Below are 55642 nucleotides of genomic sequence, written 5' to 3'. Positions count from 1 at the left end.
GAAAGCGTTAGCGGCAGACCATGGCTTTGCATCAATTCTAAATAAAGATTTTGATCAAAATTCGGATAAGCAAGCCGATAAAATTGATTGATTTTTTTTAACGAGTAGGCAGCCAGAAAGTTTTCTTTTTCATCGATATAAAAAAGCTGTTCTTTTAATTCCGGGTGCTGATCCAGGCGTTGGTTATCGATCGAAATCTCGCCATCATCTAGTAAATAATGTCCAGCGACCGTCCGAAACAGCGTGGTTTTCCCAGAACCATTGCGGCCGATCAATCCTACGAGTTCTCCTTTTTCCAAAGAGAAGTTCACGTTTTCTAAGATAATTGTTTGTTCCATTTTCTTGGTCACATGTTCGATCTTCACTGTGGATCGCCTCCTAACTCTTGTTCAAAGCCATTCATCCAATCGCTCAGCTCGCGCATGCTGATCTGTAGATGGCGTGCTTCGATCACCAATTCTTTCAAACGTTCTTTCACTTGTAAGATCCGAATCTCATCGCGTGGCAGATCCTCAGTAACTTTCACAAAGGTGCCTTTTCCTTTGATGGTGACAAGCACTTGCTCATTTTCCAATACTTTGTAGGCTTTGCTGACGGTATTTGGATTCATCAACAGGTGCTTGGCCATTTCACGAACCGAAGGCACTTGGTCTCCAGCGGTTAGAACACCGTTCAGAATATCTTCTTTGATACTTAAAACCAATTGCTCATAGTAAGGTTTGCTGCTGGCTTTGTTAATGCGAACCACAAAATCAGCTCCTTTCATTTATGTGTACTAGTATACGTAGTACACTAGTGGAAGTAAAGTCTTTTATGATAAAATAAACAAAAAGGAGCTGATGAGGACAATGGAACGATGTGAGTGGGCCAACAGTACACCAGCGATGCAGGAGTATCATGATACAATCTGGGGGAAACCTGAGTATGAGGATCAGCAGTTGTTTCGAAAATTGGTGTTAGATATGAATCAAGCAGGGTTGAGCTGGCAAACGATTTTAAATAAAATGGCGAATTTTGATGTGGCATATGATCAGTTTGAAATCATCAAAGTAGCGAACTATACGGAAGAAAAAGTGGAAGAACTGATGATGAATCCAGGAATCATCCGCAATCGGCGAAAGATTGAAGCGGCGATCAGTAATGCCCAAGAAGTTTTAAAAATCCAGCAAGAATATGGTAGTTTCTCCGCATTCTTGTGGCGATATGTCGATCATCAGCCGATCATTAATGAATTTGAGCAGCAATCCGATGTACCGACCCATTCGGAAATCTCTGATCAGCTAGCGAAAGATTTGAAAAAGCGAGGGTTTAAATTTGTCGGAACGACCATTATTTACGCCTTTATGGAAGCTGTCGGCATGGTCAACGACCATTTAGTCACTTGTGTTTGTCGAACATCAGCAGCAAACAAAGAATAAAGGAGCGAGCATAATGGGAAAAGTGATATTCTATGGTGCGATCAGCCTCGATGGTTATTTAGCAGGTCTGAAGGATCAACTGGACTGGCTGTTTCAAACCGATACCGGTGTCGCCACGACTTATGAAGCATTTTTTGCAACCATCGATGCGACAGTGATGGGGAGAAAGACCTATCAAGAAGCAAAAAAACTTATGGATGGTGGACTGTTGTATCCCGAAACGACAAACTATGTTTTTTCCCGAACACAAAAAGAACCGTTGCCAGATGCAATGCTAGTGTCAACGGATCCAGTGGCATTTGTTTCAGCATTAAAACAAGAGGAAAACGTATGGGTAGTAGGGGGAGGTTCCTTACTAAAACCATTGCTGGAAGCTGATTTGATCGATGAATGGTTTATTCAAATCGCGCCGGTGTTTTTAGGAGAAGGCAAGCGACTGTTTGAACCGGGGGATTACTCGAGACGCTTGACGTTTGTTGAAACAAAACAGATGGGGGAACTGACAGAACTCCATTTTGTCCGAAAGTCTGTGTCAGGCAGCGAGTAAAAAGCGCAAACGATTATTCTTCACAGTAAAAAAGACCAAGAAATGAAGCGACCCCCAAAAGTTAGACCAAAAATCTAACTTTTGGGGGTCGTTATTTGTATGGCAAAATATCCTTTTGAATTAAAACTAAAAATCGTTAAAGAATATCTTAGTGGCGTGGGCGGATATCGGTATCTTGCCAACAAATACGGTATTTCAAGCAAGTCTCAAGTAAGTAATTGGGTGAATGCCTATCGTGAATACGGAGAGGAAGGTCTATTGAGAAAACATCAAAATCAGAAATATTCTGTTCAATTTAAGTTAAATGCGCTAGAGTTATATCAAACAAGTGAGATGTCCTACCGAGAAGTTGCTAGCACTTTAGAAATGAACAACCCTGCGCTTATTGCCAATTGGATGCGTAGTTTCAGAGAAGCAGGTATTGAGGGGCTCTCAAAAGAGAAAGGGCGACCACTTACTTTGACTAGAAAAAAAGAAAACAAAAAAGAAAATACAACAACTAAAGAACGCGATCGTATCAAGGCATTAGAAAAGCAAGTCCGATCCCTTCAAATTGAGAATGCCTTTTTAAAAGAGTTGAGGAAGCTGCGAAAACAGGAAGCCCAGCAAAGACGCAAGAATCAATCGCACGAATCATCGCCAGCCTCCGAGGATCATTCAAACTAGTTGAGCTTCTTGAAACATTGAAATTTCCTAAAGCAACCTATATGTATTGGCAGAAACGGTTTGACAGACCAAACCCAGACCAAGAAATTGAAGAAAAAATGCTTGAAATTCGCAAAGATCATAAAGATTATGGCTGTCTGCGACTAAAAAAAGAATTAGAGAATCAAGGGATTCATGTCAATAAAAAGAAGATTCAACGTCTGATAAAAAAACTAGGTATCGAAGTAAAGTCTTACACTCGAAAATCTCGACGGTACAATTCTTATCGTGGGAAGGTTGGCACTGTCGCCAAAAATCGTATTCATCGTCGGTTTTATACAAATATCTGTCACCAAAAAATTACAACTGATACCACAGAGTTTAAGTATTATGAAGTAGACACCACAGGTGTCGTTCGTCAGAAAAAGCTGTATTTAGATCCTTTCATGGATTTCTACAATAGTGAAATTCTATCTTATCGGATTTCTGAAAAACCAAACGCACTAGCCATAATGGAAGGATTAGAAGAAGCAATCCAGATGACAAATGATTGTCCATTTCGTAGAACCTTCCATTCAGATCAAGGATGGGCCTATCAAATGAATGCTTATAAGAATAAATTGAAGCAGCATAAAATCTTCCAGAGTATGTCTCGTAAAGGGAATTGTTTAGATAACTCACCTATGGAAAACTTCTTTGGTTTATTAAAGCAAGAGATTTTTCATGGAGAAGTCTATCGGAGTTTAGATGAATTGAAAACAAAAATTGACCAATATATCTATTATTACAACCATAAACGCATCAAAAAGAAATTAAATTGGCGAAGTCCGGTTCAGTTTCGAGAAGCTGTAAAAACAGCTGTCTAACAGTTAATTTTATCGTACAAAAAAGGAGTGGATTTCTCCACTCCATAAAAGTCTAACTTTTTGGGGTCACTACAAAACTCAGTGCCGAGTTTCTTGGTCTTTTTGTATGGAATCTTCATTAGTTGAATCGTTGAAAGAATTCAATATATTTTGCAAGGATCGTTTCGAAGAAGCTTACTGTATCTGGATTGATTTCATTGTTTTCATCGATCAAGTTTGTGATACCGCCAATGTAGGCTTCTGGTTGTTGCAGAGTAGGCATATCCAAAAAGACTAATGATTGACGCAAATGATGGTTCGCACCAAATCCAGCGATCGCTCCTGGAGAAACGCTGACGACTAAGGCTGGTTTGCCGCCCCAACTGCTCGCACCGTAAGGACGAGAACCAACATCTAAAGCATTTTTCAAGGCTGCAGGAACAGAGCGGTTGTATTCTGGTGTAAAGAAGAAGACACCATCAACGGCGCTTAATGCTTCACGAAATGCTGTCCATTCAGCAGGAACTTTTCCTTCAACTTCCAAATCTTCATTGTAAAAAGGCAAGTTGCCGATCTCGATGAAAGATGCTTCAAAACCTTCTGGTAATAGTGATGCGAATTTTTTCGCTACGAGTTTATTGTAAGAACCTTCCCGCAAGCTGCCGACGATAAAACCGATTTTTTTTGTCATGTAAAATTCCTCCTTGTTGTTTTCTACTCATTCAGCTTACCAAAAGTAAGTGAATGGTGCAAATAAAACGATTTGGCCTTAAAAAGGTTTCTCTAGTATTCATGATACGCGTCCAAATTCATTCTGGCAAAAGATAACCATGCTGAAAAAACAGGAAAGAAAAACTTTTTTCAGCTGTAAAGAAAAAACTCTTTACACCATCAGAAAAACCTGTTAAACTAGCTCTTGTGATTAAATCAATGGAGGTGTAAATAATGGCAGTAAAAATTCGTTTAAAACGCATGGGTTCTAAAAAGAAACCTTTTTACCGTATCGTCGTAGCAGATTCACGTTCTCCTCGTGACGGACGTTTCATCGAAACAGTTGGTACTTACAATCCTTTACTAGACCCAGCTGAAGTAACAATCAAAGAAGATCTAGTTCTTGATTGGTTATCTAAAGGTGCGCAACCTTCAGATACAGTTCGTAACATCCTTTCTAAAGAAGGCGTTATGAAAAAACACCACGAAGCAAAATTCACTAAGAAATAAGGTGACTTTGGATGAAAGATTTGCAAGAATTAGTCTTAACGATCGTTTCACCACTTGTTACCAAACCTGAGGATATCAAGCTTGAGCTGGTAGAGTCAGATGATTTCTTGGAATATAATCTTACTGTGGCACCAGAAGATATTGGTCGTATCATCGGTAAACAAGGTCGGGTTGCCAAAGCAATTCGAACGATCGTTTACAGTGTACGGACAAATGGACCGAAAAAAGTTCGTTTGAATATCATTGATGGTAAATAAGCAAGAGTGTAAAGCATTTCTCAAAGAGAAATGCTTTTTTTTGTAAAATTCATGCTTAAGATGGAGGACAAAAAAGGATGGTTTTGAGATAATCAAAAATGAGGAGGTGCTTGTATGTCTCAACTAATCGCATGGATCGTCGTTCTTTTGATTCTCGTCTTTATTTATAAAATCGGTTCTTTTCTTTGGCGAACGCTAGGGATCTTGCTACTACTTTTTTTGATTTGGGTCTATCGTGAGGAGATCATGACCCAATTGAACCAATGGACACAAAACTTTCGTTGGGGCGACCTATCGACGATCGCCAATCAAGTTTGGCAATGGATCAAGGACGGCTTCCAATCACTGCAAAATTGGGTCACTAATCTTTAAAAAATCGACAAAAAAATGACAGACAATCTGACTTGTTTGTCATTTTTTTTATTGAGGGGTATCCTTTGTATAAGGAGGGGAACATCATGAAAAAAGAACTAGGATTATTTGTTACACTGCTAACGATCGGAACCTTGGCTGGCTGTACTAATCAAAAAGACCAAGAAACCAGTCAAGCCAGTACAGCTGAAACAACAGCAACGACTATGGTGGAAAGTACCCAAACACAAAAAAGTAGTCAGTCAGAAAACAGTCAATCAACTGCATCGACTAGTCAGGCGGTTTCTGAGGATTCTTCAAATACGAGTAGCACCACAGACATCTATAGCCAAATACAAGCGGTATTCCCTGATCTTGTCTTGCCAAAGGACGTTCCGCTTGCTTCGGGTAAAGTGTTGAATGCGGCCACAGCTGGCAGTCAATCCGATGCCTCGATTCTTTATTATGGACTTGATCAGCAATTGTCTCTCAATGACAAGGCTTTGAACGAAGAAACACCGCTTGCTGCTTTTCAATCAAAAGAGTATCAATCAGCGGATGAAGCGGCTGCAGCGGTCAATGTAACAGCGGATGATGGCGGACAAGCCGTCGATCTCGGATATGGGGTTACTGGGCATATGCAAGGAGCTGCTGGCTCCAGTTATTTGAGTTGGCAAGAAGGAAATTGGTCATTGACTGTTCGAGCAGTCAACCAAGAGGAACAAGATCCTGTGCCGGTTGCCAAAGAAGTGGTAGCGTATCTAGAAGAAGCCATGCTTCCAGCACCTGAGGTCGGTCAAATCACTATCGATATGGGAAAAAATGACCATACAGCAACTACCGTGGTCTGGCAACAAGAAAAGATGCTTCGAACGGTGCAACATCAAGATGCACGTTCAGCATTGGAAATGGCCGTTTCAATGAATCAATAAGTTTCAGATTAGGACATTGCCCCTTTGATCAAGCGTCGAAGGGGTGTTTTTCGCGCGATGATTTTGAGGAAAACAGGGGGCGCTAGGAAACGGCTAGAATTCGCTACTTTGCTATGCTAAAATAGAACAGAAGTTAGAAGAAATGGGGAACGAACGTGACAGAATATTTAAACGTAGGGAAAATCGTCAATACACATGGGATCCGTGGAGAAGTACGAGTGATATCACAAACGGATTTTCCAGAAGAACGCTACCGTAAAGGGGCTGAATTGACACTTTTTCGTGAAAATAAAGAGCCATTACCATTGATTGTTTCAGGTCATCGCAAACATAAAAATTTTGATTTGTTAACGTTTGAGGGCTATCCTAACATCAACGACGTTGAACCGTTTCGTAACGGCATTTTAAAAGTTACCAAGGATGATTTGGTGGATCTAGCAGAAAATGAGTTTTACTACCATGAAATTATTGGTCTGGAAGTCGTCGAAGAAGATGGCACAGTCATTGGTAAAGTCAAAGAGATCCTTTCACCAGGAGCCAATGATGTTTGGGTGGTACAGCGAAAAGGGAAGAAGGATGCCTTGATTCCTTATATCGAATCTGTTGTTCATACCATCGATCTTGAAAATGGTCAGGTCATCGTTGAGATCCCAGAAGGGTTGTTAGACGATGAGAATTGATGTGTTGACACTATTTCCACGAATGTTTGAAGGCCCTCTTGGAGAATCGATCATCGGTAAAGCACGGGAAAAGGGATTGTTAGAAATCAATGTCTCTAATTTCCGTGATTATTCTGACAACAAACATCAAACAGTGGATGACTATCCTTATGGTGGCGGAGCAGGAATGTTATTAAAAGTCCAACCTGTCTATGACAATATCAAAGCGATCGAAGAAGCGACACCAGAAACGAAAAAGCGGGTGATCCTATTAGACCCAGCGGGAAAACCCTTTGATCAAAAGATGGCGGAAGAATTCTCTACCGAAGAGCACCTTGTTTTTATTTGCGGTCACTATGAAGGCTATGATGAACGAATCCGTTCATTGGTCACTGATGAAGTGTCACTGGGCGATTACGTCTTGACTGGCGGCGAATTGGGGGCAATGGTCATGATCGATGCGACGGTCAGGCTATTACCAGAAGTTTTGGGCAATCAAACCTCCGCACAAACTGATTCTCATTCCACTGGTTTATTAGAGCATCCGCAATATACACGCCCGGCAGAGTTCAAAGGCATGAAAGTGCCGGAAGTTTTGATGAATGGCAATCATAAATTGATCGAGCAGTGGCAATTAAAAGAATCCTTGCGCCGAACGTATCAGCGACGTCCAGATATGCTGGAAACTTATCCGCTGACCGCTGAAATGCAGAAGCTTTTAAAAGAAATTGAAGACGAATCGAAGACTGGCAAGTAAAATAGTGCCAGTTTTTTTGATATTCTGTGCCATGACAAGAAAATTCTCTTTACAGCCTATGGTCGACTGTGGTAAGATATTTCAGTGAGTGTAAACTCAACTATTACGATGTTCCGCTGGAGCTTTCATGCTTTAAGAATGTTTGGGAATAAGGAGAATGATAAACATGAATCCATTGATTCAAGAACTAACTCAAGAACAATTACGTACTGACATCCCAGCTTTCCGTCCTGGGGACACTGTTCGCGTTCACGCGAAAGTTGTCGAAGGAACTCGCGAACGTATCCAGTTATTTGAAGGTGTTGTCATCAAACGCCGCGGTGCTGGTATCAGCGAAACTTATACAGTTCGTAAAGTATCAAACGGTGTAGGTGTTGAACGTACCTTCCCATTGCACACACCACGTGTTGCACAAATCGAAGTTGTTCGTTACGGTAAAGTACGTCGTGCAAAATTGTACTACTTGCGTGCATTACACGGAAAAGCAGCTCGTATCAAAGAAATTCGTCGTTAATCATTTATTATCAGATGAAGCAAAAGCCCTTGATTTCAAGGGCTTTTTTCTTTTGTTTGGCGTTATGTTCTATCATTTTAAAGTTCTAGAATTGATTAATTGTGGAAAAAGGGGAGGCTGTTACAGTGTTTTCTTTCTTCATAGATAAAAAGACAAAGTACTGGTTATAGTACTTTGTCTATCGAGAGGCTGTCCATTGTTCGGACGAGCGTTTTTTAATTAGCTTTGTCTATTCATCCCTTGAAACAACAACCATAGATTTGATCGTTTTTCGTTCCTGCATATCGGCATAGGCTTGGTTGATATCATCTAAATCATAGGTTTGGGTGAAAACGCGGCCTGGATTGATAGTACCATCAAGCACCGCTTTTAACAGGGTTTCCTTATCATATGTTGTGACCGATGCAGATCCTCCCGCAATGGAAATGTTTTGAGCAAAAGTGGAACCGATTGGTCGATCGTCATAGTGAGGGACGCCGACATAACCTACACGACCACCATTATGCAATACACCAAGGGCTTGTGTAATGGCAGCTTCTGTACCAACACATTCAAGAGCAGCATCCGCGCCTCCGCCAAGGATCTCGCGTACCTTCGCGATTCCCTCTTCACCACGCTCAGCCACAACAGCTGTAGCACCTGATTGAAGAGCCATTTCTTGTCGATCTTTATGACGGCTCATTAAAATAATTTGGGAAGCCCCACGCATTTTTGCCGCGATGACAGCACATTGTCCTACGGCACCATCGCCAATCACGACGACTTTATCCCCTTTTTCTACATGTGCACAACGTGCCGCATGATATCCTGTGGGCATAACATCTGCCAAAGTTAAAAGAGACTTGATCATACCTTCCGTATAATCAGCTGGCTGACCTGGAACTTTTACAAGGGCCCAGTTGCCGTAATGGAAGTTGATATACTCAGATTGGAAACCGTTAGACCAATTCGTTGTACCTTGATGACGGTCGCATGTGCCATCAAAGCCGGCACGGCAAGCATCACATTCACCACAACCATGGGTGAAGGGGACGATGACAAAATCTCCAGGTTTCACAGTCGTAATGTCTGGACCGATTTCTTCAACGATGCCTAATGCCTCATGACCATCATTAACTGAATGAGGTTCTTTACTATCGCCATGGGCATACGACCAAAGATCAGAACCGCAAACACATGCTCGGACAACTTTAATAATAACATCATCGGCTGCTTGCAAAGTTGGCTTTTTTACTTCTTCCACTTTAACTAATCCTGCTTTTTCAAAAATTGCTGCTCTCATATAAATCCTTCTTTCTTAAGTTAGTATTGTTAGTATAAATGCTGAAGTTAACTTTAGGTCAAGAAAAAGACACATCAAGAAATGACGTTCTCTTAAAATTTATATCAACAAATTCGTTACATCCTGATTTATGGCAGAGGTTAAGAAAGAATTTCTTCTTTTTTGTCGTTACTTCAATTGAATCATCAGTGAAGCAGCATGGCTAACTCTAAAGGGCACTTGAACCATGAAATTTGAACAAAAAAAGGAGGACTCGAAAATGATAAACGATTTTCGAGTCCTTCTTTTTTCTTGAGAGGAGAACCTAGCTTTTTATAGCTCAGATTCTTAGGTGATTTATTAATTCTTTTTTGAAAATTTTTATGACTATAAAATCAATTATGGTCGATTCGGTCAATTCTACGGATGAAAAGAACGAATGACTGAATAAAGAAAGGATAGCAAATAGACAGGAAGAAAAAAGGAAAATGAGACGTCTATTATTATGTCATTTGATAATGGTGTTGACATATGACAAAATAGATGGCAAAATACAGATGTAATAGCAAATGACAAATACCGTGTCGTTTGACAAAAAGGAGGAAGAAGCAATGACGCTTTATACAAAGTTGTTACATCGTGAAAAAGAAGGAAACCCGATCAAGGTAGGTGTGATTGGGGCAGGACAAATGGGCTTTGGTATGATTTCACAAATTTCAACGATTCCAGGAATGATCGTCAGTGGGATAAGCGATATCAATTTAGAAGCTGCCGATCGTGCAGCTGCTGCTTACAATGCGACAGCCCATGAGAAAATCGACATTTTGATCAGCCAAGATTTTAAAGATATTATTCATTCCGATAAAGTAGAGATAATCGTTGACGCAACCGGTGTCCCAGAGGCAGGTGCACAAATTTCTCTTGAATCACTAATGGCGAAAAAGCATCTTGTACTTTTGAATGTTGAAATCGATATTACGATCGGACCGCTGATGAATAAGCTATATGGAGCAACCGACTTGATTTATACTGGATCAGATGGTGATGAGCCAGCGGCTACGATGCAGATGTATGAATTTGCTAAAAGTATGGGGATGGAAGTGTTAGTCGCTGGTAAAGGAAAAAATAATCAATTGATGGTCCATGCCAATCCAGATACGGCAGCTGCAAAAGCTAAAGCCCAAAAAATGAGCCCGAAAATTCTAGCGTCATTTCAAGATGGAACAAAGACGATGGGGGAAATGAACTTGCTCTCTAATGCAATGGGGTTTGTCCCTGATGTTGTTGGCATGCATGGCATCAGTGCTGATTTAGATGGTACGCTCGAACAACTGACGACCAAAGAAAACGGTGGGATATTAAATAAATTTGGTGTGGTGGAATATGTTGACGGAATTGCCCCGGGTATCTTTTGTATAGTGAAAGGGCAAAACGAAGGCGTTAGTCATGAATTAGATTACCTGATGAAAAAAGGCGAGCGTGATCATCATCTTCTCTATCGGCCGTTTCATCTATGCTCATTAGAAACACCAATTACGATTGCAAGAGCTGTACTAGAGCAAGATACAGCAATCGTACCTATGGGAGCACCTGTTTCAGAAACTGTTTGTGTGACGAAAAAAGCCATAAAAGCGGGTGAGCGAATCGATGGAATCGGCGGCTTTTGCGTAAGAGGTGTCCTTGAGACCCATGAAGACATGAAAAGAAATAGTCACATTCCGATTGGGTTGATTGCTGGCGCAGTTGCCAAGCGTCCGATCAAAGATGGCGCCTTTTTAACGGTGGATGATGTGGAATTAGATGAATCAACGACTGTATATAAATTACGCAAATTGCAAGACGAAACATTTGATTAAACAGTAGTTAGCTTCTCCTTTAGCCGCTGATCCAGATAAGGTAAGTAGGAATAAAATAACCGTTAGCTTGTATCAAACATAGGAATCAATTACACTAAAAAGATATCAATATCACATACTTACAAAAATCGTGGTAGTTAAAGGAGAGGTTATTTATGCAAGGAATTGTGGTGTTAGGAACACTTATCGTCGTTTTACAAGGAATATTTAGTTTGTTTCAAATTCGGTATTATCAGCGCTTTGTGAAACAAGTAGTCCAACGCTATAAAAATAAAAGTGGATATCAATTAAATACAGAAGTGGCCAAAAATTGGTATTCATCGGTGGTATTAGTCGTAGTAACAAATACACAGGGAAGGATCATTGAGGCGTATACGTATTCTGGCTTGACGATTTTTTCTCGTTTTACATCTTGTGAGGCATTAGTTGGTGAACAACCCTCTCAAGAGTTATTGAAGGAATGGCAAGCGAAAAAATCGTGTTTGCACCAAAAAGTGATTTTGTCCTTTTTAGACAAAAAAATGAAACCGATTACTTGATTTTAGGAGGAATGAATAATGAAATATATTGAATGGTTTGGTAAAAACTTTATTGGTTTGTTTGAAGCCGGTGGAGAACAATTTATGAGTTTTATGACTGGTATTATACCGCTATTGATCGTTTTACTAACATTTACCTATTCTTTGATCGCTATTATTGGAGAGAAGCGAGTCAATAAAGCAATTCGTGCCAGTGCGAAACATCTTGTATTAAGGTACACAGTCATGCCGATTTTATCGGTCCTTTTATTAACGAATCCAATGGCATATACGTTTGGAAAATTCGTTGAGGAAGAAGAAAAACCGGCATTTTATGATGCTGTAGTTTCATTTTTGCATCCTGTAACAGGGTTATTTCCTTATGCGAATGCCGGCGAACTTTTTGTATACTTGGGGATCGCTAACGGGGTCATGAAGGCAGGGTATGATCAAGGAAGTTTAGCCGTTCGTTATTTCTTATGTGGGATTGTCGTGGTTTTCGTTAGAGGTGTGATTACGGAGAAAATCACAAAATTTTTAATGAAGCGAGAATCTGCCACAAAAACTGAAACGATTTAAAGTGTGTTGAATCGAGTATATGGGAGGAAAAGCGATGTACAGAAAGATTTTTGTAAAAAAAGGCAGCAACGGCTGGGGAAAAGGCTTAGAAATTCAGCCTGAAGGGAAAAAAATCAAGATTATCTCTGTGACTGGAGGAGGAATTCATCCTGTTGCGAAAAAGATGGGCGAACTGAGTGGGGCTGAAGTCGTCGACGGTTTCTCAAATGCGATCCCAGAAGAAGAAATCATGGCAGCAGTCATCGATTGTGGTGGAACAGCACGTATCGGGGTTTATCCAATGAAGAAAATCCCAACAGTTGATGTTTTGCCATCTTCGCCTTCGGGCCCTTTAGCTAAGTTCATTACAGAAGATGTTTTCGTTTCTGGTGTCACGCCAGAGGATATCGAGTTATGTGAAAATAAAGGAGCAGTGCCTGTAGAAGGAAAGACGCTAGAGAAACAGGCGGATACTGAAACTGCAGATGCCCCAGAGTCATTTAAAGAAAAGTATGCCCAAGCAAAAGCACAGCACCAAGCACAAAATGCCAAAAAAGAGAGCATTCTCGTGAAGTTCTCTCGAGGGATAGGCAAAGTGATGGGCATTTTTTACCAAGCAGGACGCGATGCAGTTGATATGCTATTGAAAAACATTATTCCTTTCATGGCATTTATCAGCATGCTGATCGGATTTATCAATTATACAGGAGTAGGTGATCTCCTAGCACAAGCTTTAGCACCATTTTCTGATTCGATCATTGGTATGCTTTTGATTGCTTTTATTTGTAGTATGCCTTTTCTATCGCCCATTTTAGGACCTGGTGGTGTGATTGCGCAAGTCGTTGGTGTATTGATCGGAACACAAATTGGCTTAGGCACCATTCCAGTTGCTTATGCGTTACCGGCGCTTTTTGCTATCAATGCTCAGGCAGGTTGTGATTTCATTCCGGTTGGTCTATCCCTTGGCGAAGCAAAGCCTGAAACCGTACAAGTCGGAGTCCCAGCGATCTTGTATAGCCGGGTCATTACAGGTGTGCTTGCAGTATTGATTGCTTGGGTCTTTAGCATCGGGATGTACTAATGAGAAAAAAGCAGAGGAAATCATACTTTTCTAAATGAAAAAAATTTCTACTCATTTGCAACAGAAGCAAAACGTTTGTGGAAGAGCATTGCCTAGTTCTTCCAAGAGATCGTGGGAGAAAACAACATCCATCCGCAGACATCAGCCAACATATTTCTAGAAAATCGCGAATTGGCTGTGTCATTTGACAATAGGTATGGTATATTTTAATAAAAGGGTTTAGGGAGAGATGCGGGATGGATCGCACAGATGAAAAAGAGCTAGTTAAAATTGCATCGATGTACTATGAAGAAGGAAAAACCCAAGCGGAGATTGCGAAAATCATTGGTGTTTCTCGTTCTTTGGTTTCTAAAAATTTAATTGATGCGAAGGAAGCTGGCTTAGTAGAGATTTTTATTAATAGCAAAAGTGTTTATTCAGCAACACTAGAGCGAAAATTGGAACAAAAATACCAGTTGAAAAGTGCAGTTGTCGTGGATACGATGGATCTGGCAAATCATGAAGTGGACAAAATGGTCGGACGACAAGGTGCTTTGTATCTACAAAAGGTATCAAAAAAAGCTGCTAAAATCGGGATGTCTTGGGGGAAATCCCTCCGCAATTTAGTTGATAACTATCCTTTTGCCAATCAATCTGAGATTACCGTGTACCCCTTGATTGGTGGGATGGGGGATGATCATGTAGATATCCACTCCAACCAATTATCGTATGATCTGGCAAGAAAAATGCGAGGACGAGCGAAGTACTTGTATGCGCCAGCGTTAGTTTCAAACCCTCAAATTAAAAAGGACTTGACCGAAAACTCAACCATTCGTAGTGTCATAGCAGAAGCACGTGAAGTCGACATTGCTTTAGTCGGGGTAGCAAGTCCTTTCGAGGAAAGTACAATGGCAGAAATCGGTTATATTGACGATTCCGATATGAAAAGCCTTAAAGAAAAAGGAATCAAGGGAGACATAAATTCTCGATTTTTCGATGAAACAGGGAATGAAGTTGATTGTCAGTTGAATAAGAGTGTGATCGGTGTGAACTTAAAAGATATTAAAAAAATACCCACGGTCATCGGGATTGCTTATGGAACAAAAAAAGTTTTACCGATAAAAATTGCACTAGAGCATCAGCTGATCAATGTCCTTGTTACAACAGATGAAGTTGCAAATGAATTGTTGCATGAAGCGTAAGTGTAAGTTATTAGGGCTCACAAAGCGTTGCAACGATCAGAACCAATAAACAAAATAGAAGCAGGTAGTCTTTCAAGAGCACTGTTTCTTACAGTCCAATTGTAAGCGTTATTTATTTAATTGAAAAGAATTCTAGGAGGATGTTCGATGTACAAAACAACAGTCACAGAAATCGGAGAATTAGTGGAAGCATTTAAAGAAGAAAGTTTATTGATCCTTTTTGGACCAAAAGCAACACCAGAATTGAGAGCGATTTCGGTCATCCATACGCATGAGGATCCAACAGAAGATGTGATTCAAGTTGGTGGGAAATTTCGTATTGGAGAAAAAGAATATGAGATCCAAGAAGTTGGATCGGCAGCAAATGCGAATTTCACTGAATTGGGGCATATCTCCATCTATTTCCGTGAGGGAGAAAATGAAGTTCTTCCAGGAGCGATTATCGTCTCGCCAAATGAGTGGCCTGATTTACATGTTGGACAAGCAATCACTTTCTAAATATTGCTTCCTCGAGGATCGGAGATTTAGTTGGAATGAATCAGCCATAGCCACAATGACCTGTATTAGGAGTGATTGCTATCGATCTTAGTAAAGGTTTTTTCACAAAAATGATTTGAAAAGAATAAATCAGTCATTTATTCGCTAGAAGCCAATTGTTTCTCTTATTCAATCGACCAATGCTATAATGAGAACGGATTCAGCAGTGCAGCTTACCAAAGAAAGGAAGCAAGAAAATGGCGAACAAAATGGTGTTTATTAACTTGCCTGTCACTGATATCAAACGTGCAACATCCTTTTATGAAGCGCTGGGGTTTGTAAAAAATGAAGAGTTCTCAAACGAGACCAGCAGTGGAATGGTTTGGAGTGAATCGATTTGGTTAATGCTGTTAGAACATGCGTTTTACCAACAATTTCTAAATGGTAGAAGTATTGCAGATACAAAGAAGACGAGTGGCGCATTGATCGCGTTTAGTTTTGACACACCAGAAGAAGCAAAGAATTTTGCGAAAATTGCTGAAGAAAATGGTGGACAGTCGTTCCAAGTTGACATGGGGATTCCAGAGGACATAATGGTCGGCTATGAAATCGTTGATCCTGACGGCAATCAGATTGAGTCTGCTTGGATGAAGGGCTATTAGCAAAGTGCTCGTTTAAATAAAAAGGAAAAAATGGTTCAGTATGCAGTTCCCTCAAGAAGTTAGGCTTTTGTGCTAACTTTTTGAGGGCTGCTTTTTCTTGACGGGATCCTCGAGTTTTGTAAGATTGGTCAGTACCCTTTGTCTAAATCTGAAAAAAGAGGTATGATACAAGAAAAAGGAGTGGAGACGAAGTGAAATATTCAACGAAATACAGCGACGCCATTCACATCCTCGCTTACATCCACCTCTTTAAAGGAACTGATCTATCAAGTGATCGGATCGCCCAGAGTGTTGAAACGAATCCTGCTTATGTTCGCCGGATTATGAGTGATCTGCGTATTGCCGGATTGATCGAAAGCCAAAGAGGAAAACCAAACCCTAAACTAACGAAGGAACCAAATGAGATTTCTTTGTTGGACATCTATGCGAGTGTTGAAAAAGATCAGCATCTTTTACATGCGGACAAAAAGACCAATCCCAATTGCTTGATTGGGGGGAATATCCAAACGGTATTAGAGGAAACTTACGATGTGCTGCAAAAGAAAATTGAGCAGGAAATGAGCGCTATCTCGCTACAATCCATCATTGACGGCATTCAAGTAGAAGCCAATCATTAAAAGTGTCACATAAAAGGCTGTAAAAAAAGAACTTTCACCTGCTAGGCAAATTCTTGACAGGGAAGAAAGTTTCTTTTATACTCTAGTTGTAACTTAATTAGTAACAACTTATTTTGAAAAAAACAAAAGTAGGAAGGATGATCATTATGAAAATCGGTATTATTGGCGCAACAGGGAATGCAGGTTCAGCAATTTATCAAGAAGCAGTACAGAGAGGACACGAAGTGACTGCTATCGTGAGAAATGAAGCGAAGGCCAAAGAACAACTTGGTGAGACGGTCAAAACACTTACAAAGGATGCTTTTTCTCTCACAGAAGAAGAGCTCAGTGACTTTGATGTGCTTGTTGACGCGTTTGCGACAAGTCCTGACAAAGCTTACTTGCATGTGGATCTGGCAGCAAAATTAGTGCACCTGTTTCGAGAAAAAAACACTCGTTTGTTCTTCATCTTAGGAGCCGGCAGTTTATTCAATGAAGCGGGGGAACGTAATCTCTCTGAGTTGAAAAAAGCACCAGGAAGCGAAAGTTGGATTGCGATTCCAGAAAATCAGCTAGACGAATATCTCTTTTTAGAAACAGTCAAAAATGTCCCTTGGGTGGGGATTTCTCCTGGGAATGTCTTTCAAGAAGGACCAGCTAAACCAGCGATTTTAGGGAAAGATCACTTACTATTCAACGAACAAAAGGAATCGGTGACATCTAGCGGTACGTTAGCTAAGGCAATTATCGATGAGATCGAAACAGTACAACATGAAAACACTCGCTTTACTGTGATTGATGCCTAGTAAGTTTTCAAAGACGACTGAGAAGGAAATGCTATGAGTAGCGTTGACTATTGGTACGAGTGGATGGATAGGCTATTTTAGGCAACAGTTCTTTTTTCACATTATTGTTTCCCATACTCAGTAATTTAGACAAGACAAATCCTCTGTCTTTGCTTATAATCAAGGACAGAGGTGAGAAAATGAATAAAAAAATCGAAGCGTATGAATTGATGCTTCTGCAATTAAAAGGATTACTAGAAGCAGAGAGTAATTGGATCGCTAATCTAGCAAACTCTTCTGCTTTATTAAATGAAACATTGGAAGATACGGTGTTTGCCGGCTACTATTTGTTTGAAGAAGGCGAACTGATCTTAGGCCCGTTCCAAGGAAGAGTATCTTGCACCAGAATCACTATGGGCAAAGGGGTTTGTGGAGAGTCAGCGGCAAAACAAACGACATTGATCGTCCCGAATGTCAAAGAACATGAGAACTATATCTCTTGTGACTCGGCAGCTATGTCTGAAATCGTTGTTCCTATGATAGCTGATGATCAATTGATTGGTGTGTTGGATATCGATAGTGGCAAAACGAACAGCTATGATGAGATCGATCAGAAATATCTTGAAGAATTTGCGGCGATCCTAGTAGCGAGTCGTAAATAAATCGTCATTTCTTAATAATTAACAAAAAACAATATAACGTTTACAAAGCAAGTGTTCATTGAATAATGGGCACTTTTTTCATTTTTGTTTTAAATAGACATGCATATCGCTTTATTTTATTAGAATTAGATGATAAGATGATAATACAATTAGAGAAACGAGTAGTAAGGAGCGCATTATGGAAGCAGAAACAATTGTATTAGGTAAAGCATATGAATGTAAACCAGTTGGCTTAGAAAGCCGCGTTATCGGAGAAGTGGTCAGAAAAATGGAACGTTGTGCCGTTTTGCATGTGATCCGTTATGAAGAGACTGATCATGACGAGCTTGAAGAACGTTGTGGACGAGTTGTGGCAAAATACAACGAGATCTATCAACCAGCATTGGTTGAATGCTTTTCTAGCTAAGGGTTAATCCCAATCAAACGAAGCCATGCACGTAAACCAATTCCCTTAACAAAGGGGCTGTTTCTTGGAAGCAGCCTCTTTTTTTGATTCTTGGACACCGCTGCGTAGAAAAATACATGCTATAATGGGCGAGAAACTAGCAGAAAGCAGGGAGCAAAATGGAATTAGAAAAAACGGTCATTGATGACAAACAGATGCTTTTTGAATTGCCGAAGGAAGCAGGGCAACTGCAAATTGTTAAAGGAAAACTTATTGAAACAAAAGACAATACCGTCCTTTTAGCCATAAAAGAAGGCCAATTACTATCAGTAGCAGATGAGAAAACATTTGATGACAAGCAAGAATATGATCGCTTAATGATCCTTACACCACCTTGGGAGATCATGGCGCCATACTTAGCAGCCTATTATCAAGAGAAATATCAACTGTCCAATGCTTCCAACGCACCTATCGTGATTCCACAGGAACTGCAACAAGGGGTCGCTGTTTGTGCGGAACCATTTGATTGCTTGATCGATTTTCTGGGGTATGTATCCACCAGTAAAAAGGAAACGAAAGCGGTGAAAAAAGGGGGCAAGCCTCGTCATAAATGGTCAAAAGAATTACAAGATGAACCCTTTATGGTGGACTATCAAGGAAGTACAGCAACGGTTTATTGGCAGAAACGCAACGAGGTTCGAATTGAAAAAGGCGCTACCTTGCGTCAAGAGGTTCCTTTGAACAAAGACGGCTCGGTGGGCTTTTCAGCTCGATTAGCAGAAAAGATACGGCAAGAGAATCAATCAGCGATCAAAGAGGGACGAACGATTGCAGACGTCGTATTAAAAAGTGTCAATGAGGTCGGCATGTTTCTTTACTATGGGGGGACCAATGGCTGGCTTCAATTAAAAGATCAGCAAGGAAGAACCCTGAACGAGCGAACGGTGGAATAGAATAGAGAGATACTGAACAAGAAAGCGATCCACCAAAGCGAACGGAATCAGCTTTGGTGGATCGCTCGTATCGTTTAACTAGGAGTAGGCTCTTCATCGATCAAGACAAATTCTTGACCAGTTTTGGACAAAACAAGGCTCGGTTTTGCAGTTCCTTCCTTTTCAGCTCGATACGCATCTCGGTGCTTTTGCAGATGTTCGGGGCGTTTTAACCAAGCTTGAAATGCTTTTTTCTCAGTCCATTTTGACACCAGCTGGAAAACTAGGCGGTCTTTTGATTCTGAAAACCAAGCTTCAGCAGAGTGACAGCCAGCAAATGTTTTCATTGAGGCGGTATCTTTTTTCATTTTAGCTAGAAAGATGTCTTTGCCTTCTGGAATGACTTCAAATGCGACGGTACGGATATACATGAAATTCCTCCTTGCTGTGAGTGATTTCATTTAGTATAGCGCTAATTGAGAATCATTGTCAATTAGCGTAAGGGATTTGTACGTTTTTATCGATTTTCACTTTTTGATTAAATCTTTCAAAAGCCTTGAACAAATGAAAAAAGTACGTATAATTAATATACGTACTGAAGAGTCCGAAGAGTATTGGAGAAAATGGATACTTGGGGAAGTCTTTCTTTTCTCACGTGCAATACTCTTCGTTTGTTTAGTGTACCACTCCCATTTTAAAATAGATACGTTTTTTTTACTTTCTGAGGAGATTTCTTTTATTCCTTGAGTTGAAAGGCAAAAAAGTGGGAAGGTTCTGAGAAAGCGCTATGAAGACGAAATTTATGTCTTCTTTTTTTGTGTGAAAGGAAAGGAAAATTAAGAAAGTTTTTTTATCCATTTTACCTGCGAAATGATGTATAAGAAAGTAACAAAAGTTCTGATTACTAGAAGATCAGGACTTTTTTGTATGCTTTCTTGGCACGACTCCTTTCAACGATATTCAGCATAAAGTCGCTCTTTTCTACTTTTTACATTCAGAAGAGCGTTTCTGACACAATCATGTAACCTCTTACATTTTTTGGTCGTGTTAAATTGACAGGCTGCATAAACATGCGGTAAACTCGGTACAACAAACAGAATTTTTTGAATTATCTGAATGTTAGAAGGGGATGAGTAGAAATGGGGAAACGTAGCAAATATGCAGTATCGCTTGTGTTACTAGGCAGCTTATTTTTAGCAGCTTGTCAAAATGGCAATGAAGATAACGAGACGGATTCATCAGCCGCTTCTTCTGCAGAGCAAGTGATCAATGTGCAATTTTCGGCAGAGATGGGCAGTGCAGATATTTCTTTAGCAACCGACTCTTACAGCTTTATCACGTTAAACAACGCCTATGAAGGTCTTTATCGCTTAGATGAAAACAATGTTCCTGTGATCGCTGGTGCAAGCGAAGACGCTGAAGTTAGTGAAGATGGGCTTTCTTACACCATTTCACTGCGGGAAGAGGCAAAATGGTCCAATGGCGATCCAGTTACTGCAGCTGATTATGTTTTTAGCTGGCAGCGAACCGTTGATCCAGCCACTGCTTCCAATTATGCTTATATGCTGGCACCCGTTAAAAACGCTGCCGCTATTTCAGATGGTACGCTAGATAAAAGCGAGTTAGGGATCGAAGCAGTCAATGATCATCAATTAAAAATCACGTTAGAAAAACCGACGCCTTACTTTTTATCTTTACTGGCTTTTCCAACTTTCTTCCCACAAAACGAGCGTGTCGTGGAAGAGTTCGGTGACCAATATGCCTTAACCAGTGAAAACGCGGCGTACAATGGACCATTCCTATTGACCAATTATGCTGGACCAGGCACCGACATCCAATGGACATTGGCGAAAAATCCCGATTATTGGGATGCTGATTCGGTCAAACTTGAAACAATTAACTTTGATGTCGTGAAAGACTCATCGACCGCTTATAACTTGTACGAAAGCGGACAAGCCGATGACATTATTTTAAGCGGTGAATTGGCGATGCAGAATGTGAATCATCCTGATTACATTGTTCAGCCTAGTGCAACCACTCAGTATTTAGAAATGAATCAAGCACCAGAAGATTCGCCTTTTCGAAATGCAAATCTGCGCCAAGCCATTTCGTATAGTATGAATCGACAACAAATCGTTGACAATATTTTAGGCAACGGCTCCTTACCGGCGGTCGGTTTTGTTCCTTCTGACCTAGCGTTTAATCCAGAGACAAAGGCTGATTTTGTCGAGGATGCGGCAACCACGTTAGCCTTTGACGAAGAAAAAGCCCAAGAATATTGGGAAAAGGCAAAAGCTGAACTGGGTATCGATACATTGTCTTTTGAACTGTTGACATCAGATACCGATCAATCGAAAAAAATGGCAGAATACATTCAAGGTACCTTGCAGCAAACACTGGATGGGCTGACTGTCGAAGTCACAAACGTTCCATTTTCTGTGCGCTTGGATCGTTCAAATAGCGGCGATTTTGAGATGGTCATGAACAACTGGATCGGGGATTATGCAGATCCAATCAACTTTTTGGAATTGTTCAAAAAAGACAGTTCCTATAATCGTGGAAAATGGCTAAATGATGACTACAATCAATTGATCGAACAAGCCTCCAATGAAAATGCTAACGATCCAGAAGCCCGTTGGGAAAATATGGTAGCAGCAGAAAAAATCTTAACCGACGACTTAGGCGTTATTCCACTCTTCCAAAGTGCTGAAGCACATCTACGGTCGCCAAAAATCAAAGGCCTCATCGTTCATAGTGTTGGCGCGGCCTATGATTATAAAAATGTCTTTGTCGAAGAATAAGGAGAAAAAAGCTCCTTTTGTCTATTCATTGTCTGACTTCGCCAAAGAGGGCAGCAGACGAGAAAAACGTTACTAGAATGTTTAGCAACTTGATAACAAGGAATAAAGCAGTTCTTTTTCTAGCAGCGAACAATGACGTATTCATTTTAGCTAGATAAGAACTGCTTTTCTTTTTGGGAGGAACACCAATGAAAATCACAGCAGTTGAAACCAAACGAATTCCGATCCAGCTGAATGCACCCTTTAAAACGGCGCTCAGAGAAGTGCACGCCGTCGAAGTGATTCGAGTGCTGCTTTTTTTTGATAATGGGATCGTTGGCATCGGAGAAGCAGCACCTACCGAAGTGATCACCGGTGATACAAAAGAAAGTATTTTAAAAGATATCGAAACGGTCTTTGCCCCGTTCCTGTTAGGCAGAAAGGTAGATGCCCAATTGCTAGTAATGGATGAGCTTCATGCGTTGATCCAGCATCATACGAGCCCTAAAGCGGCGATTGATATCGCGTTGCATGATGCACTGGCAAAAGCGGCCAACTTGCCTCTTTACCGCTATTTAGGTGGTTCTGCCAATACATTGACAACCGACTATACGATCAGTGTTGGCTCACAGGAGCAGATGCTGCATGATGCCCAAGCGAAAGTCCAGGCGGGATTTCGCTCCTTGAAAATCAAACTAGGGGCAGGAACGATCGAAGAGGAAGTTGCGAAAATTCGCCGCATCAATGAACGCTTGGCAGGAAAGATTCCCTTTCGAATTGATGCAAATCAAGGCTGGACCAAAGAAGAAGCGGTGCAGATTTTAGACCAATGGCAAGACATTCCGATCGAGTTTGTTGAACAGCCAGTAAAAGCCCATGATTTTGCTGGACTCAGCTATGTGACTGCTCGTACGACGATTCCAATCATGGCCGATGAAAGTCTTTTTTCCTATGAGGATGCCAAGCGTTTGATTGCTGAAAACTGCTGCAATTATTTGAACATTAAATTGATGAAAAGCGGCGGGATCAAAGAGGGACAAAAAATTTATCACTTGGCAAAAGAGCATCAAATGCCAGTGATGGTCGGTTCGATGATTGAAGGGTATGGGGGAATGGCGGCAGCCGCCCATTTTGCCTTGGGGATGGCCGACGTCCAATTTTATGATCTGGACGTTCCTTTTATGTGGGAGACCCAAACGACTTCCCCTGAAATGCAAGGGATTCTTCAGCCTCCAGGAAGCTTGAGGGTCACCGAACGCATCGGTCTAGGAATCAACGAATAAATAGTTATGAGAGGAGCAAAGATGAAACAAATTGTTCAGGCTGGCTCTTCCTTCTTATGGAAGGAACCCAAAGAAAACAAAGTACTAGCAAAAATCAAAGCATTTCCTTTAGAAGCGCTGCACACTTTTTTGACTGATGAAGATACGATGCGGCTTTATCAGGAAAGCTTAGTGGACTCCGAAGTATTATATGGGACGATAGTAGAAGTCATCACCCAAACGGATGGTTGGTCCCATGTGATCGTCTTGGATCAAAAAAGCAATAAACACCCACTCGGGTATCCCGGTTATCTGCCGAACGAGGTATTGAAGCCATTGCCACCAGATTATGCACCAGCTAAAAGAAGGATTGGGGTGATTGCAAAAGAAGCCGTGCTTGTTTTTGACTCGACCACACGACTTGTTTCTTTTGGAACAGTTTTACCACTTGTTGGGGAAACCGCAGATTCCTATCAAGTGGCTACGCCTAATGGACCAGCAACGATCGCTAAAGCTTTTGCTCACGTCCTATCGGACACATGGGCAAAGCTCCCAGAAAAAATAATAGCCTTAGCAGAACAATTTATAAACCAGCCCTATGTCTGGGCAGGCATTAGCGGCAGTGGCTTTGATTGTTCTGGATTCATGTATTCGCTGCATCGACTTCATGGTATTTTAATCCCCCGAGATACGATCGAGCAAGCACAACAAGCAAACAACGTACCTTACGGTCAGGCACAACCAGGGGATCTGCTGCTGTTTGCTTATGAAGAAGGAAAAGGCGAAGTCCATCATGTCGGTCTATATTTGGGGGATGACGAAATGATTCATTCAAGAACACCTGGGTCACGGGTCATGAAAACCAAAATCACTGGCTCTAATTATGAACCAGAACTCGCAGTTGTGGCGCGTTATTGGCAAAACCAGCCGAATGCATCACAGGAATGCTCATGAACATTCTTTTCATGATCGTAAGGAAAGGGGCATTTGATGGGAAAAGATGACTTGCGTGTAGCAATTAAGCCTATTCTAGAAAACTATCAGACAACCTTGGAAATGGGTTTATGGATCGGTACGCCAACGGAATGTCTCATTGACTATCAGAGTCAAAAGTCGTTTTCGGCAGCGAGTATCAGTAAGCTTGTTTTGTATGCCTATTATCTTGAACAGATTATCGAAGAAAAAATCGATCCGCAACAGCTGATCGGTGTGAACGCCGTTGATCTGACAGAGGGTGCTGGGGTGATCCGTCTTTTTCCTCAGAAGAAAGGTTGGACCATCAGTGAGCTTCTCACGGCGATGATCGCCGTATCTGATAATACTGCGACCAATGTACTATTGGACTTAGTAGGGTTGCCCACGCTTCAGGCCTGGATTCAGGAGCCAGAGATTCAATTTGAACGGTATATGATGCGACCGATCAAAGACAAAGAGAACCGCTTGACCCCCTCGGCGGCTGCTAAACTACTACTAAGGTGTGTTAAACGAGAAGAAGCTGCACTAGGGTTTTCACCCTTAAATCAGCAGCAATTTCAAGAAGGATTAGCGGGAAATTTTGCGGAAACTGCGTATCCTGCTTGCCGCATTTTTAATAAGACAGGCCGTCTTGACCGCATCGAACACGATGTAGCGTATTTACAAGCCAATGAAACGACGATCATCATTGCGGCATTTTCCTATGATAAAACCGGTAGTGGTCAAGGGATCAGTTGGCTAAGAGAAATTGGTCAAACAGTCTATCAGCAATATTTTTAAGTAAAATGCGCTGCGTATCGCTCCTCACTTAGAGGCACTTGATCCGCAGCGTATTAATTATTTACAACAATAAAATCCCCCATATCATAGCGGTGCCGTGATTGGGAAAATTCAAAAGGCGTCCCATCGCCGAGGTAAACCGTTTGCTCAACTTCTAAAATGGGATCGGTGGCAGCACAAGCTAAGTATTGCTGGTCATAGGTGTCTGCACGATCCGCTTTGATACGACGGACAGATGTTCCAATCGAAGAGTGGAGTTGGTTCGTGATGTAGCTATAGACTGAAGAGGATAAGACTTCTTCGGTAATGCCAGGAATGACATGAAGCGGCATGATGGTATACTCTAAAACAACGGGTACATCGTCAAATAGACGCAGACGAACGATATCATAAATTTGCTGGTCACTGCGAATTTTTAGTTTTTCTTGTTCTTTCTCATCGGGAAAAAGAATGGCAAAAGAAATGATCTTGCTGGTGATTTTTCCTGTCTCTCCAAGGCGCTTCGTCAGCCCGCGATTGATCTTGGCGTTGTAATCGAAGGTTGAATAGGAATCACTGATAAACGTACCCGTGCCTTTTTTACCGTAAATAATGCCTTCCATTTGTAAAATATTCAATGCTTTTTGAATCGTCACGCGGCTCGTTTGATAATCCGCAGCCAGTTCGGATTGCTTCGGCAATTTTTTCTCTTCTTCGTAAAACCCGTGATTGATTTTGCTCCGTAAATCGGCAGCGATGTCATGGTAGTTCGCCATTTGCTTCACCTCAAAATAATAATAAGTGATAAAACGAAGTATGTAAACTTGGAGCTTTACATACCCTGTTTTGAAGGCTTTTCCTGCGTTTACATTCTTCAGGAAATGAATTACATTTGTAATGTAATCGTTTTCTAACAATTGAAGAATAGGGGTATAGGAGGGAGTTTTATGCAAGGATTTATGGATCGACTCGCTGACGTTTTAGGAAAGTTTGCCAATAGGATCAATAATTTACGCTACATCATGGTCATTAAAAATGCCTTTGCTGCTTTGATTCCAGTAATCATTACAGGGGCGTTTGGTACATTGTTTTCAGCAATGGTTTTTGATGCTGAAAATGGATTGGCACAAATCGAGGCACTGCGCTTTTTAGAAAGTTTAAAACCGATCTCATCTGCGGTCAGTTATGTGACGTTGAGTTTCTTAACGATCTATGCAGTGTTTCTGATTGGGATTGAGCTAGCAAAATTAAATAAGATTTCTGGGGTCTTTCCAGGAATCATCGCAGTGATGTCTTATCTTTCTGTTAATCCAATGATCTTTGAATTTTTGCACGAAGATGCGACGGTGGTTGCCGAAAACGTGCTGGCTAAGCAATATACTGACACGAAAGGCCTATTTTTAGGCATGTTCGTTGCGATCGTTTCCATCGAGCTTTATGCGTGGTTAGGAAGACAAAAACGGCTGCAGATCACGATGCCTGATAGTGTTCCTGGGAATGTTTCGGCAAGTTTTTCGGCATTGTTTCCAACGATTTTCACCGTGACCATCATCGCCACCGCTGGTTTTGCTATCAAAGCACTCACAGGGATGTATGCTTACGATATCATCTACAATGTCGTCCAACGACCACTGGAAGGGATCGTCCAAGGATTGCCAGGTATCTTGTTGTTGATGTTTATCGCACAAGTTTTTTGGGTCATCGGGATTCATGGGAACCAGATGGTCAAACCCATTCGCGAACCATTGTTGCTGGCAGCGATCGCTGTCAATACGGAAGCTTTTGAAGCTGGAAAAGAAGTACCCAATATTATTACGATGCCGTTTTGGGATATGTATATGAGTATGGGCGGCTCTGGGGTTACGATTGGGTTGCTGATTGCGATTTTGATCGTCGGCAAGCGGGAGGACATGCGCCAAATCACTAAATTGTCATTAGCACCTGGGATTTTCAATATCAATGAGCCAGTGATCTTCGGAATGCCAATTATGCTGAATCCCATTTTGGCGATTCCCTTTATCCTGACACCGTTAGTAACAGGAACGATTGGGTACGTGGCGACAAGTCTAGGCTTTGCCGCTAAAGCCGTGGTAATGGTCCCATGGCCGATGCCACCGATCGTCAATGCTTATCTAGCTACTGCTGGGGATATCGGGGCTGTGATCACGCAAGTTATCTGTATTGTCGTGGCAATTTTGATCTATCTACCTTTTGTTTTGGTAATGAATCGTACGACCAATGAAGTTGCATAAAGGAGTTTTAAAAAAATGGTAAAAATACCTGAAACATTTATTTTAGGGGCTGCTTCGTCTGCTTGGCAGACAGAAGGCTGGCAAGGAAAGAAAGAAGGGCAAGATTCGTATCTCGACCGCTGGTACAAAGAAGAACGCTTTGTCTGGCATAATGGCTACGGGCCGGCTGTTGCGACGAATTTTATGGAAAAGTTTTCAGAGGATGTTGAACTGATGCAGGAGGTTCATTTGACCCATTACCGAACATCGATCAACTGGGCGCGCTTCTTTACCGACCATGAACAGCTGATCGTTGATGAAGATTATGCTGCTCATATCGATCAGCTTATCGACCAATTGCTTGCTGCTGGGGTCGAACCGATGCTTTGTTTGGAACATTATGAACTGCCAGCTAGTTTGATGGATGCCTATGATGGCTGGAGCTCGCGGAAAGTGGTCGATCTATATACCCGTTATGCCGAAATCGCCTTCGAGCGTTACGGTGATCGAGTCAAACAGTGGTTTACCTTCAATGAGCCGATCGTTATTCAGACTCGTTGCTATCTCGATGCGATCCGCTGGCCCCATGAGCAAAACACAAAAAAATGGATGCTTTGGAACTATCACAAAGTATTGGCGTCCGCCCAAGCGGTGGCTGTCTATCATGAAAAGGGCTATGAGGGGCGCATCGGTTGTGTGCTAAATCCAGAAATGGTTTACGCACGCTCTTCCTCACCAGAGGATCAAAACGCGCAAAAAATGTACGATCTTTTTTTCAACCGAATCTTTTTTGATCCAATGGTTAAGGGGCATTATCCAGATGAACTTATCACGCTTTGCCAAACCTATGACATCTACTTTGATCCGACAGAAGAAGATTTGGAAACGATCCGCACCCATACGGTGGATTTCTTAGGTGTCAATCAGTACTACCCGAAACGCGTGCGGGCACCACGATATCAATGGCATTCGGATGCACCATTTCATCCAGAAATGTTTTATGAGACCTTTGATTTGCCAGGAAAACAAATGAATAACTCCCGTGGCTGGGAAATCTATCCGAAGGTCATGTACGATATGGCTAATTATCTTAAAGAAAATTATGGCAATATTCCATGGCTGATCACTGAAAATGGTATGGGGCGGGAAAATGAAGAACAGTATATGGATGCCACAGGTCAAGTCCAAGATGATTATCGGATTCAGTTTATTACCGAACATCTTTACTGGCTGCTAAAAGCCGTCGAGGAAGGCGCCAACTGCGAAGGCTATATGCTTTGGGCATTTACCGATTGTGTTTCACCTATGAATGCGTTCAAAAATCGCTATGGTCTCGTACGAATCGAGCTAAATGAAGAACGGACTCGGTCATTAAAAAAATCAGCCGCTTGGTATCGTTCCCTGATTGATGAACGGTGGCTTCCATTTGAAGAAAAACCATTGATTCTGTAATAAAAACCCACGTTGATTTCCTCATCCTAAAGGAAATCAGCGTGGGTTTTCAGTTAAAAGGGTTGTTTATGAGGAGCAAGTTTCTCCCAGTCAAAGGTGACGCCAATCCCTGGTTCTTCTGGGGCAATCGCACAGCCATCGGATGGATCGATCACTAACGGTCTCGTGGTGTATTGATCGATTGGGAAACTGTGCATTTCGAGATACCCAGCATTAGGCATCGCTGCTAGTAGACTAACGTGCAATTCTTGCATGCCATGGGTAGAAACAGATAAGTTACTTGTTTGTGTTAAGGCAGCAATTTTCAACCAGCCGGTGATCCCACCGCAATTGGAAGCGTCGGGTTGCGGAAAATCGACATTGCCATATTTGATCATATGAGCAAATTCGATAGGGGTGCGCAAGTTTTCTCCGCCTGCCACCGCAATTTGCCCTTCTTTAGCGATACGAGCGTAGCCTTCGTAATCTTCGGGGATCGTTGGTTCTTCAAGGAACAAAATGTCATAAGGCGCCATCAGTTTGGCGGCTTTGATCGCTTTTTCAACAGACCAGCTCATGTTGGCATCCACCATAAAGACAACATCGGGACCAATCAATTCTCTGACCGCTTTTATTCGAGCAATATCTTCGGCAAGTGTTTTTTGTCCCAATTTGATTTTGACCGCTTTTAATCCCATGTCTAAATATTTTTGATTATTGGCTAAGAGTTTTTCAAGAGGAAAGTTTAGATCAATCGCACCACCATAGCATTTTACTTTGTTGCTTGCGCCGCCTAAAAGTTTGTAGAGGGGTTCTTGTGCTTTTTTCGCACGTAAGTCCCACAAGGCGATATCACAAGCCGCAATGGCAAAACTTGCTAAACCGCCTCTGGCAACATAGTGGATTCCCCAGTTCATCTGATCCCACAAGGCTTCCACACATGCTGGATCTTTCCCTAAAAGGATCGCTTTTAGTTCTTTATCGATCAGTTTGGCGATCGATTCGCCACCGAAGCCACCAGTATACGTATAGCCGACCCCTTCACGTCCATCATCAGTAACGATCTTGACGATAGGCACTTCAAAGTGGGTGTGTAAGCCATGCTTCGCATCTTCCATGATTTCTGGAAGAGGTATCCGATAATACGCTGTTTGTACATCTGTAATTTTTGCCATTAAAAATCCTCCTCAAATTAATGTTCACGTGTGCATTTTAATGTTAACGTTTGCATAACCATGGTAGCATGGGAAGGCGAGATTGACAAGGCTGAATTTTATCAAATTCAAAACTTTAAAAGAAGGTGGATCACTAACGAAGGGATCGCATCTCTTCAACTGATGCTTCACGGAACCATTTAGAATATAAACAGATATAGGGAATATTAGCTAGAAATGAAGTGAAACCTCTATAAATTGTCACAAAATAGCATTTTGTTTATTTTTAAAGCATAGTTATTGAATAAAAATCATTTTTGTATTATGATTATCTTAACAACGAGCAATGAAGAGTACTGGGGCAAATGAAAGCTTGGGGAAGTCTTTTATTTGGGATACCTAGTACTCTTATCTTTGTTAAACGACAAGTGAAATACAAAAGAACGACTGAACTTCTTTGGTTCAGTCGTTCTTTTGTATTTCAAAAAGCGAGCGAGAGTAACTTGTCGTAAGGAAGAAAAAGTTTTTTCTCAATTGACAAAGGAATAATCATTGGCGGTTAAAACAGTACGAGCTTGTTCTACCTGATGCTCCTTGATTAAAATATAATCAGTATTGAAGGTAGAAACAGCAAAAATACTGATTGACTCCTCGGCTAGAAGGGAAGAGATTTTTGCAATAATGCCAATTAAGCTAAAATCCAGCACACCAATTATTTTCATCGCTTTCCATCCATCTTCTCTGTTTAGTGTTTCAGATGGAACGTTTGCCGTTGGTAACACCAAAGAAAGTTCTTCTGACGTATGGGCAAAAAATAGAGGAACGATCTTCAGTATCGAAGGATCAATACGCTCTACTTGGATGACAGAAAAAGAGGGTGCCAATAAGGTCAGTTTCATTTAATCACGTCCTTCGTTTGATGCAATCATCATATCAAAGGATAAGAAAGAAGGGAAGGCGATTATCATTTGATCACGTATGATTCTAAGCGTTGTGTCGTTTCTGTGAGACGTAACAGACGGGTAGATTCTATACAGAAGAAAATAAGCGGTTAAAAATGTTCCATTATTAGAATCAATAAGCAAAGTAAGCGATCATTTATCGCTTGATGTGAGCTCAAGCTATCGTTTTGCCATTAAACTTTTCTTCGAGTTTTTAAATCACCAATCTGGAGTTCCAGTTTTTCGAGGGAGCTACCAAAGTCTGTGAGAAAGACATGAAATAATAAGGAGCAGGCATGATAATCTCGGATGATTTTCTGCTTATTAGCTGGTCTTTTTTTGTCACTGAAAAATTTTTCTAATACACAGAGTGGTTCTTGCCAAGATTTTAATTGCTCCAAAGTATCTCCTAAACCATATATGTCCTGGTAGCTAATTTCTTTTACCGGCTGCTTATTACTTGTCTTAATGCCAATCTTTTCTATTTCTTTCAAAGTAACGCCTCCATTCTGTTTTTATTGGTGTTCTTATAGACACCACCTTAGGTTCTATTTTACTATATGATGTCCTTATGAACAACATCTGCTTGCAGAAAAAGGTGGCTAATACATGAACAGAAAAATAGAAATAGGCTTAAAAGAGCTTGTAAAAAGCCGAGGAATTTCTCTAAGAGAGTTAGCACGCTTATCTGATATTGAACCTTCGATTATTAATAAGCTGGCAAATGGCAAACGAGAAAAAGTTTACCTTCAACATATTGAAAGAATCGCTAATGCATTGGAAATTGACGATATTTCAGAAATTATCAGACTCACAAAAAAATAACTTTTGAAAAGTAGGACAAGACAAAAAGAGAACACTTAGAATAGCAACACTGTACAACGTGACTACTCTAAGGTTCTCTTTATTTTTATATTCTTTAGAGAGGGAAGAAGACGACTAAGAAGGATCGTTAACCATCAAGACCGCATCACCTCAAGCCCATCAATTTGGGGAAAAGCATCACCACAAGCAGTAAGTATATACAACCGATAAAGTTCTTTAATATGATAGTTAACGGGTATCAAATACTGGCATGAGTAAAGAACAGAAAGCAGTTGGACTAATCCCATTTTCCTTCTTTAGTTTGCACTCTAAGAAAGGAGCATACCATTTATTCTTTTTCAGCACCACAACTGTTACACTTGTATTCTTCGGGAGCATTCGTACTATTACAATAAAGGCATTTCCATTCTTGTTTTACAACCTCTTCTTTAGGTGTAAATTTATCCAATAAAGACATAGTCATCTTGCCGAATTTTTTACCGATCCCATTTTTCTTCGTTTCATCCAAAATAAGCTGATTGCTTCGATAATCAATGTGGGCATTTTTAAAAAGTAGAAATTCCCAATTCGAGTTATTCCCTTTTTTTATCATTTTTTCAACTAAATTTATCACTTCATGAAGGTCAAGACGAGTTATTTCAGAGATTTCCTCTAAGGAATAGATTTCTGAAGTAGTTATGATTGATTTTATTTGTGTCTCATATTTCTTAGCAGTAAAAATATTCAATATCTTTTTTCCTTTCCTATATAGATAAATTTTTGTTAAAAAGAGCTTAGATGTATTTGCTGAAGCTCAATTTGGATCAAACGAAGAGGATTCGTTGATATCAACTTGATACACTTATAAAGGTCCTTGGACTGCTTTTCTTTTGTAAGGATCTGTATGTTGTACAAAAGAGTGCTTGGAGTCCCTTTTATCTAAAAAACATAATAAAATGGGTTGGGTAGCTGGATTTATGCAGGATGGCTAACACGAAAGCTATAAAATGACAGTTTTAGGACGTATTAACATCGGAATGAGTTTAACATTCCGCTGAATTAATGTCAATATTCTTAAAAAAATAAGAGTGAAAACACTTGCATTGAATAATATATAAAGGTGTTAAGAGAGGAAACAAACATGGCATCCGATGAATGTCCTAGATAAGCCCATACGCTATCTAGACCTTTGTGGTAATTCCAATATCAGTAAACGAAGTAGAGAGTTTTCTGATTTATAAATGAAGATAGAAACTTTCTTAAGAGATATTCCATTACATAGATAGTTTAGGTAGCTGAAGTAATTTTTTTATGTCCAGTCTGATAGGAGATAGAACAATTATCTTTAAAATAAAGGGTAAGTGCCCTTTTATGTATCAATAAAAAAAGCCGGATAAACGTGTCTATACGTTCATCCGGCTTAACTCATTATGGAGATGGCGGGAGTCGAACCCGCGTCCAAACATATTGCTACCTAAAAATCTACGCTCATAGTCAACTCATTTGAAGGTTCGCTTTACAGCTTGCCGAGTGACAGGCAGTCTGTATCGCTAGTCTGATGCTCTCTTTTTTATCTTACAGACGGAAAGATAAAACGTATCCCACTTAGAATAGGACCCTTACTCGAGCACATGGGCGATGCCGAGAGGATCTACGCTAACTGTTTTTAGGCAGCTAAAGCGTAAGAGTTTTCGTTTTTAGCAGTTATATTTAACTGTAACGTTTTAACGTAGACGTAACCTACGAAGCGCAATTCAGGCTCAACTATGCCTGTCGAATCCGTAACATCCCCTTGATAAAAGGGGTATCGCTACCATTCATTAGTATACCATAGTTTTGCCTGTATGCAAAGAATCAGATTAAGTCAAAGTGTTTCAGGGCGTGCACGATACCTCCTTCGGTATTTTTCAGGGTCACGAAGTCTGCCAACTCTTTCAACTCTTGAATTCCATTTCCCATTGCGATTTTGTGGTCGCAGGCTTCTAAAAGAGCGAAATCGTTGCTGCCGTCACCAAAGCCGAAGGTAGGTACATCTTCTAGACCCAACAATTCTACCAAGGTTTTTACGCCCGTCCCTTTAGAGGTGCCAGATTTTACGACATCGATGGAAAAGGGGGTATTACGATAAAAAGTTAATTCTGGAAAACGCTCATGATAATAAGCATCGTTGCCGACACCTAAAACCAACAACATATTGGTCCGATCTGTTTCATAATGCAGAGGATCGATTTCTGGTAAAGGGCTGCGGACATAGTTGTACGCACCAATCATTTCCTCGGTATGTCCAGTCGCCCAATAGCCTTTCTCATTGTAATAGCACAGTTCATCGCCATTGTCTTTGACTGCTTGGAACATCCGTGCGCAAAGTTCAGGTTCAAGGGTATCGGAAAAAACTTCTTTGCCGTCAATACGGATAAAGGCGCCGTTCATGACGATGTTCGAGGTGATCCCAGCTGCTTCACGAATGGCGGTAACTTCAGGTTCGGTTCTTCCTGTTGCAATGATCGGCAGTACTTGGTTTTTTCGCAACATCGCCATCGCTTCAGCGATTTCGGATGTGATTTGCGAGTGTTCATCTAAAAGCGTACCGTCAAGATCAAAAAAAGTTAATGCTTTATAGGTCATGTATCTTACTCCTAAGGTTTATAGTCATAGTCCACTCACAATCTTATCAAAGATTGAAAAAAAGGCAAACCTTTATGAATAATCGGTGAAGTTGTTGGTAGAAGAAAGAAATTCGAGTATACTATAGGAAGAATGGAGTGAAACGATGATTTTTTTAGTAATTGGCATCATTTTTTTCTTGATTGGTCTCACTTTTTTTCTTTTTCCATCAAAAAAAATGAACCTTATTTATGGCTACCGTTCCTATTTAGCAAAACAAAATGAACGCAACTGGCGGCATGCTCAGAAACTATGCGCCCGTTATTTTCTGCTTTTTGGCGGAATCATGGCGGTCATTGGGTTTGTCTTGAAATGGCAAGAATGGACCAATTTTTTCCTAGTTGAAATGATCGCGATCCCTTGGTTCATCGTGCCGATCTTTGGCCTGATCGAAGAGAATCTGCAACGATTTGATAAAGAACATAGAGGTGAAGAAAATGAATATATTAATGATTGAAGACAACGAATCTGTTTCTGAAATGATGCAAATGTTTTTCTTGAATGAAGGATGGGAAGCGGCTTTTAAGTACGACGGCAAAGAAGGGCTGGAAGCCTTTGCTGCTGAACCAGACAAATGGGACATGATCACCCTTGACTTGAACCTTCCTTCCATGGATGGCATGATGGTGGCGCGCGAAATTCGCAAAATCTCCAGTACAGTACCTATTATTATGTTGACGGCCCGTGATTCAGAAAGCGATCAAGTCATCGGGTTGGAGATGGGGGCAGATGACTATGTGACGAAACCTTTTAGTCCACTGACCTTGATCGCGCGGATCAAAGCCTTACACCGCCGCAGTGAGTTGGTTGAAAAAACAACGCCTGAAGCTTCCGATGCAACTTTTGATGTTGTGACCGATCATTTCAAAATGAACACAAAAACACGGGAAGCCTATTTAAATGGCAAACCCATCGATGGGTTGACGCCGAAGGAATTTGATTTGCTTTATACGTTAGCGAAAAAACCGCGGCAAGTCTTTTCACGAGAGCAATTGTTAGAACTAGTTTGGGATTACCAATATTTTGGTGATGAACGGACGGTTGATGCGCACATCAAAAAACTAAGACAAAAAATAGAAAAAGTGGGACCTCAGATCATTCAAACCGTCTGGGGTGTGGGGTATAAATTTGACGATGCAGGTGCTGCTTAATGCGCTACTTGTATCAACAGCTGATTGCGTTTTTTGTCGTGATTTTCGTGATTTTGATGACGATTGGTATTGCGTTTACACAAATGACGCGCCAAACATTACAAGAACGAAATTATGAGCAGTTAATGGGGTATGCTTCGTCGGTCGCGACGATTTCGCAAATCAGCGATTCAGAATATTTGCAGCAAAATATGACGCGAGATGGCTATCTGCAATATTCTCTGCATTTGGCTGAAAATATTTTGAGCAACCAAGACATTTCTTTTGCTTTCTTTAAAAGCCCCGATGACATCATTTATCCATTAGATACGACTCGTGCGGTGGATTTTCCAATTTCTGAAAAAGACTGGCAATCCTTAGAAAACGGGGCGCGTCTGCAACTGACATCACCCACGAATCTATATGGGGAAAAAGAACTGACTTCCTATGTTTTGATTCCTTTTTCTGTCAACCGAACGGATTTTTACGGGGTGATGGTGGTTTCGCAATCGGCAAGCAGCATCTTGAATCTTGTCAGTGCTTTTAACCAAAACTTGTTTAAAGTATGTTTGATCTCGATCGTCGTTTCCTTATTGATCAGTTACCTATTTGCTACGTTCCAAGTAAGGCGGATCAATCGCATGAAACGAGCAACCAAGGAGATCACCAATGGCAATTTTGATATCTTCTTGCCAGTGCATAATCGGGATGAATTTGATGAGTTAGCCGAAGATTTTAATTTAATGACGAAATCCTTAAAAGAGTCGCAAGAGGAAATTGAACGACAAGAAGAACGTCGTCGACAATTTATGGCAGACGCTTCGCATGAGATGCGTACGCCTTTGACGACCATCAATGGCTTATTGGAAGGGTTAGAGTACAACGCGATTCCTGAAAATCAAAAGGACAATGCGATCCGTTTGATGAAAAATGAAACCAATCGCTTGATTCGATTAGTCAACGAAAACCTTGACTACGAAAAAATCCGAACCAATCAAATCTCGATGGTCATCAAAAAATTCGATGCAACGCAAACCATTAAAAATCTGCTGACGCAACTTGAGAGCAAGGCTGAAATCGCCAAAGATGTGTTGATTTTAGAAACAACAGAGCCAATTGACGTCTATGCCGACTACGATCGTTTCGTCCAAATCATGGTCAATATTTTACAAAATGCGATCCAGTTTACGGAAGATGGAGAAATTCGGGTTCGAATCGAAAAAGGCTACTTGGAAACGATCATCGAAATCAGTGATACGGGAATCGGCATGTCTGAAGAACAAGTCAAGAATATTTGGGATCGTTATTACAAAGTCGATCCTTCCCGTAAAAACCGTCAATTTGGTGAATCAGGTTTGGGCCTATCGATCGTTGAACAGCTCGTACGCCTGCACAAAGGAAAGATCAGTGTAGAAAGTGAACTTGGCAAAGGCACGACGTTTAAAATCTCTTTTCCTGATATCGACTTAAATGAAGAATAGCAATCGACCGGCAGCAATTCGCTTAGCCGGTCGATTTTTTTGCGGTTCAGTGGCAGCAGTCCAAACAAAAAGACCTGCTTTTGCAAGCAAGCCTTCTTGTTTGGGGGCTATGTAAACTATAGATAAGTAGTATAAGGGGTATGGGCAAAGCATTCGTCTTCATGAATCAAATAGATGGCAACAGCAAATTGTTCGGCGATTTCTTGACACAAGGGCAGCAGGGTTTGAACCTCTTTCGTTGTTAATGTGCTCAAGACATTTTCGATTAAAAGGGTTTCTCTTTCTGAAAGTAAAGCTAAGAGCAGTTGAATTTTGAGCTCCTCAAAGGGTGTTAACTCTGTTCGATCTTTTTTCAAAGCCGATAAGGGAAGCTGTACATAAGGCAGCACTTCCTCTAAATCGCCCCCTTTTTTATTTGCAAGAGATACATTGTCCATGACCGATAAAAAGGGGACGGAGGGCCACTGTGCGCGAATCAAGATTGCTTTTTTTTGTGAAAGCAGCAAGCTTAATTCAGATGTTTTTGTTTCATTGTCTTTCGCAACATAAAAGAAACCAATTGATTTCGTTAGCTGAGTTGGTTTTTCCATTGTTTTTTCCTCCAATACAGACTATGTCCGCTAGCAATCAGACCAGTAAAGCTGGTAACAGCAGCAAGCAATACGATAAGTGTGTGGCGCGTACTCTCAAATAAAATAGCCAGCCAAGTGGTGCTGTTCAAGTCAACATTTTGGACAAGAATTTGACTGTTTTGCGGGATCGTAATGGCGAATTCTTGACCAGGAAGACTTTGAACAGCCTCCCAAAAGTGATCCGAAGCACGCTCACGATCAAGAGCGATGATATGCCCGCTAAGCAATTCTCGCTGGAAATAAGGCTGGAAGAGCAGCAACAACACAAAGGCGATCACGGCAGCTGCTAAAAGCGGCAAGAGCATTTCAAGCAACTGCATCGCCACCCATTGTCTGGTGGTGGCACCGCTTGCTAACCAGGCAGTGTACTCTGAGCGTTTCGATAATTGGTAATAAACTTGAAAGCCGATAAAGACCAGTGTAAAGGCACTAAAAATCAAATAGAACAGTTGATGATAGATCGTCGTGACTGGTTGGATCTCTTCTGCTACTTTCGTTTGCAAATCTTCTGTTGTTAAGAGATCTCTGGTTTGAGCGATCACTTGATCCATTGAGTAGATCAAGGCGAAGGTCACGATCAAGCCAATCACGGCAAAGAAGGATACAAGCGTATAAAGCACCATGGCTTTTTTATGATAAAATATGCTGGCAATCGCAAAATGTATAGTTTTCATCTAGTTCACCTCATCCTATTTCATAGTATAAAAGGGGAGTTTGAATAAAGTATGAAGTTCTTGTAGTAAAATATCGAAGCTAAAAAAGCAATAGAAAAAATCGGGTTTTTACGAACAAAACAGCCGAAAAAAATCCAGCAAAGCATCCGCCTTGCTGGATCGATCTTGTAGTACTTATAGGTTATTCTCCGCTATCTTGTTCCGTCATCTGCTGGTATTCTTGGAAGGTTTTTGTTTGGTACAGATCGACGGTCGATTGATTACCGTTTTGAGAAAAGGCGCTGGTTGAATCACTGCCTAGATTCTTTTCGATATCCATCATTTGCTGAAGGGCGTCTTTGTAATTATAGGTCGAAGGATCGACTTCTTCTAAACCGCTCTTCGCATAGAAACGTAAGAGATCACCATTGTTGATCTGATCAGAAACCGACAGCTGTTTGTCAACTTTGGCTTTCCACTCATCGACTTTCGCTTGCAGTTCATCGGATGGATCGTTGATCGGCATGCCGGTACGATTGTCATACAATGTACTGCTATAGTAAGTGTAGTCTGGTGTCACAAAGTCGCCATCGCGGAAGGCAACCAGTTGTTCATTTTGATCAGAGAATAAATCTTGTCCCAATTGAATATAGTTCGATGTATCTACACCGAGTAAGTGCAAGAGGGTTGGCAACGCATCAACTTGGCCACCATACGTATGATTGATGCCGCCGTTTGATTGTCCTGGAATATGGATCATATAAGGGACACGTTGCAATGAAGCATTGTCAAAGTTTGTCCAAGTCGAACTTGTTTTTCCAAGCAATTCTGCTAAGTTGCGGTTCCGAGAATTGGAAATTCCGTAATGGTCACCATATAAAACGATGACTGAGTTTTCGTACAAGCCGCTTTCTTTCAAGTAATTAAAGAACTCTTCTACGGCTTTATCTAAATAATTCGCGGTTGCGAAATACCCATTGATCGTTTGATCAGAAGTATTCGCTAGTGGGAAGCCGCCTTCTTCATTGGTAAATTCAGAATATGGGTAGTGGTTAGAAACTGCAATGAATTTTGAATAGAACGGTTGTTGCAGACGTTCTAAGTATTGTACCGATTGTTCAAAGAACGGTTTGTCATGTAAACCGTATTGGAATGAATTTTCATCATTGACATCATAATACGATGCGTCGAAGAAATAATCATAGCCAAACCGTTTGTAGGTTTCATTTCGGTTCCAGAAGGTACCCGTATTTCCGTGGAAAACCGCACTGGTATAGCCTTGGGTTTGACCTAAAATATCTGGCGCTGCCTCAAAGGTATTTTTCCCACCCAGTTGAGTGAATAATGCCCCCTGATTCAATCCGAACAAGGAATTTTCGAATAACGTTTCCGCATCACTGGTCTTCCCAGCTTTTACTTGATGGAAGAAGTTATCGAAACTAAAGGTGCTATCGCTATGATACAAACTATTGATAAATGGCATAACTTCATGTTCAACACCATCTTCATCTTTTAATTTATAATCGATCAAGAATTGCTGAACACTTTCTAAATGAATATAAATGACGTTCTTGCCTTTTGCGATACCGAACAGATCATCATTCGGTTCAGCGTAATGTTCTCTGACATAGCTTTCTACTTCGTTCATGTCGTTGGGACTTGCTTCGGCACGTACTTGCGAAGCTTGATAGGTTTGCACGCCATCATAAACCGTAAAGGCGTTGATCCCAAGGTATTTCACTAAATAGTCACGAGAAAACGTTCGAGTAAGCAGTTCAGGACGATCCGCTTCTGCTAAGAAAAGATTGGCAGAAAAGACCATGACAGCTAAGGTTGAAATCGCAAAAGCCATCCGTGCCCGCACAGGACGAGTGTCCATTTTGATTTTTTTCATTGAAAAGGCTGCAATCAGCACGATAAAGTCAATGAAATACAACACATCGTAGGGACGGAACAAGCGAATTGCGCTTTCTCCTAGACCACTTGCTACTTTTCCTACACCGAGCATCGTGTTGATGGTGATAAAGTCAGTGAATTCTCGATAGTACGAAACATTAGAGAACAACAGCAGAGTCATCAAGAAATAGATCACAAGCATCGTGATATAAGCTGCTTTGGTTCTTCTTACGTACAATGCGATCGACAGCAACAACAAAGTCGTTGCGATCGGATTGATGAATAAGATGAAGTACTGAATGCTGCTTTCAATACCTAGGTGGAAGTCCACCATATAGGCAAAGATATTTTTTAGCCAAAATAATAGGGCTAATAGGAAAAAAAAGCCCATTCTTGTATTCACAAAGGTGGATACTTTATTTTTTTTCAAAGGAATCGTCCTCTCTTTTTCCAGTATAACCGGTAAATTACGATTTTACATCACAGTACATTTTACTAGGCTGTGAAAGACGTGTCAAATGAATTCCTTGTCATGACGCGGAATTAAGTATTTCTTTACTTTCAAGGATACAGACAATACAGTCGCTTTTTGCTATACTAAAAAGGAGAATGAATGGAGCAGATGAACATGAAAATAAAACTAACGAAGCAAGGATCAGCGAAGCTTCGCAAAAAGAATCCGTTGATCCAACGAGAAGATCTTCAACAAGCAATCGAGACGAAGGAGTGGGTCACCTTTATTGATCAGGCCAACCATTTCTTAGGTGTCGGCTATCTTGGGGAACAAAATAAAGGAATCGGATGGGTCGTATCCTTTGAAGAAACAGTGATCGACCAAGCATTCTTTGCGCAACGCTTTGCGAAAGCAAAAGGCAAACGCATTGCTTACTATCAAGATGACCTGACAGATGCCTTTCGTCTGTTTAATGGCGAGGGGGATCAATTGGGGGGGCTTACCGTAGATTTGTATGGCGAGTATGTCGTTTTTTCTTGGTACAATGCCACCCTTTATCAACATAAAAAAGCGATCGTGGCGGCTTTTCGTCAAATCTTTCCCGAGATCAAAGGGGCTTATGAAAAAATCCGCTTTACGTCTGAACTGCCTGAATCAGCATGGGTCTATGGAAAAACGGCACCTGAACCCTTGCTGGTGAAGGAAAATGGCGTCACGTATGCGACGTATTTGAACGAAGGATTAATGACGGGCATCTTTTTGGATCAAAAAGAAGTTCGTGGGCAACTTGTTGATGGCTTGGCAGCTGGCAAGTCGGTTTTAAATATGTTCAGTTATACGGGGGCGTTTTCTGTCGCTGCTGCTGTCGGTGGCGCTGCTCAAACAACGAGCGTCGATTTGGCAAAACGCAGTCTAGAAAAGACCCGCGAGCAATTTGCAGTCAACGGCATTGATCCAGATACCCAGCGTATCCATGTCATGGATGTTTTCAATTACTTCAATTATGCCAGCAAAAAAGACTTGCGCTTTGATGTGATCGTTTTAGATCCGCCGAGTTTTGCCCGCAACAAGAAAAAGGTCTTCTCGGTTGCGAAAAATTATGGCGACTTAGTCACTGATAGTTTGGCGATTTTAGCGCCTGATGGCTTGTTGATCGCCTCAACGAATGCAGCCAATCTTTCACCGAGGAAGTTTCAAGAAATGATCGAAGCATCCTTAGAGAAAGCACACGTTGCTTATGAATGTATTCAAAGTTATCGTCTACCAGCTGATTTTGCGGTAGATAAGCATTTTTCCGAAGGGAACTATCTGAAAGTATTCTTTTATCAAATGAAAAAGGAGTGAAGTAGATGAGCCGATCAAAACCAGTAACGTTAGACGGGAAATCACCGTTGATTTGTGTGCCATTGATTGGGAAAACCAATGAAGAGATCTTGAAACAAGCCATTGCTGCTGAGGAATCAGAGGCACAGATCGTCGAATGGCGTGTTGATCATTACAAACATGTCGAAGACCAGCAAGCGGTCTTAGATGCGTTATCACATATTCGCACGACATTAAAGCACAAAGAGCTGCTCTTCACTTTTCGAACCTTGGAAGAAGGGGGCGAGCGGGCGTTCACATTGACCCAGTACAAAGAATTGTGTTTAGCTGCTGCTGATTCAGGCTTGATCGATTGGATCGATGTCGAATTAGAGAAAGCTGAATTTTTAGGTCGAGCCTTTATTCAAGAAATCAAAAAGGCACAGGTAAAGCTGATATTGAGCAATCATGATTTTGAGAAAACGCCAGAAGATGCTGTGTTGATTTTAAAGATCGGCGTAATGAATCAATTTGGTGCCGATGTTGGCAAGTTAGCGATGATGCCCAAGCAAGTCCAAGATGTTTTGCGTTTGATGGGGATCATTACTAAAGCGCGTGGCTTCAACCAACTGCCGTTGGCGATCATGTCGATGGGGGAGCTGGGGAAAATCAGCCGGGTTAGTGGGGCATTGACTGGTTCGGTCTTTACTTTTGCTTCGTTGCAAGGTGCTTCAGCACCTGGACAAATACCGATCGAACGAATGACCAACTACTTACAAGAATTTTCACTCAATGAGTAAGACCAGCCAAGGCCTTCTCTTAAAAGAAACCAAAACAAAAGAGGGATAAAATGGCGAAGAAGAAACAAAAAACCAATGCGATCCGTCAAGTAGAACAACAGAAAATCGCTTATAACGAATACACCTATGAGTGGTCGGAAGACCATCTCGATGCGCAATCCGTCGCTGTGCAACTAGCACGCCCGCAAGCCATCTACAAAACGCTGGTGGCAGTGGGCAACAAAACAGGTCCGTTGGTGGCTGTGATTCCTGGAAACAGAGAAGTGGATCTGAAAAAGTTAGCAAAAGTCAGTGGAAACAAAAAAGTAGAGATGCTGCATCTGAGAGATTTAGAAGAAACGACTGGCTATATTCGCGGCGGCTGTTCGCCGATCGGGATGAAAAAGCTCTTTCCTACTTATATTGATCATAAGGCAGAGGCACTGGAAGAAATCGTGGTTTCTGCAGGAAAGCGCGGGTTGCAGATGGGGCTTGCCCCCCAAGCGTTGCAACAATTGACTAGGGCGGTCTTTGCCGATTTGTTGGCACCTGAACACGAATAAAAAATCCCCGTGAACCATCTTGAAATGCCGTTCACGGGGATTATTTTGTACTATTTTATTCCATTACTTCAATATCGAAAACCTCAATATTTTCTAAACCACCATAAAAGGCAAACCACGGAGTGGCATATTGTTTTAGAATGGCGTTTAATTCTTCAACATTTTCTTTCCCTTGGGTGTCCAGCCATTCCAGTAATGCTTTGGCGCCTTGCTTCCCATAGATTTCCACACTATCGCGCCAAGTTGCTCGCCCACCTAAGATTCCTGAGAATTTAGCACCATGTTGACCAGCAAAGGTCAATTCATCGCGAAAGACATTCGCTGGGACACCCGCACTCAAATAGATAAATGGTCGCGTCGCAGCGTCACTAGCTTCTTTGAAGTAATTGGCGGCTTCTTCTTGCGTATAGACGGCCTCTAAGCCTTCTTTTTGGAAACCTTCAACTAAGTCGAACTGAACCGGTACTTCGACTTTCAAAATATCGATATGGTAGTGATCTTTTGTCAATTCCTGAATGGTTCGGATGACCTTACTCGGTTTGATCTTGGCAAAAGCAGGTGATTTGTCATCTGTGATCTCATCGTCGTAAACGATTGGCTCTACAAATAACGGAATATCGGCCGCTTGTGCCTCCGTACCTAAACGTTCTAAAAATGCATGTTTGGTATCTAAAATCTCTTGCGGTTCATCTGGATTATAATAAACCAAGACTTTCGCAGCATCTGCCCCTTTTTTCACTAAGCGCTGCAGCGATTCATTGGGTAGAATTTCTGGCAAACGACCCGGCGTATTGACATCATACCCTGTTTTTTCATAGGAAAGGATCAAGCCAGCATTGGGATTCTTTGCTTCGATCCCTAAGAAGCCATATTCCTCATCTAACAAAATACTGCTGACATATTTGGTCAATTCTTGGGAAACCAACTGCTTGAATTCATAAATGTGTTCCATCGTAAAGTCATCCGGTCCAGTTGCCGCCTTCATCATTTTTTTCATGGAACCACGTTGGTCGATCGCTAGTGCGGCAATCACACCATCCTCATTTGAAAGTTTTTGCATTCGTTCAAATTTACCTCTTGAAATTCGTTTCATTAAAAAAACCTCCCTCGATCTTGCTATCTTTAGTCTACGCCTACTTTGAGAAAAACCCAACTAATAAGCAAAAAGAGAGGAGACCCAGGTGTTGGTAGCAACGGCAAGGATATTGCTGCCAACACCTGGGTCATCGATCAATAACTGAAATAACTAGCTGTTTCTGCTGCGTTTTTCCCTGAAACATGTCCAGTACAAAACGCTGCTGTAATGTTGAAACCACCTGTATACCCATTGATATCCAATAACTCACCAGCAAAATACAAGCCGTTGATTTTCTTGCTCTCCATGGTTTTTGGATTGATTTCTTTCAGATGGACCCCGCCACCAGTCACGAAAGACTTTTCTAACGGGAACGTGCGAACGATAGTGACTGAAAAGCCTTTGATCAAGGAAGCCAGCACAGCCAACTGTTCTGGTGAGGCTTTTTCAGCAACCAGCTCATGCAGGTCTAGCTGCTGCAAAAAGAAGGTCATCAAGCGCTCAGGCAAAAAGCCAGCTAAAGCATTCGGCAATTGTTTCTTCGAAGCCGCAGACTGAATCAATTCTTGGGTCAAGGCTTCATGGGATTTTGCCGGCAGACAATCCAGAACAACCGTCACGGGTTGTTGCTTTTTCAATTCTTGGTTCACAAAAGAGGAACAGCGTAAAGCAGCTGGACCAGATAACCCAAAGTGGGTAAACAAAAGATCCATCGTATGGGCGACGATGGGCTTTCCTTTTTGATCCAAGACACTCAACGTGATGTCTTGCAAGGAAATGCCTTGCAACGTCCGCTCTTGAATAAAGGAGTCTTCTGAAACAAGCGGCGATTCGGTTGGATAAAGTGGCGTAATGGTATGGCCGACTTTTTTTGCCATCTTATAGCCGTCCCCCGTTGCGCCCGTGGAAGGATAGGTGCGGCCACCTGTCGTCAAAATCACACTAGGGGCAGAGAACTCATCGGTTTCGGTTCGCACGCCGCGAATTTGACTGCCGTCATGGATCAGCTTTGTGACGACCGTGTTCGTCAATAGGGTGACGTGATGATCGTTGATTGCTTGAAGCAACGCTTCGACGATGGTTTTTGATTTGTTCGTCACAGGGAACATCCGTCCGTGGTCTTCTTCTTTTAAGACGACACCTAAGTCTGCGAAAAACGCCATTACATCATAATTATTGAATTGAGAAAACGTGCTATACAAAAACTTGCCGTTTCCTGGAATATGAGCAACTAAATCATCTACCGGCCGATTATTGGTTACATTGCAGCGTCCGCCGCCAGTCATCAATAATTTCTTGCCGATTTTTTTGTTTTTTTCGATTAATAACACCCGCGCACCTTGTTTGGCAGCAGTGATCGCAGCCATCATGCCGCTCGTACCTGCACCAACAACAATGACATCATAGGTTTTTTCCATTCTTTTCACCTCTTTGGGATTGTAACACATCGGCTATGAGTGCTGAAAGGATTGGTCGATTTTTTTCGAATAATAAAAAATTCTGACAATTCTAAAAAAAAGCGTGCAATTTCAGAAAATTTCTTTAAAATAGAAAATATCTTAAAGGAGGTAATGCACTATGACCAAAGCTTCAGCTTACGTGAAAGAAATTCAAGCGAAGATTCATGAGAAAGACCAACACCAACCGGAATTTCTTCAAGCAATTGATGAATTTTTGCCTACGATCGTTCCCTTTTTAGAGGAGCATCCAGAATATATTGAATCAAATATCCTTGCACTCTTAACTGAACCAGAACGTTTTATCCAATTCAGAGTCCCGTGGCAAGATGATCAAGGCAACTGGCAAGTAAACCGTGGCTATCGGATTCAATTCAACTCGGCAATGGGGCCTTACAAAGGCGGCTTGCGTTTTCACCCAAGTGTAAACTTGAGTATCTTGAAGTTTTTGGCGTTTGAGCAAATCTTCAAAAACAGCTTGACAGGTCTGCCGATCGGCGGCGGCAAAGGCGGAAGTGATTTTGATCCAAAAGGCAAATCAGATGCTGAAGTGATGCGTTTTTGCCAAAGCTTTATGACGGAGCTGTCAAAACATATCGGACCTGACTTAGATGTTCCAGCTGGCGACATTGGTGTCGGAGGCCGAGAAATCGGCTATTTGTTTGGTGCCTACAAACGATTGAAACAATACGATGCTGGTATTTTAACTGGTAAGCCATTAGACTTCTGGGGCAGTAAAAACCGCACAGAAGCAACGGGTTATGGCGCCGTTTATTTCGTTAAGCATTTATTGACAGACCTAGGTGAAACCTTTGCAGGCAAAAAAGCGATCGTTTCTGGAAGCGGCAATGTTGCGATCTATGCAATTGAGAAATTGCAAGAATTAGGTGCGATCCCTGTCACGTGTTCTGATTCCTCTGGTTTTATCTATGACAAAGACGGCATTGATCTGGCCTTGTTAAAAGAGATCAAAGAAGTGAAGCGTGAACGGTTGACGGCTTACGCCAAGGAACGTCCATCAGCCGAATATCATGAAGGGGCATCTGTCTGGGATTTTGATACACCAGCGGAATTAGCCTTTCCTTGCGCGACCCAAAACGAGATTGATCTCTCACAAGCCAAACGTGCAAAAGCCAATGGTGTCCGGGTCGTTTCTGAAGGCGCGAATATGCCTAGCTCATTAGAAGCAGCAGAATATTTTATTGAAGAAGGAATTTTCTACTGCCCAGGAAAAGCAGCCAATGCTGGCGGCGTAGCCGTTTCTGCGTTAGAAATGAGTCAAAACTCCCAACGACTGCAATGGGAAAAATCTGAAGTCGATGCCAAATTGGACGATATCATGAAGTCGATCTATGAAGCATGCCGTGATACTGCTGAAACCTTCGATCAAAAAAATAATTTTATGTTAGGTGCGAACGTCGCAGGCTTTGAAAAAGTTGCTAAAGCAATGTTTGCTCAAGGACTTGTCTAAAATCACCCAACAGGCTACCTATCAGGAATTACTTGAAAAAAGTTAAAAAAAAACGTAAAGTAGGTAGTGTATGAAAAACTATTTTTTCAAGGAGGACAAATCATGTCACACATCAAGTTTGACTATTCAAAAGTAGCACCATTCGTGAACGAATACGAATTGAGCTACATGCAAAGTCAAGTTACAGCAGCAGACAAACAATTACGCGAAGGAACAGGTGCTGGTAGCGACTTTTTAGGTTGGATCGACCTTCCTAAAAACTATGACAAAGATGAATTTGCGCGTATCAAAAAAGCGGCTGAAAAAATTCAATCTGATTCTGAAGTATTAGTCGTGATCGGGATCGGCGGATCTTATTTAGGAGCGAAAGCAGCGATTGATTTCTTAAATCACTCTTTCTTTAACTTGCTACCAAATGAAGAACGCAAAGCACCACAAATCTTTTTTGCAGGTAATTCGATTTCTTCAACATACTTAGCAGATTTGATCGAAATCATCGGTGACCGTGACTTCTCTGTGAATGTGATCTCAAAATCAGGAACAACTACTGAGCCAGCGATCGCTTTTCGTGTTTTCAAAGAACGTTTGATTGAAAAATACGGCAAAGAAGAAGCCAACAAACGGATCTACGCAACAACGGATAAAGCGAAAGGTGCAGTAAAAGTTGAAGCAGATGCTGAAAACTGGGAAACCTTTGTGATTCCAGATGACGTCGGCGGCCGTTTCTCTGTATTGACTGCTGTTGGTTTATTACCAATCGCTGCCAGCGGAGCGGATATCGATGCCTTGATGCAAGGGGCAGCAGATGCTAGCGATGCTTACGCAAGTGACGACCTTGAAAAAAATGAAGCGTATCAATATGCAGCAATGCGTAACATCCTTTATCGTAAAGGCAAAGTAACCGAATTGCTGATCAACTACGAACCAGGCATGCAATACTTCTCAGAATGGTGGAAACAATTATTCGGCGAGTCTGAAGGAAAAGACCAAAAAGGGATCTATCCTTCAAGTGCAAACTTCTCGACAGACTTGCATTCTCTTGGTCAATACATCCAAGAAGGCCGTCGCAATATCTTTGAAACAGTTGTTAAAGTTGAAAAACCACGCAAATCAATTGCGATCCCTACACAAGAAGCAGATCTTGATGGTCTTGGCTACTTAGAAGGAAAAGAAGTTGATTTTGTTAATACGAAAGCCTTTGAAGGAACATTACTTGCACATACAGATGGGGATGTACCAAATCTGTTAGTAAAAATCCCTACAATGGATGCATACACGTTAGGTTACACCATGTACTTCTTTGAGATCGCTGTGGGTATCTCTGGCTACTTAAATGGCGTGAACCCATTTGACCAACCAGGGGTTGAAGCGTACAAGAAAAACATGTTCGCCTTACTTGGCAAACCAGGTTTTGAAGATCTTGCAAAAGAATTGAACGAACGTCTATAATTCGATAAAGAAACGCCTTGAGCCAGTCTGATTGGCTCAAGGCGTTGTTTTATTTTCGTATTTGTTGTGTTACTAGATCGTCGGGCCAATAAATCAGCGGTCTTCTTTTAATCCCCAAAGCAACGCAGCAGACAATAGTCCAAAGATACAGGTTTGAATAATTGGCATTTGGCTCATCTCCTTTTGATTTCCTTTAGTATAAAATGCTTTTTAAGAAGTGGCACGAACAAACCAATGCGTTTCAACGAACGAAACTGTCATTTCTTGGTGACAAATGCGTGATGAATTGAAATAAAACGTTTTCAATTTGATGCTTTTTTGTTATTATATCTTTAAGAAAGAAAACGGTTGAGGTGAGGATATGGAGAATATTACGATTGGTGAAAAATATGTCTGCCAACCTGTCGGGGCGAGCAAGCCTGTGATTGGTGTGGTTGAAAAACTATACGTAAATACGGCGTTGATCGTCGTTTCAAGTTATGAAGAAGAAGATCAAGCACAAGTAGAAGCTTGTAATCGTCGGATGATCGTCAGTTTCAATAAAATTTGTACGCAAACGAACGTTGCCTGAAGAACTCGCAAGAAAAACGAGCTCTTTGGAAATAAGGTCTGATGTGTTAAGTAAAATCAGACATAATTCATTCGAACGATAAACTATAAATCCCTTTTTTAGGGGGAGTGTACTTGCTGATGGATCGTTGGTTAGACCATAAGCCAACAACCGAAGCAATTGATCTCTGGCACCAATATAACGCTGAGTCGCAACAGCACCAAGAAGCCCACTTACTCACAGTAGGAGGGCTCTTTGGTGTAACCATGATTTGTTTCTTGCTGTCGCTTCATAAAATTCTGTGACTTTAAGATACGCTTTCCTGATAGGAAAGTAACGGTGATGTAGTATTATACGCCAAATTCTTTTGCTTGCTAAAATTATTTGGTGCTATGGAACTTTCGTGACTTTAGGTCATATTTCCCGTATGCTCTTTCAAGAAAAATATCTTTTGGCTTCGCTTGAGGAATTTTTTTTAAAACATTGAGAGGGGAGAAGGCTCAATAAAGTGTCATGGAGGTACCGATTACTATAATCGCAAAGAAAGTAACCGGTGCAGCCAAAATCGTGAGATCAAACGATTAGCCTTTCAAGAGTGCGCCTTCGGTATTTTAAAGACACCTTAGCATAAAAAATCGTGAGGTAAGTAGGACCAGTCTTCCTTAAGTGTTAAATTACTTTTTATTCCTTTTTTTCTCGTTTCGTTTTAACTCTTTAAGTTTTTTTGAAATTTCCGCATTTGATTGAAATTGATTCAGTGGCGAACTAACTTCTTGTGGGTGTTTCTTTTTTTTTAAGATCTTAAGTAGTTTAGCAAGCATAAAAATAACAACCTTTCTTTATTTATATACTATTTATTTTAACTCAAAAATGATTTGAAATAAATACGTAAGCGCTTACTAAAAATGTTAAAGAGGGAACTATTCATGAAAAAGTTGTTTGCCAGTTTAGTATTTTGTTGTTTGATGCTTGTTATTTTCCCAACTGTTTCTAATGCAGATGAGGTTGTTAAGACAGTAAAGTTTGGAGAGGTTAGTGTTGAGGCAATTGTAGATAGTGATTTATCTATTGACTTTGATGTAGATATTACCGAAATACCAACAATAACTCCTAAAAATATCTTGAATCCAAGCGAAGAAACGAAAACATTTAAGGCTGATTTCTCTATCCCGTTGTCTGATGCTTCACGAGCGAGTAATAGCGGAAGCACTACACAACAAGGAATAACAGCATATCTTACTGTAACATATGATTTTAGATCATCGGATTCTGTTAAATTATCTAGGGTGAATGGTTCATGGTCAAGAAGTTCAACATTGTATGTGTTGAGTAATCGTCAAGTCGTTGCCCAAGTAGCATCGGTATTATCAGGTCCTAGCAAGACATGGTATCCAACTTCTAATACGTTTTCTTACGATACAGGATTTGGTTACTCTCAATACTACCCATCAGGGGTAGTGAGCTTTACAGGGGGAAGAAGTTTTGTCACCGTTTATATAAGTGGGATGGGTGGCTCTGCAACGGTTCAATTAAATGTTCAAATTTAGTTGAACTGGTCACGTGACATTTATTCTCCAACTCACCATAATCCGCATTTACACAAGGATCCCGTCATTCAAGCAAATGACGGGATCCTTGGATTTCTCAATTGTTCTAGCTGAAATGGCTCTTTAAGTCCTTATAGATCAAAAAGATCTTTTGACCGCAATTTTAGAAGGAGATCAGCCAACGCCGATCACAAAATTCAATAGTTTGTCTGAATAAGTCATATCTTCTTCCGTCACACTCAACTCTTCATTTAAGATCCCCATCTGGTCAGTAATGATCCCGTCCACCCCGTAAAAACGCATCCGACTGATAGTATCCGCATCATTGGGGGTCCAAACGAACACTTCCTTGCCATCGGTTCGGGCAGAAGCGATGAAGTTGCGGTTGATCGTACTGTATTCCATTGTCAGAAAATCAGCACTGGTCAGTGGTGGCCCCACGACATTGAAGGGCATGATGTATCCTGAAATCAATTGAGGCGCCTGAGCCTTTAACTCCTCAACAACTGTATAGGAGAGACTTTGCATAATATGACCATTTGCAAGGAGGTCCTCTTGATATCTTGCTAAAAAGGCATTTACAAGTTCCGCGGTATCTTTTCGCTGCGTTTTGATCTCCACCAGCAGTTTTTGGTCCAATTGGTTGGCAAGTGCCAAGTACTCATCAAAGGTTGGAATACGCGCTGTCTGGTTGTTTTCCGAAACTGTCAGTGATTCGGCGTAACTCAAAGGCAATTGCTCTGGTTTGCCCTGACCACCTGTCAATGGACGGTAAGAAAAATCATGATAGACAATAAAATGACCATCACTGGTTTGCTGGACGTCCATTTCAACATAATCTGGGTGGTACTTCTCGCTAGTAAAGCGTAGTGCTTCAAGAGAATTTTGGACCCCTTGTCCGTCGCTGACCCCTCGATGGGAGATCGTTACCGGATGGATCGAAGCAGCTGAAGTCAGATAGTTCATATTATATAGACTAACACCGACACCGAAAAGCACCGTTACCAAGGTAAACAACGAACTTTTTAGACCTAAGAAATGACGCTGGTTCAATGGCTCTTGGTGGAACCATGAAGGAATCTCTGGTAAAAAGCCTTCATCATCCATGAAATCAACGATGATGTAAAAAATGGCTACCGTCGATAAAATGACATTCAGTAACAAGATAAACTGCAAGAAAGTCATAATAAAAACAGCACTATACAACGCATAGTCCGGTGTAACAACTTCAATCACCGCCTGAATGGTAATCAGCAAAGTGAAGCCCAGTGTCGAAATCAACAAGATGCTGCCACCGATAAAGACAAATTGTCCAACGATGGCAAAAAAACGGCGTTTTGTTACTTGGAGGCTTTCTTTGATCGCTTTTCGAAAGGGCAGATCACGTAATATCATTTCTGGCAAGGCAAAGATCACGCGAATCCCCAAGTAAATCAACAAAACATAAACCAACAGCACTGCCCCGATGATCAAGACACGGTTGGCAAAAATGAAATCCATGATAAATGCGGGAATTTTGATTTTTGCGAGTAAATCAGAATTAAAACTCAACCCACCGATCGGTAAAATCAGTAAGAAGTAAAACAGGAAAAATAAAAAGGTCATCGGCCGTAATTTACGCAACTGCAAAACAGTCATCCGTAACAATTGCCGCAAGCTGATCGGCTGTTTCTTTTTAATAAAATAGACACTTAGCAGCAAAAAAGTAAACTCAAAAAAGACGGCTAATAAAATCAAAAGTAAAATCAGTGTTAATGAGAGCAGCACGACTGGGTGGTCGGTAAAGATACTGCCAATATTATCAAAAGAAAGGTAAGGCAAGCCCCCACGTTTTAAGACGAACTTGGTGGAAGCCGATAAGATTGGGATCACTAAGAACAACAAAGCACCGTGCATCAGTAACACATCACGGAAGTAGGCATTGCTGTCTTTCAAAAAATCCCAAGTGTTGACTAAGCTGTTTTTTAAATAATTCATGGTCGTCATCCTAACAAAAGTAAGTATTTTGGTTCCTATTTATTCTAAAAAGGCGGAAAAAAAGAGTCGAACAGTTTCAGAAGCACATTCGCCACAGGTATAGATCCCTGTATGAAAAGCAGCTCCTTCATGTTCGGCTCAATGAATTGATCGTTTTTCTTACCTATTTTTCTTATCCGCCTAACAAACCAGTTAAGAATGTTCCACCATAAATCAAAGCCATGCTGTACAAGAAAATTGAAGCAGGTTTTGCCAACAAAATAATCAACGTAAATTTCTTCACTGTCATGTTGGTCAAGCCAGCCATTAGACAAAGGGCATCATCTGGGGCGACTGGTAGAAAGATTGCAAGGGCGAAAAGTTTTTCAAATCGGCTTTGGTTATCTAACCAGCCAATATATTTATCGTAAGTTTTGTCACTGATCATACTTAAAATGAATGGTTTACCGTATCGTCGGCCTAGCAGGAAAATAATGACAGAACCAATACTGATTCCTACATAGTTATAAACGAATCCTAGATAAGGACCGAAAATCAAGACACCTGCAGCGCTGGAGACACCACCGGGAATGATCGGGATCACTACTTGCAAGATCTGCAAAAGGATAAAGACGATTGGTCCTAAGATAACGGAATTTCCAACTAGACCTCGCAGTGCATTAATGTCTTTGAAAACACCTAGATTGATAAAATAGATCGTTAATGCGATAGATAAACCTAAGCCAATAATAGAAATCGTATTAATGATACGACGAGAAGTTGCTATGCTCACAGGACTTCATCTCCTTTATGTTTCATAATCCCACTATACGGGGTGAGACCAGAAAAATCCAGTAAAACAAATGACAAACGTCAAACAGTTTTGTAAGGTATGCCTTTATTATAAAAGAAGTCCGAAAAGAAAACATTGTACTAAAGTCTGAAATAAGAAAAATTTATAGTTTCTGCGCACCAATAGTTTCAGGAGATTTTTTTATCTGAGGGATGTTTTTTCGTTCGCTTCATTTGCCAACGATTAACGATCTTTTCAACCACACTTGTCATCATGAAGCCTCCAGCGATCGCCCCAGCGGTGATGACAACGATCATCAGATTTTCAAAGCCGACAAAGTTGTCGCCCAAAGCGAATTCTCGAACGGCTTTGTAGGCAGGACCACCCGGTACGAGAGGAACGAGGCTAGGAATGTTAAAAATGATCATGGGCATTTTTTTTCTGCGGGAAAAAAAGATGCTGACGCAACCGACGGCAAATGCGGCTAAGAAGTTGGCGCTGCCTAGACCGTAGCCAATCGTTTTCAATGACCAATAGATCATCCAGCCAACCGTTCCAGCAATGCCTGTTGCAACTAAGGCTCTTTTAGGAATATTGGTCAAGATACCAAAGGTCACGGTGCTGAAAAAGCTAAAGGAAAGGTGAATAAAAATCGTCATGAGATCCCTCCAAATAAGGTGAAGACCGTGGCGATGCCAACACCGATCGCGGCAGCTGTGAAAATAGCTTCAGTTCCCCGAGCAGTCCCACTGATGAGATGGCCTGCCAAAATATCCCGAAAGGAATTGGTGATCGCTACACCAGGAACTAAGGGCATGACGGCACCGATAATCAAATTATCGACGTTTTGTGCGACATGAAGAGAGACCGCTAGAAGAGACAAAGTACCGATCAGTAAAGAGGCGCAAAACATATCCAAAAAGCGGATATCGATGACTTTTTTGACCCAATAGGCGCATAAAAATCCCAGACAGCCAATGACAAACGTTGCTAGAAAATCAAACCAAGCACCGCCGAAAATAATCATTAAAGTACTGCTGACCACGCCCGCACTAAACACCTGCAGCCAATAAGGAAAACTTGGTGTCGTTGGATTGACCTTTTTTAATGCCTCGTGCAGTTCCACTAACGAGATTTTTTTTTCAGCATAGGCACGAGACAATCCGTTGACGGCAACAATTTTTTCGAGATTGATGACTCGATCATGAACATTTTCTACTTGTGCATAGTGGCTACTGCGTAAGCCCATAAAAAGTCCAGTTGCTGTTACATAACTAATGCTGCCTTGCTCCCCGGCATTTGCTGCAATTCGATTCATTGTATCTTCCACTCGATAGACTTCCGAGCCGTTTTCCATCATGATTTTTCCTGCCAACAAACAGGTCTCCAATAATAGCTCTTTTGATTCAGCCATTTCCAAACTCCTTTTTCAATCGAATTTGCGCACTACATTCTTAGTGTACAATTTCAGCGAGTTTTCAACAAGGAAGAAAAGTAGATTTGAAAAATAACTAGCAGCCAATGCGTAGGATTTTTTGTGATAAATGAAAGGAGAAGCACTTCTTTTAATTAGTAAACATTCGTTTTTAATGAACAAAGTGAATAGAAATAAGATAACGGATGGAGTGTTTTATTTTAAAAAAATGAATATCTCGGTTACAATTAAATAAATATAAAAAGGGGGATTTATTGATGCGAAGGAAGGTCTATACAAGAGAACACATTTTGAAGGCCGCTTATGAACTGATCAATAGAGAAGGTTTTGGCAATTTTACGGCCCGGAATATCGCTAAGCACATGGGAATTTCTACTCAACCGATTTATCTTGAGTTCGAAAATATGCAGGACTTAAAAAATACCTTGGTGGAGGCTGTTTTCAAAGATTTATCGGAAAATGTTTTTCCAGTTGTTCGAACAGGAGACAAACTTGTTGATTTAGGCCTGAATTATATACGCTTCGCTCAAGAGCAGCACAATCTCTACATTGCCCTTTTTATCGACGACTATGGCGGTGGGAAATTGATGCATGATTTTTCATCGACCTATTTCAAATCCTTGATCAAATCAGAAGAAAAATATGCGGATCTTTCAGAAGATGCGGTAAATGCACTACATAATGGCGCATGGATCGTTGTGACTGGTTTGGCTTCCTTAATGTCGGCGGGTATCATCACACCCACCGATGACCAGATCATCAAAATCATCAACGAGACCATTGAAGGCGTAATCGAAAAGAAAGATAGCTATATCTTCGATTAAAGAACAAAAAATCTGCATCCCATTACTTATTGGGTGCAGATTTTTCTTGACATTTTTAATAAAACTAGCGAAAATAACTGTTATGGAGAGTTGG

The 55642-nt window shown here is 41.2% G+C and carries 62 protein-coding genes, 1 tRNA gene and 1 other RNA gene (2 of these 64 cut by a window edge); 43 read left to right on the top strand and 21 right to left on the bottom strand.

The window, feature by feature from the left end; translation table 11 throughout:
• A protein-coding gene (locus IGI77_RS13005; protein WP_015510136.1) for an ATP-binding cassette domain-containing protein crosses the window boundary here: on the bottom strand, positions 1-365 show its 5' end (the start). The gene continues 517 nt to the left of window position 1, outside the view; only the first 365 of its 882 coding nucleotides appear in the window; its start codon is at positions 363-365; its stop codon lies off the left edge, out of view.
• Positions 362-748 (bottom strand): GntR family transcriptional regulator, encoded by a 387-nt coding sequence (locus IGI77_RS13000; protein WP_005228910.1) that lies wholly within the window; start codon positions 746-748, stop codon positions 362-364. The genes IGI77_RS13005 and IGI77_RS13000 overlap by 4 nt, the downstream gene beginning before the upstream one ends.
• Positions 749-848: 100 nt before the next feature.
• Here IGI77_RS13000 and IGI77_RS12995 point away from each other — a divergent pair, with 100 nt between their 5' ends.
• The 4 genes from IGI77_RS12995 to IGI77_RS12980 all read left to right on the top strand — a co-directional run bounded on the left by IGI77_RS12995 (position 849) and on the right by IGI77_RS12980 (position 3476).
• Positions 849-1418 (top strand): DNA-3-methyladenine glycosylase I, encoded by a 570-nt coding sequence (locus IGI77_RS12995; protein ID WP_034858902.1) that lies wholly within the window; start codon positions 849-851, stop codon positions 1416-1418.
• Positions 1419-1431: 13 nt separating this feature from the next.
• On the top strand, positions 1432-1965 hold the full coding sequence (locus IGI77_RS12990; protein WP_275854125.1) for a dihydrofolate reductase family protein: 534 nt from the start codon (positions 1432-1434) through the stop codon (positions 1963-1965).
• 99 nt (positions 1966-2064) lie between these two features.
• Positions 2065-2631 carry a transposase gene (locus IGI77_RS12985; RefSeq protein ID WP_438770149.1) on the top strand — a complete coding sequence of 189 codons (567 nt, stop codon included), beginning with the start codon at positions 2065-2067 and terminating at the stop codon, positions 2629-2631.
• Positions 2589-3476 carry an IS3 family transposase gene (locus tag IGI77_RS12980; RefSeq protein ID WP_368408275.1) on the top strand — a complete coding sequence of 296 codons (888 nt, stop codon included), beginning with the start codon at positions 2589-2591 and terminating at the stop codon, positions 3474-3476. The genes IGI77_RS12985 and IGI77_RS12980 overlap by 43 nt, the downstream gene beginning before the upstream one ends.
• 118 nt (positions 3477-3594) lie before the next feature.
• On the opposite strand, the gene IGI77_RS12975 is transcribed toward IGI77_RS12980, so the two are convergent.
• Positions 3595-4146, bottom strand: a complete 552-nt coding sequence (locus tag IGI77_RS12975; protein WP_005228916.1) for an NADPH-dependent FMN reductase — start codon at positions 4144-4146, stop codon at positions 3595-3597.
• Between the two features lie 254 nt (positions 4147-4400).
• Between IGI77_RS12975 and rpsP the strand changes: the two genes are divergently transcribed.
• The 7 genes from rpsP (at position 4401) to rplS (ending at position 8146) form a co-directional block, all read left to right on the top strand.
• Positions 4401-4676, top strand: a complete 276-nt coding sequence (gene rpsP / locus IGI77_RS12970; RefSeq protein WP_005228917.1) for a 30S ribosomal protein S16 — start codon at positions 4401-4403, stop codon at positions 4674-4676.
• Positions 4677-4687: 11 nt separating this feature from the next.
• Positions 4688-4933, top strand: coding sequence for a KH domain-containing protein (locus IGI77_RS12965; protein ID WP_005228918.1), 246 nt, complete (start codon positions 4688-4690; stop codon positions 4931-4933).
• Between the two features lie 114 nt (positions 4934-5047).
• Positions 5048-5305 (top strand): hypothetical protein, encoded by a 258-nt coding sequence (locus IGI77_RS12960; RefSeq protein ID WP_005228919.1) that lies wholly within the window; start codon positions 5048-5050, stop codon positions 5303-5305.
• 86 nt (positions 5306-5391) lie between these two features.
• A complete protein-coding gene (locus IGI77_RS12955; RefSeq protein ID WP_438770194.1) occupies positions 5392-6216 on the top strand; it encodes a hypothetical protein in 825 nt (274 codons plus the stop codon).
• A 155-nt stretch (positions 6217-6371) separates the two neighbouring features.
• The gene (gene rimM, locus IGI77_RS12950) at positions 6372-6896 is read left to right on the top strand and encodes a ribosome maturation factor RimM (RefSeq protein ID WP_010749728.1); all 525 of its coding nucleotides are present in this window, start codon (positions 6372-6374) and stop codon (positions 6894-6896) included.
• Positions 6886-7632 (top strand): tRNA (guanosine(37)-N1)-methyltransferase TrmD, encoded by a 747-nt coding sequence (gene trmD / locus IGI77_RS12945; protein WP_275854129.1) that lies wholly within the window; start codon positions 6886-6888, stop codon positions 7630-7632. The genes rimM and trmD overlap by 11 nt, the downstream gene beginning before the upstream one ends.
• A 166-nt stretch (positions 7633-7798) precedes the next feature.
• Positions 7799-8146, top strand: coding sequence for a 50S ribosomal protein L19 (gene rplS / locus IGI77_RS12940; RefSeq protein WP_002357176.1), 348 nt, complete (start codon positions 7799-7801; stop codon positions 8144-8146).
• Positions 8147-8375: 229 nt separating this feature from the next.
• On the opposite strand, the gene IGI77_RS12935 is transcribed toward rplS, so the two are convergent.
• Positions 8376-9428 (bottom strand): zinc-binding dehydrogenase, encoded by a 1053-nt coding sequence (locus tag IGI77_RS12935; protein ID WP_438770193.1) that lies wholly within the window; start codon positions 9426-9428, stop codon positions 8376-8378.
• Between the two features lie 590 nt (positions 9429-10018).
• Here IGI77_RS12935 and IGI77_RS12930 point away from each other — a divergent pair.
• From IGI77_RS12930 to IGI77_RS12875, 12 genes are all read left to right on the top strand, one after another.
• Entirely contained in the window at positions 10019-11263 is a 1245-nt protein-coding gene (locus IGI77_RS12930; protein ID WP_438770192.1) for an NAD(P)H-dependent oxidoreductase, read from the top strand.
• A gap of 155 nt (positions 11264-11418) precedes the next feature.
• A complete protein-coding gene (locus IGI77_RS12925) occupies positions 11419-11802 on the top strand; it encodes a transcriptional regulator GutM (RefSeq protein WP_438770191.1) in 384 nt (127 codons plus the stop codon).
• A gap of 18 nt (positions 11803-11820) precedes the next feature.
• Positions 11821-12360 carry a PTS glucitol/sorbitol transporter subunit IIC gene (srlA, locus tag IGI77_RS12920; protein WP_005237225.1) on the top strand — a complete coding sequence of 180 codons (540 nt, stop codon included), beginning with the start codon at positions 11821-11823 and terminating at the stop codon, positions 12358-12360.
• Between the two features lie 34 nt (positions 12361-12394).
• A complete protein-coding gene (gene srlE / locus IGI77_RS12915; RefSeq protein ID WP_438770190.1) occupies positions 12395-13420 on the top strand; it encodes a PTS glucitol/sorbitol transporter subunit IIB in 1026 nt (341 codons plus the stop codon).
• A gap of 236 nt (positions 13421-13656) precedes the next feature.
• A complete protein-coding gene (locus tag IGI77_RS12910; RefSeq protein WP_151195471.1) occupies positions 13657-14601 on the top strand; it encodes a sugar-binding transcriptional regulator in 945 nt (314 codons plus the stop codon).
• A gap of 147 nt (positions 14602-14748) precedes the next feature.
• Positions 14749-15099 carry a PTS glucitol/sorbitol transporter subunit IIA gene (locus IGI77_RS12905; RefSeq protein WP_015510125.1) on the top strand — a complete coding sequence of 117 codons (351 nt, stop codon included), beginning with the start codon at positions 14749-14751 and terminating at the stop codon, positions 15097-15099.
• Positions 15100-15335: 236 nt separating this feature from the next.
• Complete coding sequence (locus IGI77_RS12900) at positions 15336-15740, top strand: VOC family protein (RefSeq protein WP_375817924.1); 405 nt, start codon at positions 15336-15338, stop codon at positions 15738-15740.
• Between the two features lie 191 nt (positions 15741-15931).
• A complete protein-coding gene (locus IGI77_RS12895; RefSeq protein WP_010749722.1) occupies positions 15932-16357 on the top strand; it encodes an Rrf2 family transcriptional regulator in 426 nt (141 codons plus the stop codon).
• Between the two features lie 137 nt (positions 16358-16494).
• Positions 16495-17142, top strand: coding sequence for an NAD(P)H-binding protein (locus tag IGI77_RS12890; protein WP_016608699.1), 648 nt, complete (start codon positions 16495-16497; stop codon positions 17140-17142).
• Positions 17143-17321: 179 nt separating this feature from the next.
• On the top strand, positions 17322-17783 hold the full coding sequence (locus tag IGI77_RS12885) for a GAF domain-containing protein (RefSeq protein ID WP_015510123.1): 462 nt from the start codon (positions 17322-17324) through the stop codon (positions 17781-17783).
• 178 nt (positions 17784-17961) lie between these two features.
• On the top strand, positions 17962-18189 hold the full coding sequence (locus IGI77_RS12880) for a hypothetical protein (protein WP_005229082.1): 228 nt from the start codon (positions 17962-17964) through the stop codon (positions 18187-18189).
• Between the two features lie 158 nt (positions 18190-18347).
• Positions 18348-19121: a hypothetical protein gene (locus IGI77_RS12875; RefSeq protein ID WP_060792529.1), complete on the top strand. Its 774-nt coding sequence runs from the start codon at positions 18348-18350 to the stop codon at positions 19119-19121.
• Positions 19122-19195: 74 nt separating this feature from the next.
• Here IGI77_RS12875 and IGI77_RS12870 read toward each other — a convergent pair whose 3' ends face one another.
• On the bottom strand, positions 19196-19531 hold the full coding sequence (locus IGI77_RS12870) for an antibiotic biosynthesis monooxygenase family protein (RefSeq protein ID WP_438770189.1): 336 nt from the start codon (positions 19529-19531) through the stop codon (positions 19196-19198).
• Positions 19532-20239: 708 nt separating this feature from the next.
• Between IGI77_RS12870 and IGI77_RS12865 the strand changes: the two genes are divergently transcribed.
• The 4 genes from IGI77_RS12865 (at position 20240) to IGI77_RS12850 (ending at position 24897) form a co-directional block, all read left to right on the top strand.
• Complete coding sequence (locus IGI77_RS12865) at positions 20240-21901, top strand: peptide ABC transporter substrate-binding protein (protein WP_438770188.1); 1662 nt, start codon at positions 20240-20242, stop codon at positions 21899-21901.
• 188 nt (positions 21902-22089) lie between these two features.
• The gene (locus tag IGI77_RS12860) at positions 22090-23163 is read left to right on the top strand and encodes a dipeptide epimerase (RefSeq protein ID WP_438770187.1); all 1074 of its coding nucleotides are present in this window, start codon (positions 22090-22092) and stop codon (positions 23161-23163) included.
• A gap of 21 nt (positions 23164-23184) precedes the next feature.
• Positions 23185-24096, top strand: a complete 912-nt coding sequence (locus tag IGI77_RS12855; protein ID WP_438770186.1) for a C40 family peptidase — start codon at positions 23185-23187, stop codon at positions 24094-24096.
• Between the two features lie 36 nt (positions 24097-24132).
• On the top strand, positions 24133-24897 hold the full coding sequence (locus IGI77_RS12850; protein ID WP_438770185.1) for a serine hydrolase: 765 nt from the start codon (positions 24133-24135) through the stop codon (positions 24895-24897).
• 53 nt (positions 24898-24950) lie between these two features.
• Here IGI77_RS12850 and IGI77_RS12845 read toward each other — a convergent pair whose 3' ends face one another.
• A complete protein-coding gene (locus IGI77_RS12845) occupies positions 24951-25652 on the bottom strand; it encodes a GntR family transcriptional regulator (protein WP_010749712.1) in 702 nt (233 codons plus the stop codon).
• Positions 25653-25823: 171 nt separating this feature from the next.
• Here IGI77_RS12845 and IGI77_RS12840 point away from each other — a divergent pair, with 171 nt between their 5' ends.
• Positions 25824-27128: a PTS sugar transporter subunit IIC gene (locus IGI77_RS12840; RefSeq protein WP_015510115.1), complete on the top strand. Its 1305-nt coding sequence runs from the start codon at positions 25824-25826 to the stop codon at positions 27126-27128.
• Positions 27129-27143: 15 nt separating this feature from the next.
• On the top strand, positions 27144-28559 hold the full coding sequence (locus IGI77_RS12835; RefSeq protein WP_438770184.1) for a glycoside hydrolase family 1 protein: 1416 nt from the start codon (positions 27144-27146) through the stop codon (positions 28557-28559).
• A gap of 53 nt (positions 28560-28612) precedes the next feature.
• Here IGI77_RS12835 and IGI77_RS12830 read toward each other — a convergent pair whose 3' ends face one another.
• From IGI77_RS12830 to IGI77_RS12820, 3 genes are all read right to left on the bottom strand, one after another.
• Positions 28613-29713: a mandelate racemase/muconate lactonizing enzyme family protein gene (locus tag IGI77_RS12830; RefSeq protein ID WP_081116486.1), complete on the bottom strand. Its 1101-nt coding sequence runs from the start codon at positions 29711-29713 to the stop codon at positions 28613-28615.
• A 509-nt stretch (positions 29714-30222) separates the two neighbouring features.
• Complete coding sequence (locus tag IGI77_RS12825) at positions 30223-30591, bottom strand: ACT domain-containing protein (protein ID WP_005229110.1); 369 nt, start codon at positions 30589-30591, stop codon at positions 30223-30225.
• Positions 30592-30827: 236 nt separating this feature from the next.
• Positions 30828-31127: a hypothetical protein gene (locus IGI77_RS12820; protein ID WP_086338012.1), complete on the bottom strand. Its 300-nt coding sequence runs from the start codon at positions 31125-31127 to the stop codon at positions 30828-30830.
• A 115-nt stretch (positions 31128-31242) separates the two neighbouring features.
• Between IGI77_RS12820 and IGI77_RS12815 the strand changes: the two genes are divergently transcribed.
• The gene (locus IGI77_RS12815) at positions 31243-31458 is read left to right on the top strand and encodes a helix-turn-helix domain-containing protein (protein WP_074933564.1); all 216 of its coding nucleotides are present in this window, start codon (positions 31243-31245) and stop codon (positions 31456-31458) included.
• A 328-nt stretch (positions 31459-31786) separates the two neighbouring features.
• On the opposite strand, the gene IGI77_RS12810 is transcribed toward IGI77_RS12815, so the two are convergent.
• From IGI77_RS12810 to IGI77_RS12800, 3 genes are all read right to left on the bottom strand, one after another.
• Positions 31787-32185 carry a hypothetical protein gene (locus IGI77_RS12810; RefSeq protein ID WP_151195456.1) on the bottom strand — a complete coding sequence of 133 codons (399 nt, stop codon included), beginning with the start codon at positions 32183-32185 and terminating at the stop codon, positions 31787-31789.
• Between the two features lie 680 nt (positions 32186-32865).
• Positions 32866-33229, bottom strand: a transfer-messenger RNA (tmRNA) gene (ssrA, locus tag IGI77_RS12805).
• Between the two features lie 62 nt (positions 33230-33291).
• Positions 33292-34062: a Cof-type HAD-IIB family hydrolase gene (locus IGI77_RS12800; protein WP_005231883.1), complete on the bottom strand. Its 771-nt coding sequence runs from the start codon at positions 34060-34062 to the stop codon at positions 33292-33294.
• Between the two features lie 145 nt (positions 34063-34207).
• Between IGI77_RS12800 and IGI77_RS12795 the strand changes: the two genes are divergently transcribed.
• The 3 genes from IGI77_RS12795 to IGI77_RS12785 are packed head-to-tail and all read left to right on the top strand — an operon-like array spanning position 34208 to position 36712.
• Positions 34208-34558, top strand: coding sequence for an SdpI family protein (locus IGI77_RS12795; protein WP_015510109.1), 351 nt, complete (start codon positions 34208-34210; stop codon positions 34556-34558).
• Positions 34539-35252 carry a response regulator transcription factor gene (locus IGI77_RS12790; protein ID WP_010749704.1) on the top strand — a complete coding sequence of 238 codons (714 nt, stop codon included), beginning with the start codon at positions 34539-34541 and terminating at the stop codon, positions 35250-35252. The genes IGI77_RS12795 and IGI77_RS12790 overlap by 20 nt, the downstream gene beginning before the upstream one ends.
• A complete protein-coding gene (locus tag IGI77_RS12785) occupies positions 35252-36712 on the top strand; it encodes a sensor histidine kinase (RefSeq protein ID WP_005229120.1) in 1461 nt (486 codons plus the stop codon). The genes IGI77_RS12790 and IGI77_RS12785 overlap by 1 nt, the downstream gene beginning before the upstream one ends.
• A 116-nt stretch (positions 36713-36828) precedes the next feature.
• On the opposite strand, the gene IGI77_RS12780 is transcribed toward IGI77_RS12785, so the two are convergent.
• The 3 genes from IGI77_RS12780 to IGI77_RS12770 form a co-directional block, all read right to left on the bottom strand.
• Positions 36829-37302: a hypothetical protein gene (locus tag IGI77_RS12780; RefSeq protein ID WP_074536007.1), complete on the bottom strand. Its 474-nt coding sequence runs from the start codon at positions 37300-37302 to the stop codon at positions 36829-36831.
• Positions 37281-38018, bottom strand: coding sequence for a hypothetical protein (locus IGI77_RS12775; RefSeq protein WP_005229124.1), 738 nt, complete (start codon positions 38016-38018; stop codon positions 37281-37283). Before IGI77_RS12775 ends, IGI77_RS12780 begins: the two co-directional genes overlap by 22 nt.
• A gap of 181 nt (positions 38019-38199) precedes the next feature.
• On the bottom strand, positions 38200-40284 hold the full coding sequence (locus IGI77_RS12770) for an LTA synthase family protein (RefSeq protein WP_074933621.1): 2085 nt from the start codon (positions 40282-40284) through the stop codon (positions 38200-38202).
• A 237-nt stretch (positions 40285-40521) separates the two neighbouring features.
• Here IGI77_RS12770 and IGI77_RS12765 point away from each other — a divergent pair, with 237 nt between their 5' ends.
• From IGI77_RS12765 to ybaK, 3 genes are read left to right on the top strand one after another with little or no spacing between them, the layout of a single operon-like run.
• On the top strand, positions 40522-41691 hold the full coding sequence (locus IGI77_RS12765) for a class I SAM-dependent rRNA methyltransferase (protein ID WP_306793005.1): 1170 nt from the start codon (positions 40522-40524) through the stop codon (positions 41689-41691).
• A gap of 5 nt (positions 41692-41696) precedes the next feature.
• Positions 41697-42449, top strand: coding sequence for a type I 3-dehydroquinate dehydratase (gene aroD, locus IGI77_RS12760; protein WP_438770183.1), 753 nt, complete (start codon positions 41697-41699; stop codon positions 42447-42449).
• Positions 42450-42499: 50 nt separating this feature from the next.
• On the top strand, positions 42500-42991 hold the full coding sequence (gene ybaK / locus IGI77_RS12755; RefSeq protein ID WP_438770182.1) for a Cys-tRNA(Pro) deacylase: 492 nt from the start codon (positions 42500-42502) through the stop codon (positions 42989-42991).
• Positions 42992-43046: 55 nt separating this feature from the next.
• Here ybaK and IGI77_RS12750 read toward each other — a convergent pair whose 3' ends face one another.
• Both IGI77_RS12750 and IGI77_RS12745 read right to left on the bottom strand, forming a co-directional pair.
• Positions 43047-44084: a tagatose 1,6-diphosphate aldolase gene (locus tag IGI77_RS12750; RefSeq protein WP_438770181.1), complete on the bottom strand. Its 1038-nt coding sequence runs from the start codon at positions 44082-44084 to the stop codon at positions 43047-43049.
• A 137-nt stretch (positions 44085-44221) separates the two neighbouring features.
• On the bottom strand, positions 44222-45484 hold the full coding sequence (locus IGI77_RS12745) for an NAD(P)/FAD-dependent oxidoreductase (RefSeq protein ID WP_086338016.1): 1263 nt from the start codon (positions 45482-45484) through the stop codon (positions 44222-44224).
• A 160-nt stretch (positions 45485-45644) separates the two neighbouring features.
• On the opposite strand from IGI77_RS12745, the gene gdhA reads away from it, so the two are divergent.
• The 5 genes from gdhA to IGI77_RS12720 all read left to right on the top strand — a co-directional run bounded on the left by gdhA (position 45645) and on the right by IGI77_RS12720 (position 50540).
• Positions 45645-46994, top strand: coding sequence for an NADP-specific glutamate dehydrogenase (gene gdhA / locus IGI77_RS12740; RefSeq protein WP_438770180.1), 1350 nt, complete (start codon positions 45645-45647; stop codon positions 46992-46994).
• Between the two features lie 102 nt (positions 46995-47096).
• Positions 47097-48443, top strand: coding sequence for a glucose-6-phosphate isomerase (locus tag IGI77_RS12735; protein WP_005229134.1), 1347 nt, complete (start codon positions 47097-47099; stop codon positions 48441-48443).
• 361 nt (positions 48444-48804) lie between these two features.
• Positions 48805-49014 (top strand): hypothetical protein, encoded by a 210-nt coding sequence (locus IGI77_RS12730; protein ID WP_005229136.1) that lies wholly within the window; start codon positions 48805-48807, stop codon positions 49012-49014.
• A 119-nt stretch (positions 49015-49133) separates the two neighbouring features.
• Positions 49134-49298, top strand: a complete 165-nt coding sequence (locus tag IGI77_RS12725; RefSeq protein WP_438770179.1) for a hypothetical protein — start codon at positions 49134-49136, stop codon at positions 49296-49298.
• 621 nt (positions 49299-49919) lie between these two features.
• Positions 49920-50540, top strand: coding sequence for a hypothetical protein (locus IGI77_RS12720; RefSeq protein WP_128489339.1), 621 nt, complete (start codon positions 49920-49922; stop codon positions 50538-50540).
• A 174-nt stretch (positions 50541-50714) separates the two neighbouring features.
• Here IGI77_RS12720 and IGI77_RS12715 read toward each other — a convergent pair whose 3' ends face one another.
• The 4 genes from IGI77_RS12715 to IGI77_RS12700 form a co-directional block, all read right to left on the bottom strand.
• Positions 50715-52517, bottom strand: a complete 1803-nt coding sequence (locus IGI77_RS12715; protein ID WP_015510101.1) for a glycerophosphoryl diester phosphodiesterase membrane domain-containing protein — start codon at positions 52515-52517, stop codon at positions 50715-50717.
• 172 nt (positions 52518-52689) lie between these two features.
• The gene (locus tag IGI77_RS12710) at positions 52690-53289 is read right to left on the bottom strand and encodes a TVP38/TMEM64 family protein (RefSeq protein ID WP_005229140.1); all 600 of its coding nucleotides are present in this window, start codon (positions 53287-53289) and stop codon (positions 52690-52692) included.
• A 188-nt stretch (positions 53290-53477) separates the two neighbouring features.
• Entirely contained in the window at positions 53478-53948 is a 471-nt protein-coding gene (locus IGI77_RS12705) for a threonine/serine exporter family protein (protein WP_128489335.1), read from the bottom strand.
• Complete coding sequence (locus IGI77_RS12700; protein ID WP_010749694.1) at positions 53945-54703, bottom strand: threonine/serine exporter family protein; 759 nt, start codon at positions 54701-54703, stop codon at positions 53945-53947. The genes IGI77_RS12705 and IGI77_RS12700 overlap by 4 nt, the downstream gene beginning before the upstream one ends.
• Positions 54704-54981: 278 nt before the next feature.
• Between IGI77_RS12700 and IGI77_RS12695 the strand changes: the two genes are divergently transcribed.
• Both IGI77_RS12695 and IGI77_RS12690 read left to right on the top strand, forming a co-directional pair.
• Positions 54982-55548 (top strand): TetR/AcrR family transcriptional regulator, encoded by a 567-nt coding sequence (locus IGI77_RS12695; protein ID WP_010749693.1) that lies wholly within the window; start codon positions 54982-54984, stop codon positions 55546-55548.
• Between the two features lie 84 nt (positions 55549-55632).
• Positions 55633-55642 (top strand) — tRNA-Ser (locus IGI77_RS12690); it runs 78 nt beyond the window's last position.

This window comes from Enterococcus sp. DIV0213h (genome assembly GCF_051711285.1).
Classification (GTDB): domain Bacteria; phylum Bacillota; class Bacilli; order Lactobacillales; family Enterococcaceae; genus Enterococcus_D; species Enterococcus_D casseliflavus.
This window is presented reverse-complemented; position numbering and strand designations above follow the sequence as displayed.

Excerpts from the sequence above, each read along its gene's own strand:
- rpsP (WP_005228917.1), top strand. The coding sequence starts at position 4,401 with ATGGCAGTAAAAATTCGTTTAAAACGCATGGGTTCTAAAAAGAAACCT.
- IGI77_RS12860 (WP_438770187.1), top strand. The coding sequence starts at position 22,090 with ATGAAAATCACAGCAGTTGAAACCAAACGAATTCCGATCCAGCTGAAT.
- IGI77_RS12870 (WP_438770189.1), bottom strand. The coding sequence starts at position 19,531 with ATGTATATCCGTACCGTCGCATTTGAAGTCATTCCAGAAGGCAAAGAC.
- IGI77_RS12890 (WP_016608699.1), top strand. The coding sequence starts at position 16,495 with ATGATCATTATGAAAATCGGTATTATTGGCGCAACAGGGAATGCAGGT.
- IGI77_RS12765 (WP_306793005.1), top strand. The coding sequence starts at position 40,522 with ATGAAAATAAAACTAACGAAGCAAGGATCAGCGAAGCTTCGCAAAAAG.
- IGI77_RS12785 (WP_005229120.1), top strand. The coding sequence starts at position 35,252 with ATGCGCTACTTGTATCAACAGCTGATTGCGTTTTTTGTCGTGATTTTC.
- IGI77_RS12925 (WP_438770191.1), top strand. The coding sequence starts at position 11,419 with ATGCAAGGAATTGTGGTGTTAGGAACACTTATCGTCGTTTTACAAGGA.
- IGI77_RS12960 (WP_005228919.1), top strand. The coding sequence starts at position 5,048 with ATGTCTCAACTAATCGCATGGATCGTCGTTCTTTTGATTCTCGTCTTT.
- IGI77_RS12855 (WP_438770186.1), top strand. The coding sequence starts at position 23,185 with ATGAAACAAATTGTTCAGGCTGGCTCTTCCTTCTTATGGAAGGAACCC.
- ybaK (WP_438770182.1), top strand. The coding sequence starts at position 42,500 with ATGGCGAAGAAGAAACAAAAAACCAATGCGATCCGTCAAGTAGAACAA.
- IGI77_RS12695 (WP_010749693.1), top strand. The coding sequence starts at position 54,982 with ATGCGAAGGAAGGTCTATACAAGAGAACACATTTTGAAGGCCGCTTAT.
- IGI77_RS12840 (WP_015510115.1), top strand. The coding sequence starts at position 25,824 with ATGCAAGGATTTATGGATCGACTCGCTGACGTTTTAGGAAAGTTTGCC.
- IGI77_RS12770 (WP_074933621.1), bottom strand. The coding sequence starts at position 40,284 with ATGGGCTTTTTTTTCCTATTAGCCCTATTATTTTGGCTAAAAAATATC.
- IGI77_RS12725 (WP_438770179.1), top strand. The coding sequence starts at position 49,134 with ATGGATCGTTGGTTAGACCATAAGCCAACAACCGAAGCAATTGATCTC.
- rplS (WP_002357176.1), top strand. The coding sequence starts at position 7,799 with ATGAATCCATTGATTCAAGAACTAACTCAAGAACAATTACGTACTGAC.
- trmD (WP_275854129.1), top strand. The coding sequence starts at position 6,886 with ATGAGAATTGATGTGTTGACACTATTTCCACGAATGTTTGAAGGCCCT.
- IGI77_RS12700 (WP_010749694.1), bottom strand. The coding sequence starts at position 54,703 with ATGGCTGAATCAAAAGAGCTATTATTGGAGACCTGTTTGTTGGCAGGA.
- IGI77_RS12875 (WP_060792529.1), top strand. The coding sequence starts at position 18,348 with ATGGAATTAGAAAAAACGGTCATTGATGACAAACAGATGCTTTTTGAA.
- IGI77_RS12750 (WP_438770181.1), bottom strand. The coding sequence starts at position 44,084 with ATGAAACGAATTTCAAGAGGTAAATTTGAACGAATGCAAAAACTTTCA.
- gdhA (WP_438770180.1), top strand. The coding sequence starts at position 45,645 with ATGACCAAAGCTTCAGCTTACGTGAAAGAAATTCAAGCGAAGATTCAT.
- IGI77_RS12885 (WP_015510123.1), top strand. The coding sequence starts at position 17,322 with ATGAATAAAAAAATCGAAGCGTATGAATTGATGCTTCTGCAATTAAAA.
- IGI77_RS12715 (WP_015510101.1), bottom strand. The coding sequence starts at position 52,517 with ATGAATTATTTAAAAAACAGCTTAGTCAACACTTGGGATTTTTTGAAA.
- IGI77_RS12985 (WP_438770149.1), top strand. The coding sequence starts at position 2,065 with ATGGCAAAATATCCTTTTGAATTAAAACTAAAAATCGTTAAAGAATAT.
- IGI77_RS12995 (WP_034858902.1), top strand. The coding sequence starts at position 849 with ATGGAACGATGTGAGTGGGCCAACAGTACACCAGCGATGCAGGAGTAT.
- IGI77_RS12910 (WP_151195471.1), top strand. The coding sequence starts at position 13,657 with ATGGATCGCACAGATGAAAAAGAGCTAGTTAAAATTGCATCGATGTAC.
- IGI77_RS12965 (WP_005228918.1), top strand. The coding sequence starts at position 4,688 with ATGAAAGATTTGCAAGAATTAGTCTTAACGATCGTTTCACCACTTGTT.
- IGI77_RS12955 (WP_438770194.1), top strand. The coding sequence starts at position 5,392 with ATGAAAAAAGAACTAGGATTATTTGTTACACTGCTAACGATCGGAACC.
- IGI77_RS12975 (WP_005228916.1), bottom strand. The coding sequence starts at position 4,146 with ATGACAAAAAAAATCGGTTTTATCGTCGGCAGCTTGCGGGAAGGTTCT.
- IGI77_RS12830 (WP_081116486.1), bottom strand. The coding sequence starts at position 29,713 with ATGGCAAAAATTACAGATGTACAAACAGCGTATTATCGGATACCTCTT.
- IGI77_RS12865 (WP_438770188.1), top strand. The coding sequence starts at position 20,240 with ATGGGGAAACGTAGCAAATATGCAGTATCGCTTGTGTTACTAGGCAGC.
- IGI77_RS12800 (WP_005231883.1), bottom strand. The coding sequence starts at position 34,062 with ATGACCTATAAAGCATTAACTTTTTTTGATCTTGACGGTACGCTTTTA.
- IGI77_RS12790 (WP_010749704.1), top strand. The coding sequence starts at position 34,539 with ATGAATATATTAATGATTGAAGACAACGAATCTGTTTCTGAAATGATG.
- IGI77_RS12880 (WP_005229082.1), top strand. The coding sequence starts at position 17,962 with ATGGAAGCAGAAACAATTGTATTAGGTAAAGCATATGAATGTAAACCA.
- IGI77_RS12850 (WP_438770185.1), top strand. The coding sequence starts at position 24,133 with ATGGGAAAAGATGACTTGCGTGTAGCAATTAAGCCTATTCTAGAAAAC.
- IGI77_RS12930 (WP_438770192.1), top strand. The coding sequence starts at position 10,019 with ATGACGCTTTATACAAAGTTGTTACATCGTGAAAAAGAAGGAAACCCG.
- srlA (WP_005237225.1), top strand. The coding sequence starts at position 11,821 with ATGAAATATATTGAATGGTTTGGTAAAAACTTTATTGGTTTGTTTGAA.
- IGI77_RS12815 (WP_074933564.1), top strand. The coding sequence starts at position 31,243 with ATGAACAGAAAAATAGAAATAGGCTTAAAAGAGCTTGTAAAAAGCCGA.
- IGI77_RS12745 (WP_086338016.1), bottom strand. The coding sequence starts at position 45,484 with ATGGAAAAAACCTATGATGTCATTGTTGTTGGTGCAGGTACGAGCGGC.
- IGI77_RS12735 (WP_005229134.1), top strand. The coding sequence starts at position 47,097 with ATGTCACACATCAAGTTTGACTATTCAAAAGTAGCACCATTCGTGAAC.
- IGI77_RS12775 (WP_005229124.1), bottom strand. The coding sequence starts at position 38,018 with ATGAAAACTATACATTTTGCGATTGCCAGCATATTTTATCATAAAAAA.
- IGI77_RS12990 (WP_275854125.1), top strand. The coding sequence starts at position 1,432 with ATGGGAAAAGTGATATTCTATGGTGCGATCAGCCTCGATGGTTATTTA.
- IGI77_RS12825 (WP_005229110.1), bottom strand. The coding sequence starts at position 30,591 with ATGAAACTGACCTTATTGGCACCCTCTTTTTCTGTCATCCAAGTAGAG.
- aroD (WP_438770183.1), top strand. The coding sequence starts at position 41,697 with ATGAGCCGATCAAAACCAGTAACGTTAGACGGGAAATCACCGTTGATT.
- IGI77_RS12730 (WP_005229136.1), top strand. The coding sequence starts at position 48,805 with ATGGAGAATATTACGATTGGTGAAAAATATGTCTGCCAACCTGTCGGG.
- IGI77_RS12720 (WP_128489339.1), top strand. The coding sequence starts at position 49,920 with ATGAAAAAGTTGTTTGCCAGTTTAGTATTTTGTTGTTTGATGCTTGTT.
- IGI77_RS12905 (WP_015510125.1), top strand. The coding sequence starts at position 14,749 with ATGTACAAAACAACAGTCACAGAAATCGGAGAATTAGTGGAAGCATTT.
- srlE (WP_438770190.1), top strand. The coding sequence starts at position 12,395 with ATGTACAGAAAGATTTTTGTAAAAAAAGGCAGCAACGGCTGGGGAAAA.
- IGI77_RS12935 (WP_438770193.1), bottom strand. The coding sequence starts at position 9,428 with ATGAGAGCAGCAATTTTTGAAAAAGCAGGATTAGTTAAAGTGGAAGAA.
- IGI77_RS12835 (WP_438770184.1), top strand. The coding sequence starts at position 27,144 with ATGGTAAAAATACCTGAAACATTTATTTTAGGGGCTGCTTCGTCTGCT.
- IGI77_RS12845 (WP_010749712.1), bottom strand. The coding sequence starts at position 25,652 with ATGGCGAACTACCATGACATCGCTGCCGATTTACGGAGCAAAATCAAT.
- IGI77_RS12900 (WP_375817924.1), top strand. The coding sequence starts at position 15,336 with ATGGCGAACAAAATGGTGTTTATTAACTTGCCTGTCACTGATATCAAA.
- IGI77_RS12780 (WP_074536007.1), bottom strand. The coding sequence starts at position 37,302 with ATGGAAAAACCAACTCAGCTAACGAAATCAATTGGTTTCTTTTATGTT.
- IGI77_RS12705 (WP_128489335.1), bottom strand. The coding sequence starts at position 53,948 with ATGACGATTTTTATTCACCTTTCCTTTAGCTTTTTCAGCACCGTGACC.
- IGI77_RS12795 (WP_015510109.1), top strand. The coding sequence starts at position 34,208 with ATGATTTTTTTAGTAATTGGCATCATTTTTTTCTTGATTGGTCTCACT.